Here is a 57,671-nt window from a genome sequence, read left to right as displayed (position 1 = left end):
TTTTGTTGGCCCACCCGCACCTCAAGGACCCGAATTTCGCGAGTTCGGTGGTCCTTATGACGCGGCATGAGGAATCGGGATCGCTGGGGGTCGTGCTCAACCACAGCACCGGCGAGCGCTTGGGGCAGCTCAGTTCCGAGTTCAACGAGTGCGGCTTGGGGCATGTGCCGGTTTACGTGGGCGGGCCGGTGAATCCGAACCAGATTATATTGGCCGCCTGGAAGCTGGTGCCCGACATGGGGCAGTTCCAGTTGTTTTTCGGCATGGAGCCGGTGGTGGCCCAGTCCAAGATGCAGGAGGACCCGGATCTGGTCTTCCGGGCTTTCAAGGGCTACTCGGGCTGGAGCGAGGGGCAGCTGCTCAGCGAGCTCGAGTCCAATGCCTGGGTGGTGTCGGACGTGGACGCGGAATCGATTTCCAGCAAGGACGGGCCGGACCTTTGGCGGCACCTGATCATGGAAGTGAATCCGGAACTGGGACTGCTTTCCATGGTCCCGAAGGATCCGGACTGCAACTGAGCGAGAGGTTGCGGGCGGGAGGCTGCGAAAAGAGCGGCGATATTTAGCGATTCCTCTATTGACAGGGGGGATTCGACTCGTTCTTTTTACGCCCCTTATGAAAGTAGTGTCATCACTCAAGTCCGCTAAGACACGTCACCCCGACTGCCAAGTTGTACGTCGCAAGGGAAGATTGTACGTGATCTGCAAGACCAACCCGCGTTTCAAGGCCCGTCAGGGTTAATTCGCTCTAAACCGCTTAACTTTTCGCCGTGAAAAAAGGTATTCATCCAGATTATAACCCAACTGTCTTCGTCGACGTTTCGACGGGAAAGAAGTTCGTAACGAACTCCACAATCCCTGCCAAGGGTCATCAGACTGAGACCGTGGACGGCGTCGAGTGCGTTAAGGTATTCCGCGACATCACTATGGACTCCCACCCTGTGTACACCGGCGAAAAGCGTTTCGTCGACACCGCGGGCCGCGTGGAGAAGTTCCAGAACAAGTTCCGTCGCCGCCGCTAGTCGCCAGACTGCCTACGACTTTTCAAAACCCTCGAGCTTCCGCTCGGGGGTTTTTTGTTTGAACAGGGGGCGAGTCCCCCTGATTTCTATGCCTCCTTTTTCCCATGCCTAAGAAACTTATCTTCATAGACTGCGACAGCACCCTTAGCTCGATCGAAGGGATCGATGAACTGGCTCGCCTCCGGGGCGAAGACCTTTTTCGCGAATGCGAGAACATGACCAATCGGGCGATGGATGGGCATATCGCGATCGAGGACGTCTATGGGGCCCGGCTCGAATTGATCAAGCCCACTGCGGAAGAGTGCGAGCGGATCGGCCAGCTCTACATCGAGACGATCGAGCCGACGGCCTTGCAGTGCTTGGCCGCGCTGCGGGAAGCGGGCTGGGAGCCGATCATCGTGAGCGGCGGCTTGACCCAGGCCATCCTTCCTTTCGCCCGGCACCTCGGAATCGAAAAGGTGCGGGCGGTGGACTTGCTGTTCGACGAGAACGGCAACTATGCGGGCTTCGACGGAAATTGCCCGACTTCCCGCATGGGCGGTAAGATGAAGGTGATCGATGCGGACAAGGCCGCGTCGGCGGCCGAGCTTACGGTGATGGTGGGAGACGGTTCCAGCGATTTGGAGACGCAGCCCTTCGTGGACCTTTTTGTCGGCTACGGCGGTTACTTGGAGCGGGCGAAGGTGAAGGCGGAAGCGAAGCATTTCGTCTACAAGCTGAGCGAAATCCCAGCTTTGCTGCCTTAGCGGATGTGGCGGGACTGGATAGAAGCGGCCCGGCCTAAGACCTTGCCAGCGGCAGTGGTCCCGATCTTGGTCGGCACGGCCGAGGCGAAGCGCCTGGGCTTTTTCGATTGGTGGCCGGTGTCGATCTGTCTCGCGTTTGCCTTGCTGGTGCAAATCGCGACCAATATGGCGAACGACTACTACGACCACGTTCGCGGGGCGGATACGCCCGAGCGGGTCGGTCCGGAGCGACTGGTGGCCAGCGGCCGCATCCCGCCGCGCCAGATGTTGTGGGCATCGCTTGGCATCTTTCTCGTCGCGTTCTTGATCGGCCTTAACCTGGTGGCTTACCGGGACTGGTCGCTTCTGGTGGTCGGGGTGGTCTCCATCGTATTTGGATATGGATACACGGGTGGACCCTTTCCGCTCGCGTATCGAGGCCTTGGAGACGTCTTTGTGGTCTTCTTCTTTGGCTTGGTGGCCACTATGGGCACGGTCTACGTGATCGTGGGCGAGCTCACTTACGAGTCGGCCTTGCTGGGGTTGATGCTCGGCTTGTTGGCCAATAACATTCTGGTCGTGAACAACTACCGGGATAGGGAGACCGACTTGAAGGCGAAGAAAATGACTTTGATCGCCCGGTGGGGGAGGAACTTCGGCTTAGCCCAGTATCGGCTGCAGTTGGTCGCCGCGTTCCTGTCGCTCGGACTCTACGTCTCCGCCACCGGAAGGGCGGTGCATGCGATTCCCTTTCTCGCTTTTCCGCTCGGGCTGAAGCTGGCGAGCGGGCTGGAGCGAACGGTTGGAGCGGCCTTGAATGGCGTTTTAGCCAAGACTGCCGCCTTCCTGCTTTTGGTGGGCGTGTTGCTTGCGGGAGCGGTCTTGGCGAGCTCCTGAGTTAGCCTTAGGCTTCCGCCCAGAGGCGGCGGAAGGTGGCGATGTCCCTCTCCATCGATTCGAAGACGAAGTCCGGCGACTTCTCGATCTTGCGGCGTCCCTTTTCCGCGCCTCCGAGGTCGTACTCGAAGTGCAGCGAGATGGGCACGTCGATCTTCGCTTCCTTGAGCAGCTTGAGGTAGCGGGGAAAATCGACCATGCCTTCGCCGAGCGGCGTATTGACCAGGTGGGTACGGCCATCCCGTTTCTCCCACTTGCAGTCCTTGATGACGATGGTTTTGATGCGGTCCTTGACGAGATGGAAGCCGTTGGTCCAGGAGCGTCCGCCTTCCACGGTGGCGTGGCGGATGTCGTACTGGACTCCGAAATGCTCCTGGGAGGCGCTTTGGAGGATTTGCCAGACTTCCCAGAGGGAAGCTCCGACCAGCGTGCCGGCGTGGTTTTGGTAGCAGCCGATCAGGCCGAGCTCGCGGTTGAGGCGATCCAACTTCTGGATGCTCTTTTGGTATTCGCCGAGGGAGTCCGGCATCGAGAGTTGCTCGTGGTAGCGATACCAGTTCATGCGGTAGCGCCGGATGTCGAACTGGGCGGCGGTTTTCAGCACGGCTTGGTCGAGCGGATCGTCGGCATCGTCGACGGCAGTGGTCATCATGGGCGTTTCCAAGCCTTGGCTGCGGCAGGCTTCCACGACCTTGGGGAGGTCGCGGGTGACGTGCTCCGGCTCTACATGGCCGCCGGGGCGGACCGTGAGATCGATGCCTTGGAAGCCGATATCCTTGGCGGCTTTGGCCAGTTCCTTATAGTCGAGGAACTGCAGGTGCTTGGAAAACACGTTGAGTCCGGGTGCCTCGGTCCGGGCGGCGGCGAGTCCGTGTTTTGGTAGCGCGCTGGCGGCGGCGAGCAGGGCGCTGGTCTTGATGAAGTCGCGACGGTTGGGGGAAGACATAGGGGGCTAGGCTTGGATGGCTTTAGGTTTTCGAAGACTAAATTGCAGCAGCGAGTTTAAGGCAAGCGAACGATAGGGTTGCCAATTGGGTTGGGTGCGTGCGAACAATGTAGGGGAGGATGCAAACGTATCCCCTTATTCTCAAAAAAAGATATACCCATGAGTAGAGACGGAATGAATTATGCCCCTGAATTCAAGGGGAACGAGCAAGTTGTAGAAGCAGGCGAATTTGTATTTGCCGCCGCGTTTTTCGACCATGGGCACATCTACGGGCAGATCGAAGGTCTGGCCAGCGTAGGCGGTCGCCTGGGATACATCTACGAGCCGCAGGCCGAGCGCTACGAGAGCGTGATCAAGGCCCATCCGCATGCGAAGGTGGTGAAGGATTTTCGGGAGATTCTCGATGCCCCGGAAGTGAAGCTGGTCACGGCGGCGGCGATCCCGAACTTGCGTTGCGAGATCGGTATTCAGGTTATGGATGCGGGTAAGGACTACTTTACGGACAAGACTCCGTTTACCACGCTCGAGCAATTGGAGGTCGCAAGGGCCAAAACCAAGGAAACGGGCCAGCGTTACATGGTTTGCTACAGCGAGCGCCTCTCCAGCGAGTCCGGCTGGTATGCGGGCGAGCTCATCAAGGGGGGCGCCATCGGCCGTGTGTTGCAGGTGCTGAACCTTGCTCCGCACAACTTGGCGGCCCACACGCGTCCGGATTGGTTTTTCGACAAGCAGCGCTACGGCGGCATCTTGACCGATATCGGTTCCCATCAGTGCGAGCAGTTTCTCGAGTATACGGGGGCGACGGATGGGGTGGTGAATTTTGCCCGAGTCGATAACCTCGGAACGCCGGACTATCCTGGGCTCGAAGATTTCGGAGAGGCGAGCATCACGCTCAACACGGGCGCCAGCGCCTATTGCCGCCTCGATTGGTTCAATCCGGCGGGCTCGAAGATTTGGGGAGACGGGCGTACCTTCGTTCTCGGTACGGACGGCTACCTCGAGATTCGCAAGTACCGAGACATCGTAAAGGGCGGCAGCGACCACATTTATTTGGTGGACCAGGAGTCCGAGCAAATGATCGATTGCTCCGGCAAGGTCGGCTATCCGTTTTTCGGAAAGTTCGTGCTCGATTGCTTGAACCGGACGGAGAACGCGATGACGCAGGCGCACGCCTTCAAGGCCGCCGAGCTGTGCTTGAAGGCGCAGCAGATGGCGGATCAGGCGCGGGCCTAGCGAACCGCGAAGCCAGTTCAGTCGACCGCTTTCCCGGCGGACTGCCAGGGCCAGCTGTCCGTGCGGAAGGGGGTCACGGGCAGCCCGTTGCGGTCGTAGAGGTTGAGCTTTGGGTTTTGGGCCCATCCGTAGCGGACGGCTACGGGAGACTCGATGGTGTCCGCCCAAACCTCGACCGTGTTCTGGTCTATGATCTTGGCTTCGGCCCAGACGAATTGTTGGTTGTCTCCGGCGATGCTGAAGCCGTGGATCTCTGGGGTGTCGAAACTGTAGAGGCCTTGCTCGCTGACGTGATCGAGGGCGATGCGGACCGTGTTGCCTAGAATCTCCATGCTCTTGTATCGAGGGCTTTGATACGCGATGTCGTATCCGTAGTCGTTGGCGAGCGGCCAACGAACGAGCCGGCTGGCGAGAGTCTTCTTGTCGCGGGGGTGGATGTCGCGACCTTCTCCGAGGTCGATGATTACGGCTTGTCCTGAGTTTTTAAGGACGTCCATGGAACTGGTTTGGGCGTCGCGGAGCTCGGCCCATCCGTTTTCGCCCGGCTCGGTCGCCTCGGCTCCCCAGTCCGCGAGCTGTACCCAGTAGAAGGGAAAGTCGCCCTGTCCCCACTTCGCTCTCCATGTTTCGACGAGGAGGGGGAAGAGGTGGCGGTATTGCTCGGCTCGCCCGCCATTGCTTTCGCCCTGGTACCAGATGACGCCTTTGATTCCGTATCCGGCGAGTGGATGCACCATGCCGTTGTAGATGTTAGCGGGACGGTGCTGTCCGGTGACGGGGTGGACTGTGTCGTTCCAGTTGAGGCTTGGCTCCGGGTAACCGGCAGCCTCCCAGGCTTTGAATTTTTGGAGGAAGGCTTCGTAGGCGTCTTCGTCGAAGTGGGCGACCTTTTGGTCCCAGTGTTCGAGCAGCGGGGCGTAGCGTTCTTCGGCCTCGAGGGTTTGGCGTGGGATCCAGCTCTCGGCGGTGGATCCGCCCCAGGCGTTGTCGATGAGGCCGATGGGCACGCCGAGGGCGGCGTGGAGCGTTTGGCCGTAGAAGTATCCCACGGCGGAAAAGGGGGGCACGGTTTCCGGCGAGCAAACTTGCCAAGCCCCTTCTATGTCGTCTTGGGGTGTGTCGGTGCCGTGGCGGGCGACGGTGAGGAAGCGGATTTGCGGGTAGTTGGCGGCGGCGATTTCTACCTCGGCTCCGTCGGCATTGGCGACGGGCCATTCCATATTCGATTGGCCCGAGCAGAACCAGACTTCGCCCACCAGTACGTCTTTGATCTCAATGGTCTTGTTGCCTTTTACCGTGAGAGTGTGAGGGCCGCCTGCGGGGAGGGGAGGAAGTTTCGTTCGCCAGCGACCGTCGTTGTCAGATTTTGTGGATACAACGTTGCCGGCGAGAGTGATAGTGATCTTCTCCTGTGGTTGGGCGGTGCCCCAAATGGGGTTGGCCTGATCGCGCTGCAGTACCATGTGGTCGGTAAAGACCTGCGGCAGGCTCAGCTGGGCGCAGAGGGAACTAGCGAGAGAGCTGGCTAGGAAAAGGGCTAGGAAAAGGGCTAGGAAAAGGGTTCTCATTTTCGGTGTGGCGTTAAAGGCTGCAGTGGGTTGGTGAGGCGTTTTCCTTGTTGGAGGTTGGGGCGCTTAGGGTAGGGATTATAGGAAATTACGAAGCTCATTAGTCGCTCTTACTCTAGAGTTTCCATCTGCTGTAAAAAAGGGATGAAGCGTGGTGGAATGAAGTTAAAGCATACGATTGCGTTACGGTTTCGAAAAAAGGGGACGTTTAGGAGCGCTAACAACACGCAGTTCGGAGAGAAGCAGATCTTTTCGGGCAGCGTCGATACGGGACTTTCCCGTTGGATGATTAACTATAATGAGAAAATTCAAATCTAGCATAACAAGCCTTCTAATTCTCGCGTTTGCAGCGGTTGCAGCGAACACGGTCTCTGCCGCAGACGCCAAGTGGGACGTCCAGCCTTCCGTAAAGAAGAGCGTCGCCCCAGCGAACCCGAAGGGGATCGAGGGCATGGCGATGGCCATCGTTACGATTTCCGTCGATGGTACGGTCGCTTCGGTAGCGATCGACAAGTCAACGGACGCGTCGTTGGAGCAGCCCGTTTTGGAGGCTATCAAGCAGTGGCGCTTCAATCCGGCCCAGCTGAACGGTAGCCCGATCGAGTGCAGCATCAAGGTACCGTTCAAGTTCAAGAGCTAGGCTTCTGCAAAGTCTTGTAACGAAATTTGCGGCATTCGCTTCCGGCGAGGCCGCTTTTTTGTGTCCGCTTGGCGGGGTGGATGGGGCGGGAGCGGCCGGATCAATACCAATTCTGGGGATCGGGGCGCCAGTCGGAGACCTCGAAGTTTTCGTTAAGCTGGTCGAGTTGCTCCATTTCCGGGGAGCTGAGCTCGAAGTCGAAAATTTGGGCGTTGGCCACGATTCGCTCCGGGGTGGAGGACTTTGGGATGATGGGGACTCCGTGCTGCAGGCACCAGCGGAGCATGGTCTGGGCGGGGGATTTGCGATGGGTTTGGCTCAGGCGCACCAGCGTTTGGTGGTCCAGCTTGTGGCCGCGGGCGAGCGGGCTGTAGGATTGCAGGACGATGCCACGGTCGCGGCAAAAGGCGGCCAGTTCACGCCGGTAGCAAAAGAGGTTGAACTCCACTTGGTTGACGGCCGGACGAAAGTCGCTGCGGGCGAAGAGCTCTTGCAGGCGGCGTTCCGAAAAGTTGCTCACGCCGATGGCCCGGCATTTGCCTGCGGCGAGCAGCGCTTGCATCGCTTCCCAGCACGGTTGCATGCGTTGCGCTTCCGGGTGGGGCCAGTGCATGAGATAGAGGTCGACGTAGTCGGTTTGCAGCTTGGCGAGGCTGCGTTCGAGGGCAGCGGGCGTTTCCTTTTCGCCTTGTTCGTCCAGCCAGAGCTTGGTGGTGACGAAGAGGTCCTCCCGCTGGAGCCCGGAATTCTGGATGGCGCGGCCGACCAGTTCCTCGTTGCCGTAGATGGATGCGGTGTCGATATGCCGGTAGCCGGCTTCCAAGGCGCAGCGGATGGCTTCTTCGCCTTGGACTGGGTCGCTTACTTTATAGGCGCCGAAACCGAAGAGAGGGAGGCGAACGCCGTTGTTGAGAGGCAAGCTGCTGGAGGGATGAATCTTGGGCATGGCGGCGGACGGTTCTAGCTAGGGATTTCATCGGCGCGCGAGGCAGTGTGTCGAGATCCGAATGGTAAGGGTTTCGGCCTGCGTACGTGGCTTCACGTGCGAAAAAATGCTGAAATGTTTTGCCCTTAGCTATTTTCTTACGAAACTGCGTAACTCATTAGAGAGATGTTCATGCTCTCTATTGGTTGTCTAACTAGCGGTAGCTAGACTACTTGGCCCGCCAATCTTCGGATTGGCGGGTTCTTTTTTGCCAAGCTCGTTTCTACGTATTGTCAGCAATGCGGTCGCTTGGGTGATATACCTTCTGTTTTTACGGGGTTTTTAAGCGATGCTTTAATAATTATTACTGCCATGGGAGCGGGCAGGTCGTTGGCTTGAGCTATGGATGGTGCATTTCGTTTCGCGTGTTTTCTCACCTGCTTACTGCTATCCGTTGCGGCGAATTGCCAGGACGCGTGGCGTTCCAGCCTTTATCCGAGCGATTGTAGGGCTCCGAATCGCGAGGATGGGCTGAACTTCGCCGAAGATGCGTTCCTGCAGGATTTTTCCTACGCGGGCTATCGCATGGGGGCGTCGGCTTTGCGGTGGGAGGCGGGAGAAATCTTCGACGCAGTCGAGGCGTTCGGGGCGGATCCGTCGGGGCAGCTTGATGCCACGGCGGCGATCCAAGCCGCCATCGACGCCGCGGAGGTTGCGGGAGGCGGAGTCGTATACCTGAAGGCGGGAAGCTATCGCTTGTCGGTGCCGGAGGGTGAAGCCCGCTGCTTGGAGATCTCCTCCGCGAACATTATTCTCCGCGGGGAGGGAACGGAGCGTACTTATCTTTTCAATACGACGACTGAAATGAGGAATAAGCGAGTGATCCGTATTCGCCCTTCGGATGGCGGAAGCTGGACTTCGCGGCGCAGCGATCCGATCCGGTTGACCCGCGACGAGCTTGGTCCGACGAACACCTTGCAGCTCGAGAGCCTGGACGGGCTTGCCGTGGGGGATTGGTTGGTGGTTCACAATCCAGCTACGGAATCGTTCGTGCGCGATTTGAATATGGCAAGCGGCGCGGATGGGGTGGACTGGACGCAGTCGCTGGGGTCCCTGCGCGGCCTCCTTTACCTGCGTCAGGTTCAGGCCATCGATACGGCGAACAAACGGATCCAGATCGATATCCCGACTCGATGGTCCTTGAAGACGCGGGACGGGGCTAGCGTTTACAAGACGGCCTCCCTCCTTTCCAACGTAGCCTTGGAAGCGTTTTCGATCGGCAACAAGCGGCTTAGCAAATCAGGTTGGAGCGAGTCCGACTATAATTTTTCGGGTACGGCAGCCTACGATGCCCACGGCTCCTTCCTTATCGAAATGAGAGGTGTTGTGAATGGATGGATACAGAACGTGAGTTCCTACAACCCTGGGAACGACAACGACGTTCATTGCCTCTCGAACGGCGTTTTGCTCGATTGGTGTCGCAACGTGACCTTGCATCGACTCCGGTTTCAGAACGCCCAGTATGGGGGAGGGGGTGGAAACGGTTATATGATCCGCCTCAATGCGGCTGCCGAGTGCTTGGTGGTGGAGAGCGAGGTCGGCAATTGCCGTCACGGCATCGTGATGTGGAGAATGCAGAATTCCGGTAACGTAATTACGCGCTGCTACGACCACGACAGCGGTATGCAGCTTGCGGATACGCAACGCCAAAGCACCGCAGGGAAAGGGAGCGATCACCATGGGATTTTCAGTCATTCGAATCTCTTCGATGGAAACCTGCTGGAGCGTTCGTACCTGGAGGCGGCCTATCGCGGAGATTCGGGAGGAACCCCGGACCACGCTATGACCTCTGGCCAAAGCGTTTACTGGAACACGAAAGGCAAGGAGTATCATGTGAATGCCGACTTCATCGTGCATAGCCAGCAGTTTGGCCAAGGCTATGTGATCGGGACCAGTGGAGAGGCAGCTGGGGTTAAGCTGGAGGAGAAGCGACCGAACTCTGCCGAACGAACCGATCCGCAGGACTTTTTGGAAGGTCTGGGCGCGGGTGAAACGCTGCAGCCTGCGTCGCTCTACCAAGACCAGCTGCGGCGTCGCTTAGGAGAGATTTCGGCGCGATTGTCGTATCGGCGAAAGGATGACAGCCTAAGCTTCGAGTGGGAGGAGTCGCCCAGTTTTAATTGGGCGCTGGAGAAGGCGGAAGACCTTGCGGTTTGGGAAACGGTGGTGGAGAGCCCAGTCGGGCGGCATGAGGCTCCGCTGGATGCGAGCGCGCTTTTCTTTCGCTTGTCGCAGCTGTAGACCCGACTGTTTTGTATCGATGCTTAGGATACCCTTAGCAGAAGCCGAAGCGGTGCGTTGGCGGGGACGGTGGCTTCGATGGGGACGGCTTGGGCTCCGGGGACACGGTTGAAAGTGCGGTCGCGTTTCGTGTGTCGGATGGTGAGCTCGTAGCTGCTTGCGAGGACAAGGGAGCCGCCGGCTTTGTTGATCTGGATACAGTGAAGGGCGGTTTGGGAGACGCTATCGCTGGAGGGGGAAAGGATGGGGAGGACGAAGCTCGCCTCCTGCGAGCAGTGTGCTTGTATTTCCAGGCTATCGTTGGTGAAGGTATAGCGGAGCTGGCACTCGACGGGCAGCTCCTGGTAGTCGCAATTGTTTAGTTTAGTGGATACATTGAACGTTAGGCTGGAGGACGTCGAAGCGATTGAGACTGTGGCCTTCAGGTCGAAAAGGTTGCTGTACAAAATTCCGTTATGCGCCTTTTCCAGGCGTGGCGTGAGCGGAAAATCTTCGTCATCGGGAGCGGCTTGCTGGTTGTGGGGTTCGACTAGCTGGTAGCGAGCCATGCTTGCGGCGCAGAGCGGTCCGAGCTTTTGATGCCAAAGGAGCGAGAGACTGCCGCCGGTGGCTTGTTGGACGCCGGGACGGTAGAGGAAGTCGTAAGCGGTGATGGTTGCTCGCCAGGGACCGATGGCGGCTAGGTGAGTGGCTATCTCCGGGAAGCTTTTGATCCCGTAGGCGCGGGAGCGGGGGAGGGGCGTTGCTGGCGGTGAGCAGTCGGCTCCGCTGTCGAGAATGTAGGCGAGCGGCTTGGCGTGAGCAAAGGTGTGATGGATGCAGGGGTCGAGTCCGTGGGAATCGTAGTGAATTCCTTCATACAGCAGACCGGTGGGGGATGTGCAGCGCTTGAGGAGCTCGAGGTTTTTAAGCGCTGCCGTAGCGAAAGCGGGATTGCGCGGGCGCATTGCGAGGTAAGCAGGCTGGCAGCCGTCGCTGGTGCGGCTGCCCCAATAGGTCCACTTGAACTGTCGCGTGCCCCAGCTGTTGTCCCAGCCGCCGTCGGGCAACATGAACTCCAAGTGGGAGGCGAGGGACTTTTCGAGGAGATCGAGCAGCTCGGTGTCGTTTTCCGCTAGGGCGTAAAGGACGAGGCCGTTGAGCGATTCTTCCACGTTGTATCCAAGATCTACAGCCGGCAGCCCGCGAACGGAAAGGCGCTCGGTCGGTTTGGCTTCGCCGTAGACAAGCTTGTGAGGCCGGGTGAAGTAGCGCTTCGCTTGCTGGGCGAGTTCACGGCTGCGCTCGAGATAGCGAGGCTCGCCGAGCTGTCGCCCCAGGAGGTGGAGGGCGTAGATAGCGCTGAAGCCGTAGTTTATGTTGGCGAAGGTGAGATCGAAGTTTTCGAAGACGTAGTTAGCCGCGAGTACGAGACGATTCGTCCAGCGGGATCGTTCGGCTTTGTCCAGCAGGTCGCCGTGGTAGTGCAAGGTTTTCGCAAGGGCGATCGCTCCGAATACCGTGACGCCTTTCCAGGAATTGGGGTCGGGCATGACGGTCCAGCTGCCGTCCGGCTGGGAAACGTTCTTCGACCATGCGAAAAGCGATTTTCCGGCTGCGAGGTATTTTACCTCTCCGGTGGCTTTGGCCATGTGGAAGAGCGGATAGACGGCGTCGAAGCAACGGCCGTGGATTCTTCCGCAGCCGGGGCAGTCGAGCGCTCCGTGGCGGGCGGAGTCGCTCGGGTCGTCGATCTGCAGGTTTATCATGCCCTCGCACCAGCGTTGGAGGAGATCGGAGACGAGGGCTTGGGAACTGGGAGGGTCTGCGTGTTCGAGGGGCACAGGGCAATGATGCATTTGTTTCGCTCGCGCCCGAATGCCGTTCGAATACTAATTGTAGGCTAGCCTTTCGCGGGGCGGAAAAGGGCAAGTTCCCTCCCCGCGGGCTCGCCGTTAATTGTCTTGGAACATAGGATCGTTCGGATTTCCGCCGGAGAGCAGGTAGGCGAGCAGGTCCTGGAGTTCCTCGGGGTTGAGGCTGTTGACCAGGCCGGGAGGCATGCTGGATACGGGGTGGATCTCGCGGGACTTGATTTGCTCTTTGCGAATGTCACGTGTCTGGTTCGGTGTCATCGGGTTTATCATGACCTTGTAGCGATCGTCGTTTTCGCCGACGATGCGGCCGATGATGAGGTCGCCGTTTTGCAAGGTAATGGCTTCCATGCTGTACTGGTCGCTGATGACTTTCGAAGGTTCGATAATGTTTTCGACAAGGTCGCGGAGGGTGTAGCGGTTTCCTGCTCCTGAGATGTCGGGGCCGATCCCGCCTCCTTGGTCGGCGAAGCGGTGGCACATGACGCAAGCGGCGGAGGCGAACATGGATTTGCCGCGTTCGAAGTCCCGGTTTTGGAGCTTGGAGGGGATTTGCTGCATAGCGGACTCGACGGTGTAGAGTTGCCCGGGGCCTTGCGGGGGGATGGATCCTGCGATGTAGACATGGGGGGCTGGCTTGGAAATGTCTTCCAGCAATACGCGTTCCCCTTCGGGAGCGATCGTTTCTAGGGCATCCTGCCTTATGTTGCTGAGGAAACCGGTGAAGCTGGCGCCGCCTTTCCATTCGTGGGTAGTGGCGAACCACTCGAAGTAGGCTTTGCGGAGTTCCGGCGTCCATCCGGTGTCGGCGTTTCGTAAGCGGTATGCGATTGCGATTTGCTGGCGGTCAGGGCTTGCTTCGCTCAAGCGTTCGAGGGACCGCCGATAGCGGTCGTTGCGGGCGATGAGGGAGGAGCCTCCCAGCAATTCTGCGGCAGGGGCCTCGGGTTCTTCGATGCTGAGCAGAGGTACTGCCTTTTCAACTACAATGGACGAATCGAGGTAGACGAGGAGGGAAAGCAGCTCTCGATCGAGGTTAGGGTCGCCGCTGGGGAATGCCGGTTCGAGGTGGGAGACGATATTGGATTTGGCAGCGGTATTCGGTTCTCCCATACGGGTGAAGGCGAGTTGCCAGGCCCGCAGCAGGGGCAAGCGGAGGGACTTGTCGATGGCTTGCAGGTTCAGCTTCGAGAGTTGCTCGATGATGTCTTGCTGGTAGCGGTGCGGGCCGACGCGGGCGAGGGCGATCATGGCTTCGATTTTGGCCTGTGGATTCCGTTCTTCGAGGGCGAGGCGAGCCCAGTTGGAAACGGGCTGGTGTTCGAGGGCGACGCGGGCTGCCCAGCGGATGAAGCGGTCTGGATTGGAGAGGTGGGGCCAGGCGATAGCGACGGCCTCGTGTCCGGCGCTGGCAGTGTGCAGCGCTTCGAGCTTGCGGCGGAGCAGAGCGGCCTCGGTGGGCGGCACCGCTTGAGCGGGAGCGGTCGATTCTGGGCCAGTGTAGGTGACGCGGTAAAGACCGGATTGGGTGCGGCGGCCGCCGACTGCGAAGTAGATGGCTCCGTCGTGCGGGTTCGCGATAACTCCGGTGAGCGGTAGTGGCTTTCCGCTTACAAACTCCTCTTTCTCGCCGCGGAATGTCGAGCCATCGGCGGTGTGGTGGATGGCGTAGAGGGTGCCGTAGGTCCAGTCCGCGGCAAAGAGGGCGCGTTGGTATTTTGCGGGGAATTTCGTGCCGGTACCGAAAGTGGTGCCAGTGGGCGAGCCCGGGCCGATGTCGATGGTGGCAGGCAGGCTGTCGGCGTAGTAGTCGGGCCAGCGTCCAGCACCGCTGCGCCAGCCGTAGTCGCCGCCGTCGACCACGTGGTTGATGCGGGTCGGCATATACCAAGGGGTGCCTTGGTCCCACTCCATGTCGGAGTCGAAGGTGAAAAGCTCGCCGTTTTGGTCGAAAGCGATGTCGAAGGTATTGCGGAATCCGTAGGCGAAGAGTTCCTGGTTTTTTCCGTTAAGGTCGCAGCGGCCGATCCAGCCGCCCGGCGCGTACCGACCTTTGGCATGGCCGCGAGCGTCCCACATGCGAGGCAGAAGGTGGTCCTCTCCCCAGGCTACGCCGCGGGTGGCGTCGAAGGTTTCGGGAAGGTCGGTGAAGTTTCCGCAGACGAAGTAGAGGGATTTTCCGTCCGGCGAGAGGGCCATCGAGTGGGGGCCATGTTCGCCGCGCCCGTCGAGCTGGATCAGGTAGTCCGCTTTTTCGAACTGGTCGTCTCCATCCAGGTCGCGCAGGCGCCAGATGCCTCGCTTGCCTTCCGTTTCGCTGACCATGACGTAGAGGCTTCCGGCGGCGTAAAGCAGGCCGTGGGCGCCGGCTTCCGACTCGGGGATGGAAGGGGAAAGGGCAGGGAGCTTGGCGACCAGCTTTTCGATTTGCACGTTTTGCGGATCGTCGCCGCTAGAGGGGGTGAGTCGGTAGATGCTGCCGTACTGGTCGGATGCGAGAATGCGACCTTGGTCGTCGCAGGTGAGGCCGACCCAGGAGCCTTGGGTTTCCTTGGGCACGGTGTAGACGAGATCTACGGTAAAGCCTTCGGCGACGTTTAGTTCCTTCGGATCGATGGTGGAAGGCGTTTGCGTATCGGTTTGCGAGTGTAGTTGCGGGAACAGTACAAGGCTTGCGAAGGCTGAAATCAGTCTGCTGCGGGTCGTCATTTGGGTCGGGGGGCTAAGGGAAAGGGATTCTCTAATTTTCGAAAGTCGTTAGGTGGAGTTCTTTGAATTCGATTGTCATGGGCTGTCCTTTGTGGATTTGCAGGCCGATGAGGCCTTCGCTCGCAGCGCCACTCGGATCGTCGTCGATGACGTCGGCGGTAAGGGTTCCATTTAGAAAGTGCTGCAGGTGGTTTCCACGGGTGACGATCTTGAGTTCGTTCCAATCGTTCTTGCGGTAGGCGGCGAGGATTTCCTCCCTGGTGGTTTCGGTGGCGAGGACTTCTACGTCGGCCTTTTTCTTGGGATCTGGGTTGTCGGCTGACTTGGGGGTGATGCGGATGCGTTCGCCATGCTTCATGAGAAGGCCGCGGCCTTTTTCCTCGTAGAGCATGCCGATGTATCGGGCGGCTAGGTCGATGTCGGCCTGGTATCCACTCATTGAATACCCGGGAGATTCGAGGCGACGAGAGCGGTACTGTACGCCAGAGTTCGCCCAGTCCTTGTCGTTTTGAGCGGTGATTCGGAATTGCAGGCTCAGTTCGAAATCGGCTGGCGTTCCGCCTTGCCAGATGAGGAAGGAGTTGGCGGGAATGGGATTCTCCGGGGTTGTTTGGGCGACGATCGCTCCGTCCTTTACGGACCAGTATTGGGCGTCGCCTTCCCAGCCCTCGAGGCTGGTTCCGTCGAAGAGCTCTACGCTCTGGTTGGAAGGTGTTTGAGAGCAGGCGGCCAGCAAGCAAGCGATGGCTGCGGTAGCGGAGTATTTGACGTATTGATACATTTTGATCTTAGGAAGCTGAGTTTTCGAGGGCCGCTTTGAGGTAGCGGTAGCCGCTTTCGGCGATGTCCCAGGGCGGGGAAAATTCACGCCAAACGTTGATGGCGTTGGCGAAACCGGGGTCGGCTCGGCTGAAGGCTTCGATGGTGAGCCAGCCGTCGTAGCCGATTTGATGCAGCGTGGACAGGACCTCGGGGAAGTCGATGTGTCCGGAGCCCGGCGTACCGCGGTCGTTTTCGCTGAGGTGCACGTGGGCGAGGTGCGGAGCGATCTGCTTGATGGCGGCAGGGAGGCTTTTTTCTTCGATGTTGGCGTGATGGGTGTCGAACATGCCTTTGACGTGGGAGTGTCCGGTTAACTCGATCAGCTTGAGCAGTTGCTGCATGGTATTGCAGAGGTAGCACTCGAAGCGGTTGAGGGCTTCCGGACAGAGCGTTAGCTTGGCCTCTTTGGCGTATTCACCTGCAGCATACAGTACCTCGGCGCTGCGCTTGTATTCGTCCTCTTGTATGTCGGCCCGGGTGAAGGTCGCGAAAGCGGAATGGATAGGCCCGGCCAAGTGGGTGGCACCGCAGTCGACGCAGCGGTCGATATTCCATTTGAGCTGGTCGAGCGCTTTGGCTCGCACCTGCTTATTCGGACTGACCGGGTTCGTGTCTTCGCCGAGGACGGTGACGCAGGTGATTCCCATGCCGAGCTCCCTCAAGTGGGCACCGAGTTTTTGGTAGTCGCTTGGATCTTGGCTACCGGTGAAGATTTCAATCCCGTCGTAGCCGATTTCCTTCAATCGATCGATGATGGGAAAGTGCTCTTCGGTAACGGAGGCGGTCCAGTTGAGTAGATTGATTCCTAGTTTCGGCATGGGGGTGGGGGTTCGTGGCTGGAGAAAGCGTTCAGTCTGGGATGAGCGGCGATAGACTCAAACCTGTTTGACCTTGGTCCAGCGTCCGGTTTTGGCAGACTTGAGGACAGCGTCCGTGACGTAGTCGGTGGCGAGTCCGTCTTTGAAGGTAGGGCCAGCCGGAGTCTTCTTTCCAAGGGCGGCAATGAAGTCGGCGACTTGGTGGGTAAAGGTATGCTCGAAGCCGATTTGGCAGCCAGGTATCCACCAGTTCCCTACGTAGGGATGTTCGCCTTCGGATAGGTGGATGGAGCGCCAGCCGCGCAGGGCAGCGTCGTCGCGGTGGTCGAACCACTGGAGGCGGTGCAGGTCGTGCAGGTCCCAGGCGAGGGAGGCGTGTTCGCCGTTTATTTCCAGCGTATTCAAAGCTTTGTGACCGCGGGCGTAGCGGGTGGCTTCGAAGGTGGCGAGGGATCCGTTCGAGAAGCGGGCAAGGAAGGCGGAGGCGTCGTCGATCTTGACTTCCTTCTTCTTGCCGGTGGCTACGTCCTTGCGTTGCTTGACGAAGGTTTCGGTCATGCCGGATACGGAGTCGATGGTGCCGTTGAGCCAGAGGGCGGTATCGATGCAATGGGCGAGGAGGTCGCCGGTGACGCCGCTGCCGGATACGGAGGCGTCGAGGCGCCAGGTGCCGGGTCCGCCTTGGGGGACGTCCGCATTGATGGTCCAGTCCTGGAGGAACTTGGCTCGGTAGTGGAAGATCTTTCCGAGCTTGCCGGAGTCGATGAGCTGTTTGGCCATGGTGACCGCGGGGGCGCGACGATAGTTGTACCAAACCATGTTGGGGACGCCGGCCTTTTCGACAGCGGCGACCATCTTGCGGGATTCGGCCGGGTTCATGCCGAGGGGCTTCTCGCACATGACCATCTTGCCCGCTTTGGCGGCGGCGATGGCGATCTCGGCGTGGGCGTCGTTGGTGGCGGCTACGTCGATGAGGTCGATGTCGGGGCGGGCGATTAGGGATTGCCAATCGCTTTCTACGGATTCGTAGCCCCAGTTGTCGGCGAAGGCTTGGGCTTTTTTCGCATCGCGCCCGCAGACGGCCTTGAGGACGGGACGACGTTTTAGGTCGAAGAATTTGGGGGCTTGCCGGAAGGCGTTGGAGTGGGCGCGGCCCATGAGGCCGGTGCCGACGAGGCCGATGTTGAGAGCTTTCATTTTTCTTGGGTGTATTGAGGTTTGGATACGGGTCGCTTAGGCGTGCCAGCCGTGGTTCTTGCGTACTTCGATCATGGCGCTGAGGATGTCGTTCCAGGTCTGCTGCTGGGTCATGACGGAGTTGGGGAACATGCATCCGTCCCAACAGATATGGGGGATGGCCTTGGTGACTTCGCCAGCGGAGTCTCGCAGCCAGTAGCCGGAGTCGCGGGCGATGTTGAGCTTGCCTTTCGGGTCGGTGGCGACGCAGTGGCGACCGGTCTTTTCGTGGTCGCCGGAGCCGAAGACGGAACCGTCGTTTTGGGCGACGTGGAAGTCGAAGGTCCACGGGCGTAGGGCGTCGGTGAGCTGCTTCATGGCGGCGTGGAAGGCGTCCGGTTCCCAATGGTAGTCGGCGGGCACGATCCGGTGCTCGGGGGCGTTTTCGCCGAGGGTGTAGAGGAGGGTGTGGGACATGTCGGCCTGGAAGCCGACGGTTTCGGGCATGCCGGTTTCTTCGAGGAGGTCGATCATGTGGCGCCAGCTGTGCATGCCGCCCCAGCAGATTTCTCCTTCGGCGGCGAGGCGTTCACCGGAGGCGGCGGCGATTTTGCCCGCTTCGCGGAAGGTTTGGGCGATGCGTTTGGTATTGGCTTGAGGATCCTTGGCCCAGTCGGCGACGGAGGCGGCGGAATCGATGCGGACCAATCCGTGCGGGCGGATGCCCAGTTCGCGCAGCTTGGCGGCGATGCGGACTGACTTTTCGACGGCTTTGAGCCAACCTTTGCGGCTGTCTTCGTCGCCCATGGCGGTACCGTCGAACCAGACGGGAGCGACGACGGAACCGACTTGCAGGCCTCTGGAGGAGATCTTTTCGGCGAGGGCCTCGATGGCTTCGTCGGAGGAATCGATGTCGACGTGGGGGCTGTAGAGGAAGAGGTCGACGCCGTCGAAGGTGGTGCCGTCGACTTCGGCCTTGGCGGTGAAGTCGAGCAGGGTGTCGAGCTCGATGGCGGGTTCCGAGTCGGGGCTGCCTTTTCCGACGATGCCGGGCCACATGGCGTTGTGGAGTTTTGGGAAGTTATTCTCGGGCATGGGTTGTATAGGGGTTGTGGATACGGTGAGTTCTTTGGGGGAGGAGCGGCTTAGAAGGAATTGTGGCGGTAGGCGCCCATGGCGGGGGCGTCGGGGTTGGCTTCGGGGCCGAAGTAGCGCAGGCAGACGAGCGGTTCGGTGCCGCTGGTGTTTTCGAAGGTTACGCCCGCTTTGGCTCCGTCCTCGGTGCAGAAGTATTCGTCTTCGGTGAGTTCGTGGAAGCGGATCATCTTGGGGCTGACGAGGGGCTGGCCGTTGATGGTGCCTTTTCCTTGTACGCAGATGAGGCCATAGGCTCCGGAGTCGGTGATGGTCGCCTTGCAGCCGGGGTCGACGGTGAGCTCCTTGGCGGTGAAGTATTGGTAGTCGTCTACCTTGCCGTAGACGATCCAGCGATCGACGTAGCCTTCGCTGCGGGTATCGGCCACGGGGACGGGCTCGAGGTAGTGGTTGTCCTTGAAGTTTGGATCCACGTTTTTCTCCCAGGCGAGCTGCTCGACGATGAAGTCGATATCCTGATGCTTGTCCTGGGGCATGTCCTTGACGAGCAGGCTCCAGGGCACTTCGCGTCCTTCGACGAGGTTTTGGTACATGCCGAAGACGTCGCTGCCCCACTGCGGCTCGTAGGTGCAGAGGCTGCCTGGGGCGTGGAGGATGCAGGGGTCGATCAGCCAGCCGGAGCCCGGCTTGAGGCGGTAGGCTTTGGAGAGGTCGAGGATGCCGTTGTCGCCCTTGTTCCAATTTTCGATGCACTTGCGGACTTGATCCTTGGTGGTGCCTGGCTCGAGCCCCATGAAGGTATAGGGAAAGTTGTTGCCGACGTTGTTGTGCTGGGGCGGGAAGTAGTAGGACTCCGGCTTGCCTTCTTGGCCGACGAGGGCGGCTTGTTCGGCGTTTTGGTGCATGTGGTGGGGGATGGGACCCATGTTGTCGAAGAATTTTGAATACACGGGCCATTTCCCGTATTTGTCCCAGATGGTCTTGCCGACCAGGGTAGCGCCGCACTCTTCGACGGCTTGCTGGAGGGTGAAGCGTTCCTTGCCGACGACGCAGTAGCTGAGGCCTTCGTCCGTGTCGCGTCCTTCGTTGGCGGTGACGGTGGTGGAGGCGAACCAGCGTTCGTCGATGCCGCCTCGATTGAGTCCGTAGGCGTAGGTATCGGCGGGGTGCAGCTTGATGCGCAGGCCGGGCTGGAGGAAGGAGCGCGGGACCCAAGCGGGAGCGAGGCGGAGCAAGCCTCCGGTTTTGCTGAGTTCGGCCTCGACGGAAGCTTTTACGTTGGAGGTACGGGTGGTGAGGGAGGCGACGGTATTGATTGCCATAGTGATTGGGGGCGTCCAGGGGAACAGGAGGCCGAGGGGTTGATTTTTGAGGGCTAGAGTGTAGCTGATCGGCCTCTTTTGCTCATAGGAGCGGAGCGACAAAAATTGGTATAAAAGCGGCGCGGGGCAGGAGCGGCCGCACGGTTTTAGGTCGAATACCCCGCCTGCTTGTTGTGGGGAACACGTGGGTTCCCAACTGGTTGGGGCGGCTGCGTCTAGCCTTGGAAGCGGATACGATAGTCGCGTGGCGTTTCGCCCATAACGCGGCGGAACTCTTTGCCGAAGTGGCTCTGGTCGGCGAAACCGAATTCGCTAGCGATGGCGGCGATTGGTTTCTTTGTATAGACGAGACGACTACAGCTCATGCGTACTCGCATTTGGCGGACGTAGGAGTGAGGGGTGTTTTCGTAGTTGGCTCGAAATTGGCGCTCGAAGGCTCGCACGGAGAGGTTGCAGGCCTTGGCGAGGTCCGCGTTGGTGATGTTCTCCATGTAGTGTTGGCTGATATAGCGGACGGCGGCGCTGAGCGGGTAGTCGGTATGGCGAGCGGGGCCGTCCATATCGAGGGGGCGGGTGATGCCGACGTTGCCGACGACTTTGCCCTTGGCGTCGTGCAATGGGATCTTGCTGGTGAGGCACCAGCGGGCGGTGTGGTCGAAGCGGCCGATCAGTTCGAGGCGGGAGAGGATGCGTTCGCCTTTGAGTACGCGTTCGTCGTCGATGCGGTATTGGTTGGCGAGGGCTTCGCTGCAGAGGTCGTAGTCGTTGTGTCCGATTACTTCGGCCCGGGACTTGATGCCGAAGTTTAGGAGGAAGGAAACGTTGACCCATTTGTAGGTGCCTTGGGCGTCTTTCATCCAGAGCGGCATGTCTTCGAGGTAGTCGAAGAGCTCGATTACTTCGGGCGCGGCGATGCCGATGCGGGCCAGGGTATCGCGAAGGCGCGGCGACTGGTTGTCTAGGCTGGGGGGCTCTGTGCGGTCGGGCATGGGGGATGGGCTGGGGAAGGCTGGCATAACTGCGGGTGCGTGTGGAGCTTTAAAAGGAGGCTTCGATTTCGTCGCTTCGCTCGGTTCGGCAACTAGGGGGGCGAGCTGCTTGCAAGGTCCTACTGTTGGGTTCCTTTTTTTTGTTTGGGAAGGGCGCCGCTTCGATGAGGCTGCATGCCTAATTGTAGGAATGGTGTTGAGGAGGTTTGGCAGGAGTCCCTTTTGCTAGGGGAAAGCGGGAGGGAGCTCAGAGGGCCGAGGATGGGGCGACTCGGGGGTTGCTCCTTGCGGTCCTACTGTTAGGAACCAAGTTCCTTTGCGAGTAGCTGGCGTGGCCCCTCATGTCATCGAGGGCTCCAACCTGCGAAGTTGCTTCGCTGATCGGGATGGACCCCAAACTCTTCGCACGCAGCCCCCAAACCGCGTCCCCAAAAACATGATACTAGAGTACGTTACACTCGCAGCTTATTTAATTTTGCTCCCCCTGCTCGGGGTTGTTTTTTCCAAGTTCAACAACAACTTGAGCGACTTCGTGCGTGGTGGCGGGCAGGTGGCTTGGTGGCTGACGGGGTCGAGCATCCTGATGGCGGGCATCAGCGCCTTCACCTTCACGGGCAACGCTTCGGCGGCTTTCGAGGCCGGGCCGACGGTGCTGGTCATCTATGCGGCGAACGTTACGGCCCTTTTGCTTTGCGGGCTTTTTCTGGGGGCGTGGTTTCGTCAGACGCGTGCGTATACCTTGACGGATGTGGTGCGGCAGCGCTTCAGTCCGGCGGTGGAGCAGTTCTCTGCCTATACCAGCATCATGCTGGGGCCGGTGGGGGCGGCGATCCAGCTGTGGGCCTTGTGCGTTTTTGCCAGCGGGACGTTTGGGGTCCCGGTGCAGTGGTGCATCGTAGTGATCGGATCCGTTGTGGTCTTGTATTCAACAACTGGAGGCAAGTGGGCGGTGATGGCTACGGACTTCGTGCAGAGCTTGATCCTGCTCTCGATCACGATTCTCGTAGCGGTGTTGTGCTACGTGAAGATCGGCGGCCTGGGCGAGTTTTTCTCCTACTTTTCCAAACCGGAAGTGGCGGAGGATTTCAAGTTCGTGAAGGAGGCGGGAGCGTTCGACGACGACAAGTTTTCCATGAAGTGGATCGTCGTCATTTTCTGCATGACGATCTACCATCAGATCAGCCTGACTTCGGTGGACCGTTTTTTGGTGGTCAAGGACGGTAAGGAGGCCAGCAAGGCGGCTTACTTGGGAGCGGCCTTGATGGCGGTGGGCGCCTTGATCTGGTTTTTTCCGCCCATGGTGGCTCGCTTCCTCTACAGCGAGGAGATCATGGCTCAAGCGGTAGACAATCCCGCGAACACTAGTTATGCCTTCATCGCCAACAAGGTGCTGCCGAATGGTTTGATGGGGATCATGATCGCGGCCATGTTTGCGGCGACCATGAGCTCCATGGATTCCGGGCTGAACCGGCAGGTGGGAATCTTCGCTCGCAATGTCGTTCCGCGCTTGCGGGAGCTTTTCGGAGCCAAGCCGGAGATGGCTCCCAAGACCGAAATTTTGCTCTGCAAGCTGACTACGATCGGGATCGGCGGGCTGGTCTTGTTCTACAGCATCCTCTTTTCCTTGAACAAGGAGTTGGCTCTTTTCGACGCGTATTTGATGATCAATTCTATCATCGGGATTCCCTTGGTGTTTCCGATGTTGGTTGGCTTGTGGGTGAAGAAGATTCCGAGCTGGTCCTACTTCGTGATCTTTGGCTTTTGCCTGATTCCGTCCGCCTATTCCTTCTACCTGAGCGAAACGACGGGTGACGGGATGACCATCCAGTCGCGAGCGATGTGGATCTTTATCTTTGGGGCTGTCGGCACGCTTTGCTCGATGCCCTTCTACAAGCGCAGCCCGGCGGCCTACAAGGAGCGGGTGGAGGCGTTTTGGACGATGGTTCGCACTCCGGTTGATTTCGAGAAGGAGATCGGCGAGTCCAAGAATCGCTCGCAGCTGCTGTTGCTGGGACGTTCTTCGGTGGGCGTGGGTTTGGCGATCTTGTTGCTGATGTTGGTGCCGAACGATTGGGTAGGTCGGCTGTGCGTGCTTTTCGTCAGCGGATTTTGCGGCTCTTTCGGCTTACTGCTGCTGTGGGCAGCGCGAGTGGAAAGGAAGCGGGAGGAATCTCGATCCTAGGTTGAGGTTGCCTGCGAGCTTAGGGGCGAAGAGGGAAGTCGGCGTTCTTTGTATCCAGAAAAGCCGCGCCTTTTTAGGGGCGCGGCTTGGCTGCTTCTTTCTTGTTACTCGAATTAGAATGCTACGTCGGCTGCCAGGATGAAACGGGAGGGCAAGCCGCGTTGTTGGTTGGCGGGGAAGTACTCTTCGTCGCTGATGTTTTTCCAGGAGAGGGAGAGGTCTACCTTCGTTTCGCCCATGTAGAAGCCGTAGCCGGCTACCAGGTCGAAAAGGGTGTAGGCAGGCATGTAGAGGAAGGGGTTGTCTACGCGCTGCTGCTTTTCGCCGGTGTAGTTGAGACCGCCGCCGATCCAGAAGTTAGCCAAGGCTCCGTCGACGAAGTCGTAGCGGGTCCACACGTTGAAGAGTTGGTCGACGGTGGCTTCCGGGTTGCTTCCGATTTGGCCGAGGATGGCGGCGTTGTAGGCGGAAGTGTAGGCGGCGATGTAGGCGGGGTCGGTGATGCTGCGGTCGTAAGGAGCGGGGCTCACGGGAGGAGGCGCATCGGTAACGACGATATCGGTATTGGCGTAGCTGAAGTAGATCTGCCAATTGTCGATGGGCGTGTAGTTGATCTCGAACTCGTATCCGCGGCTGCGGTCCTTGGTGCCTTGCAGGAGAGTGACGGCTGTATTGCCGGTGCTGGTACGGTCGGAGTAGCGCAGGATGCGGTCGGTTTGTTCGATCTCGAAGAGGGCCACGGTGGAGGTGAGCCGTCCGTCGAGTGCGGTCGACTTGAGGCCGAGTTCCAGGCCGGTGGCAGTGGTTGGCTTGGCGGGACCGCTGGGTACGCCGAGAGTGGTCAGTGTCCGTTCTGCAACTACAAAGGATTCGCTGTAGGAACCGTAGAGCATGGCGTTTTCGTTGAGCTTGTAGCCGGCTCCGAATTGCGGAGTGGTCTTGGAAGCCTTGAAGTCGCCGTCGACGGGATCGTAAGTGTTGTCCATGTAGTTGAGGTTGCGCGACTTTGCGGTGTTGTAGCGAAGTCCGCCCACCAGGTTGAGCCGTTCTTCCATGAGGCTGAAGTTGCCGACTGCGTAGATGGCACTGTCGCTGGAGTCGGTGATGTTATGGGTACGGAGCGGCAAGGCCATTTCGTCGTAGTCCGCAGCGTAGTCCCAGGTGCTGGGGTCCTTGAGGTTCCAGGGCTGGAGGTGCTGGTTCGGGGCGGTCTGGCTGTTGGGAACGTTGGCCGCGGGGTTCGCTGTCGATTCGCGGCGGCGGATGGTGCCTTCGTCTTCGGACTTGTAGACGCCGAAGAGGGGCTTGAAGTAGCCACCGGAGAAATAGAAGCTGCCGGTAGCCTCGACCTGCATGCTTTGGGTGGAACCGTAGGTTTCTTCCAAGCGCTTGCGGCGAGTCATGGTGGCGGTGGAGGCGTCGAGAGCCCGTAGTGGATCTGCCAATACTTGCGCTGCGAAGGCGGTATAGGTCACTCCAGTGGGAGGCGTAAGGTTCGCATCGCCGATGCCTGTGAGCTTGTTGGCGACGTAGTAGTCGCTGTCGCTGAAGTTGGCGCGGGCGGACCACTTGTCGTTGATGCGGTAGTTGACGACGGCGTTGAGCGATTCCATATCCGTATCGCGGTAGTCGTTGCTTCCAGGGTAGTTGAACTCGGCCGGGAAGGGATAGGATGCGAGGAAGCCTCGGTCAACGCGAGCGTCGCGTTCGCCGGTAGCGGCGCCTTTGAGGGCCGGGTCCGAGTCGCGACGGGTGTCGATACGGATATTTGGCTTCATGAAGACCGGTGGGGTCTCGCGTCGCCGGAAGTCTTGGTAGTCAACGGTGATCGACAGGTCGCGGTTAGGCCGCCAGGTGAGCGTGGGCGCGATGACCGTGGTTTGCGATTCGTTGGTGTCGTAGACTTCGAAGTAGTTTTCCCATGCGGCGTTCACCCGGAAGAGCAGGGTGTTGTCGATGAGCGGCTGGTTGAAGTCGATGGCGGAGCGGAGGTAGCTGTCGGTGCCGATCTCCTGGTGGAGCTTGGCGCTCGCTTCGGGGTGGGGTGTCTTGGTGATATAGTTGACGGTGCCGCCGGGAGCGATTTGTCCGTAGAGCACGGAGGCCGGTCCCTTCACGACTTCGACGCGCGACACGTTGACGGTATCCACGTAGCGGTCGCCGGCGAAGCCGTTGCGCTGCGGGCTGAGCTGGTCGAAGCCGCGGATGGTGAAGCGAGTGTTGCCAGCGGTAAATTCGCGTCCGGAGCTGGTGACGCTCGGCGCGTACTTGACCACGTCGAACAGATCGCGCGAGCCGGTGTCGGCTATGAATTGGTCGGTGAATGCGTTTACCGAGAAGGGCAGGTCCTTGATCGGTGTATCGATACGGGTGGCGGAAACGGAGTTTCCGGCGAGGTATCCCTTGTCGTTGGCGGTATTCACCTCGAAGGCGGGAAGCTCGAAAACTTCCTCAGAGTCTGAGCTCTGGGAAAATGCGTTTGTGGACGCAAGTAGTAGTAGCGATGCGGCGATGCGGCTTATGGTCGCAGTCCTCGTCGGGGGGCAGGGTAAGGTAGATTGAACCATAGGATGAGACAGTGATAATTATAAGTCGAAAGTCAATATCTATGAGAACAGCGAGGCTTGGATACGTTAAGACCCTTACAGACAGTAGGTAGTAAGGTTAAATCAGGGTTAGTAACTATTAATGCGTGTGGTCGCGTAAGGCCGCGGGGAGGTGGGTAGAGAGCCGCTTTGGGATGGATCCTGGAACTGATTCTCGAGGGAGAATCGGATGTAGTTGATCAGGGGATACGGTATTGTTCAGGCGGCTGTAGGGACGTGCGATTCCCTACAGCGCTTGGGGTTTTAACCGTATCTAATTTGGGGATACGATAGTGTATGTGATCTTTTAATGGAAGGGATGTATATCGGAATATAGGATACGATACAAGATTGCTAAGACAGGCTTCCTATTCGCCGTACTTAGCCCAGAGCTTGGGGAGCCTTTGGGCGCAGAGGGTCACTTCGTCGAAGTCCCAGTTTTCACCGCTCGGTTCGCTGCGGCGCTTGAAGTCGACATAGGGGATTTCGTCGTCGGTTTTCTCTTCGTAGACTTCGGCGGCGACGTATCCGAATGCTTCGTTGGGGATGCAATCGTCCTCCTTGATCCAATCGGCGATGCTGTCTGGATTTTCCAAGGCGGCTTCGAAGGCTTCCCGCCCGCGGGAGATCAGTCCGTAGCGGAAGTCGATAAAGCCGTCGTCGGAGCATCCGCCTTCGATGAGGTAGGCGGCGCCCCAGAGCTCCCAGTTGTAGGCTCGATCCATTTCGCGGTCGAAATGGTCCTGGAAGTGGGCGACTTTTTCCGGCGATAGCTTTTGCAGCCGCTTTCTCAATTGGGCTTCGGCGTTTTCGGGGTTGAGGCCTTCGAGGTGTTTCCAGAACTGTTTTTTTGCTTCGGACATTTTATTGGTTGTTTCGATTATTTACGCGAGCGGCCAAGTCGAAGCTGTCGGGGCTTAGCCGCTGTTGTGGATATGGGTGAAAGGGGGCGTGGTTCTTTTCTCGGTTACGCTTTCGCTGGAACGGGCGGGGGCGGAGTTCAGCAGGGCGAGCAGATCGCGGGCGTGCGAGGGAGCGAAGATCGGCGGTGTGTGGAGTAGCCCTTCCGAGGGCTGATCGGGCTGCGGACTACGATGGTATCCGCCTTGTCCGAGGCCAGCGCCTGGGTGACTGCAAATCGGACGGTGTTCACCGGATTTAGGGGCTGAATGGTTTGTCGAGTCGCTGTGACGGAGTATCTCCGAAATCTGGTATCCAGATCTTCGGCACAGTGGCAGGTTTTTTCCGAAAAAGCGAGCCGCGTTCGTTCGATTTTTGGGAGTTCGCCGCTAATTTTCGGGCTGGGCTTTCTGCCTGAGAGGGAAGGCCTTTGCTAGGCGGTGAGGCGGAAGGCGCACGGCAGGATGCGGCGCTCCCTCGCGAGTGGGGCGAGAGGAGCGCTGGGGGGAGGACGGCGGAAGGAGTGACGATTTCGCGGCTTTTTCGAAGCGCGAGATGGCGAGGTGCGGCTCAGTAGGCTCCGCTTGCGTGCAGCTCGGCGATGGCTTGGCGGACGGAGGGGAGGTCTTCGCGGTAGGTGACTCCGAGCCAACGGGAGTCGCAGGGGAGGGCTAGGGTGCGGGCGACGCCTTGTTTGATGAGTTGGTCGACGGCGGCGGGCAGGTAGAATTCGGACTTGGCTTCGGTGCCGCGTTCTTCGAGGAAGCTTTTGAAGAGGGGCTCCAGTTGAGCGGCCCAGCCGGCGGGGAAGCCCCAGCAGTTGAGCGAAACGAGGGTGTCGGGAGAGAGGGTGAGCTCGGCGCCGGCTGCGTTGCGGGCGGCGATGGTCTTGTCGCCGCGGTAGCCGATCTCGGTATGTTCCTCGATGGAGAGTAGGGTGTGGTCGGCGGCTGTTTGGCAGACGCCGCGGGATACGGTGCCGTGTTCGGAAAGGGTGTTGGAGAGGCGGTAGCCGACGAGCCCGTAGGTTTGGGTTTCGGCTTGTTGGGCGCTGTCGCCGAGGAAGCTGGCTAGGGTTTGGAAGGCATCGGCGCCGTAGAAGTCGTCGGCGTTGATGACAGCGAAGGGGGCGTCGAGGTGTTGTCGGGCGGCGTAGACGGCGTGTCCGGTTCCCCAAGGCTTTTGGCGGTCCGCAATGTTGGGCACGGCGATAGGGGTGTCGCTCTTCTCCTGGAAGGCGTAGGCGATTTCGATGGTATTGGAGTACTTGCTCTCGGTGAGGCGGCGGAAGTCTTCCTCCATCTCGCGGCGGATGACGAAGACGATTTTGCCGAAGCCGGCTCGGGAGGCGTCGAGCACGGAGTAGTCGAGGATCCATTCTCCGTTGGGGCCGACGGGCTCCATTTGCTTGAGGCCGCCGAATCGGCTGCCCATTCCGGCTGCGAGTACGAGCAAGATAGGTTGCATGGGAGGAGATTTGTGATTTGTCGCTAGGGTCTGGCAATAGAAAAGGGGCGGCTCGGCGAGCCGCCCCTTGGGGGAGGAAATGGGTTATCCGTTCTCTCAGCTTTGTTCGTTGAAAACGAAGGGGATGAGGATGGAGGAAGGGACCTTTTGGCCGCCGCGCACGGCTGGCTGGAAGCTCCATTGCTTGGCGGCTTCGATCGTGGGGCCGACGAGCTCGTCGTGGGAGCTGGTGGCGCAGGAGGCGTTGACCACCTGTCCGGTGGCGTCGAGGCTGACCCTTACCTTTACGTAGCCTTGCACGAGGGCGAGGGCTTCGGGGATTTTCGGCGTTTTGGATTTCTTGACGACGGGGAGGGTGTCGACGGGAACGTCGGCGGCGAGCAGGCCTCCGTTGAAGGAGAAGGGCTGGGTGACGGTGGAGGGGATGGCTTTGCCGTTCTTGATGGCCGGTTTGAATTTCCACTGCAGGGCGGCTGCTTGGGCGAGTGCGGTGAGCTCGGGGTTGCTGGATTCCAGTACGTCGACGTCGGCGACGAAGCCGTGCGAATCGACGGTGAGCTTGAGGGTGGTTTCGCCGCGGGCGTGGCGTAGGGCGCGGGGCAGTTCGGGGGCTGCTTGGCGGATGGCGTAGGGGGCTTGGTCGAGGTTCTTCGCGCGCTTGGCGGCGGCTACGACCTTGGCTTTGCCCGATCCTTTGAAGTGGAAGGGGATGATTATCTTGGAGGCGACGGCTTCTCCCGCTTCGGTGGCCGGCCTGAATTTCCAGCTTTTGAGGGCTTCGGCGGCGACGTCTTCCAGTTCGCTATGGGTGGAAGCGTTTACGGCGACGGAGGCGACCTTGCCGTTTTCGTCGAGTTCGGCCTGGAGGATGACCTCGCCGGTGATGTGCTTGAGTTCGTCGGGAAGCTGCGGCTTGGCTTTCACTCTGGCGACCGGGAGGCTGTCTTCGGGCGTTTTCTTGGCCTTGAGCACGATGGCGCCTCGGTTGAAGGTGAAAGGCTGCACCACGCGGGAGGCGGTTGGGACGCCGTCTTCCTGGGCCGGAGTGAATGTCCATTGGTGGATGGCGGCGAGGGTGGCTTCGTTTAGTTCGGAGTTGGTGGAATCGTAGATTTGGGCGTCGATTACGTATCCGAATTCATTGATGTCGACGAGTACGCTGACTTCGCCGGCTGCGTCGCTCAGCTCGCCGGTCAGGTGAGGAGCAACGGTTTTTTGGGGGGTAGGGACGGTGGTCGCGGCATTCGCGGCGATCGATAGGGCGAACGCTGCGAGGATGCCAATACTACCCAGTACTATTGAGTGTTGTGAGCGTTTCATATGATCGAGATTTACAGAATAAATCGACCGGAAGGCTCAAAAACTTGATCCTCGGGATTACCCACGCCTGAGGTGGACGCTCCTCAAGGCGAATGAGTATCTCCCGCGGAATCGCTGGGGTGTTGTCCCGGCGGGGAGCGGCGTGGTGGGGCCTGGGGAGCGGCTAGTCCGAAGGTGCTTGCGCGTGGGTCCAGCGGTGGAGCGAGCGAGCGGATTGGGGGCGTTCGACGACGAGGCCGGGCAGCGCTTGGAGAAGGTCTTGCTGGAGCGGCTCGGGAGCGTCTTCCAGGAAGGGGAGATGCTCGAGGTAGAGGGCGAGCGGGCTTTCGAAAAGGCTGTCTTGAGCGATGGAGTAGGAACGTTCCTCGATTCCGATTTGGCGGGCGAGCAGGTTCGGCTGGAAGCGGTTGTCCTGTTTCCAAGTCTCGTAGATCGCTCTTGCTGTATCGAAATAGTGGCTACCGTTTTCGTAGGAGGCTAGGGCGAGGGCGGCTGCGATGGCTTGGGCGTAGTCGTTGCTGTTGGCGAGCTGGGTTCGCTGGTCCGAGTTGTAGAGCTTTTTGGCGGATGGGTCGAAGGTGGCGGCGAGGGTGGCTTGGAATAGCTTGTCCGCCTGCTGGCGGTATTTGGCCTCGTCGAGGGATTCGCTGGCTTTTGCTAGGGCTCTGGCCAGGAGGGCGTTGGTGGCGGTGTATCCCGTTTGGTCGGACAAGGGTGGAGTCTTTTTCTTCCTGAGGGCGTGCAGCTCGTTTCTCTCGCTTGGCAGGGAGTGGCTTAGGACGTCAGGCGACTGAGCGAAAGGGACGTTTAGGCCCTGGTAGATGCCGAGCACGTCGGTGTTTTCGTCAAGGTTGCCTTCCGGGGAGAGTCCCCAGGCTTCGATGGCGCTAGGGCTGAGCTCGGCTAGCTCGGGGCGGGCGACGAGGTAATAGCTGCCCTCGGGCATGTCGGGCGTTTCGCCGGCGGAGAAGCTGTCAAGGTATTGGAGGGCGAGTTTGTTTTCCTTGGTGAGGGTTTTCTCGATGAAACCTGCGGTCAGCTCCATAAGGAACTTGTATTCAGGTTTTGGATCGCGGGGGTGAAGTGCGGCAAGGGCGAGCAGCAGGTAGCCTTGGTCGATCGTCGACTTTTGGAAGAGCGGGAGCTTCCAGTTGGGGTCGTTGGATCCGATGAAGAATCCGCCTTCGATGCTGTCGAATCCGGCGCCGTGCGTGACCTGCTGGAGGAATTGGCTCATTGCGGCGAGCATTGCATCGGCTTCGTCGCTGGGTAGGAGCTCGACGGAGCGGGCGGTATTGTAGAGAGCGAGGGCGGAGAGGGTGGGAGCTTCTCGGATGGAAAAGGTTTCGGGAGTGAAAACTTGGGAGAGGGCGCTGGGGCGGTCGAGCGGAAGGGCTTGGGTCGCGAGGGACCTTTGCAGGCGTTCGCGGGCGGCGGCGAGGTAGTCTGGGCGGTTGTTGCTCCATTGCTCGGCTACGTTGCGGGCGACGCTGAGGAAGCCTTGTCCGCCCCAGTCGTCGGTGGGTGGGAAGTAGCCGCCGCCGTTGAGGGGAGCGAGTTCGGAGTCGGTCCAAAGGCAGGTGGGCAGTTCGTTGGCGGAGTAGTGCTCCAGGGCCATTTGTCCGAGTAGGGCGGCGAGTTCCGGCTCTTCGTTGACGTCGACCAGTATGGGGATGGCGGTGTCGTTGAGGGTGTTGGCGATGGTTTTGTTTTGGAAGGTTTCGCCGAGCATGGAGCGGGCGAGGCTATTGCCGTAGTGGCCGACGAAGAAGAAGAGCGGCCGGTCCGCGGCTTTGGAGGCTTGCAGGGTGTCGTCGTTCCAGCGGCGCCATTGCACGCTGTCCGCGAGGTGGGCGGTCCAGAAGGCGGAGTCGGCGAACAGCTGGGTCGCGAGCAAGAGGGCGAAGGCTCCGGCGAGCGATTTGAGGGAGCGGGGCATGCTGGGACTATTGGTTTCTGCGGGACGGTCGCAAGTTCTCTGTCTGCTGCAACATTAGATCCGCGCGAGCGGAAGTGGCGCAGGCAAAGCTTGATGTTGGCAGGTTGGGCTTCGATAGTTTGGCCTTTTTGCAGAAGAGTGGCTATGGAATCGAAATACCTAGGGAAAATTGTTCGCGAACCGGTTACGGAGCTAGACAGCTTCGAGGCTCCTGAAGGGGTGTCGCAGGTGACGATGACCTCGGACGAGCTGACCAGCTCTTGTCCGATCACAGGGCAGCCGGATCTCTACACGGTTTCCATCGAGTACGTGCCCAACGCGCTCTGCATCGAGAGCAAGAGCTTGAAGCTTTTCCTGTGGGGCTTTGCCGACAAGGCCATGTTTGCGGAGAAGATCGCGGCTGTTATCTGCGATCGCGTGGTGGCGGATATCGCGCCGAAGCGCTGCAAGGTGGTGACGGTGCAAAAGCCTCGCGGCGGGATTACCATCGAATCGGTTGCCGAATTTCCCAAGGCTGAAGCGTAGTCGTAGCTGAGATATGAGTTTTCTAGACAAGCTTGAGAAGCGCTTCGGATCCTGGGCGATCCGTGGGCTGACGAACTATATTGTGGTCGGCCAGGCCCTCACTTTCCTGATGGTGTCGCTGTCGCCCCCGGAGACGGCGATTCGAATCCTAGAGCTGATGGAGTACCGGTTGGTCAATTTCCTAGGCGGGTACTTTTGGAATCCGTTCAGCTTCATCCTGATTCCGAAGACCTTCAGTTTCATCTGGATTTTCTTTTCGCTGATGATCCTGCACATGATGGGCAGCGCTTTGGAGGAGCATTGGGGAGCCTTTCGCTACAATCTGTACGTCCTGCTGGGGATCGTGTTCGTGGTCGCTTCCGGAGTGGTATTTCCGTATCACGCCTTCTCCAGCTACTTCCTGCTGACCTCCATCTTCCTAGCTTTCGCCTACCTGCATCCGGAGATCGAGTTGAACATATTTTTTGTTTTGCCGGTTAAGATGAAGTGGCTGGGTTGGTTCACCTTCGTGCTCGCTCTCTTTTTCGTGCTGAGGGAAGGGGCGGCGACGAGGCTGGAATTCGTCGCTTCGCTTATCAACTTTCCGATCTTCTTCGGGGCGGAAATCCTGAGGAGGATTCGTTCCAAGAAGCGGGTCAGGACCATGAAGGCGGCGAAGCGCAAGCAAGAGTCGGAGCCCTTCCATACCTGCTCGCTTTGCGGGGCGACCGATATCTCGCATCCGGAGCGCGATTTCCGTTATCGGAAGGATGGCGGGGTGTGTTCGGAATGCGTTCCCTTACGGGAGGAGGACTAGCCTGAGGTCTCGGTCGGAGGCGATGGCTTCGGCTAGTAGATTACCTGATTAGCTTCGGGTGGAAAATATCCACTATTGACTCAGGTTAAGGAGCGGTCTTAGTAAAAACACCGTAAACCATCCAACTAACTTTGGTCGAGGCGATGCCTAGCAGGGAAGCTGCTTCCGTTGAGACCGAACCTTCGAGGCGTCTGTTACAGCCAAGGAGGGAACAACTGGAATCAAACAACCTGTGAAATCCAATCATTTGTCCGAAACCGACTCCGATGCGAGCTCGAGAACTATACCGAGCGTAGAGCAGCTCGAACGCCTGACCAAGCGCGAGAAGCAGGTGCTCTTCTGGATCGTGGAGGGGAAGACCAATGGCGATATCGGCAAGATCCTCGGCATCAGCCATCGCACCGTGGAGAAGCACTGCGAGAGCATCTTCCGTAAGCTCGGAATCGAAAACCGCTATGCGGCGATTGTCTGCGCCCTCACGAACAATTGGCAGTTGAAGCCGGAGTAGGCTTTCCCCCCCTTTTTTCGTTTCTTTCCTTTATCCCAAGCAAAAAGCCGCTTCCTCTAGCGAGAGGAAGCGGCTTTTGCGTGTTATGAAATGAGGTGAAGCGTGAGCTTTGTTTGTTCTTCGCCCTTAGTTGAGCAGGCGTTCGAAGCGCGACTTGGAGGCGATGGGGAGGGCGGGTTGGGCCCAATCGACTGGGTTCGGCGCGATCTCGATGGCTTCGGTCATGATGCGAAGGGTCTCGCGAAGCTGGATGTCGAATTCGGGAAGATCCTCTTCTTCTTCCTCTTCGGAGGCGGCTGCTTCGGTGTTCGCATCCGCCACTTCCGCGTCGCCGCTTTTGGCTTCGGGAGTTTCGGCGCTCGCTTGTGCCGCTTCGAACTCTTCCTCTTCCAGCTTCCGTTGGGCTTCTTCGCGGACGACGCTGTCGAGCTTTACTTCGGTGAAATTGTAGTTCTTTTCCGCGAGCTGCCGTTGTTCTGCCTTAATGGCGTCGAGGAAGGCCTCGTCTTGCTCCATCATGATCTTGCGTTGTTCGAGATTGAGGGAGATCTGCTTGCGTTCCTCGCGTTCTGCGAACCAGTCCAGACGCTTTTGCAGGAAGCTGAATTCCTCGAGGGTTTTGGCCCTTTGCTCGCTGTTCATGGTGAGCGTTTCGAGGAGGCTATTCTTGAGGGTCATTTCCACGAAGCGGGCGACTGGCTTGATGTAGTCCCAAGAGAGGGACTCGGGCAGGTCGGCTTCGCCTACGGCGGTGACTTCCTCCATGGAGTGCAGCTGGATGTCGGGCACGACGCCCTTGCGCTGGGTGGAGAAGCCGTTCGGCAGGTAGAACTTGCGGATGGTCAGCTTGGCAGCTCCGGCCCGATCGTTGGCGAGCTCCTTGCGCAGGACGTACTGGTCGAGCGAGAAGACTTGCTGGACGGTGCCTTTTCCGTGGGTGGAGGAGTTTCCGATGGTGATGGAGCGGCCGTAGTTTTGCAGGGCTCCGGCGAGAATTTCGGAAGCGGAAGCGCTGTAGCGCGAGGTGAGCACGGCGAGCGGGCCGCTGTAGGCGACCTTGGGGTCGCGGTCCATGTGGGAGACGACGTAGCCGCTTTTTTCCCGTACTTGAACGACGGGGCCGCGGCGGATGAAGAGTCCCGTCATCTTGATGGCCTCGTCGAGCAGGCCGCCGCCGTTGCGGCGCAGGTCGAGCACGATGCCTTGCACGCCGGCAGCTTTCATCTTGAGCACGAGTTCTTCGACGTCAGCGGTGACGCTGGTGGTGTAGCGTTGGCCGTTCTCCACGTATTCGTCGCCGCCGTAGAAGGTCGGGATGTCGATCACGCCGATGGGGCTGACGTTGCCGTTGGCATCGGGAACTTCGAAGATTTTGCCGGTGGCGCGGCTGGAATTGATGTGAACCTCGTCGCGGACGATGACGACGTCTTCGCGCACGGAGTCGTCGGTGGCGTCGGCGGGGATGATGGTCAGGGTGACTTTCGAACCCTTCTCGCCGCGGATCTGGTCGACGATTTTTCGTAGGCCCATGCCGATGATATCGACGGGCTCTTCGCCTTCCTGGGCAACTGCCACGATGCGGTCGTTTGGCTTGAGCTTCTTGCTGCGAATGGCGGGAGCGCCGGGCACGAGTTCGCGGATGACGCAGTAGCCGTCCTCTTCGCTGAGCATGGCGCCGATGCCGATGAGCTTGAGGCGCATGCTGATATTGAAGTCTTCCAAGGTGTCCGAAGACAGGAAGCTGGAGTGGGGGTCGAACATCTTGGTCAAGCTGGTGAGGAAGATCTCCTGCACGTCCTTCGAGCCCGATTCGTAGAGGCTGCGCAGCACGCGCTTGTAGCGTTTGGTGATGCGTTCCTTGGCCTCTTCCTGGGTCTTGTCGTTGAGGATCTCCTGGAGGAGCTCGTACTTGATGCGCAGGCGCCAGAGCTCGTCGGCTTCCGCTTCGCTGGTAGGCCAAGGGCTTTCGCTGCGGTCGTAGATGAAGTATTCGTCCTCGTCGAAGGACCAGTCCTTCTCGAGCTGTTGGAGGACCCAGTCGACGCGGGAGATGACGCGGTCGCGAAAGAGCGTATAGACGTCGAAGGCTGCCTCCAGCTCGCCTTGGTAGCGGAGCTTGAATCCGAGGGCGTCGCCGTACTTTTCCTTGAAGCTCTTCTCGTGTTCGCCGAGGAAGTAGAGCTTGTTGTAGTCGAGAGCCTCCATGAAGTGGGTGATGAGCTCGGCGAAGGTTTCGTTGGAAATCTCGGCGCTCTCGAAGTGCATGGTCTCGAGCATTTCCACGATGAGCCGGGCCTCGTTCTGCATGAGGGGAGTGCTCTCCAGCTTGGGGAGCTCTCCAGTTGTTACTTCGTCCAGTGCGGTGACGGAGTAGCTGAAAGGTACGATGGCGAGGCCGAGCAAAGCTGCTGCGGCGGTAAAGCGCTTAATCATAGGGTTCTGGTTAGAGTTCTGAGTGTCGGCTGCAAGGAGTCTGGCGTCCTTGTCGGCTGGGCCGAACGGGGTCTGTAAGTTGTTTTCTTTATTCTTCTACGAATTGCGGCAGATTTTGCCAGCGCGGAATATGGTTTGTCCGGCTAGCGCTTGCGTAGCAGATCCCGCGCTTCGTCGAGGACTTCCTTCTCTTTTTCCGAAAGAGAGGCGAAGCCTTTGCTGTTGATCTTGTCCAGGATGCGGTCGACTTCCCCCTTCAGGTCCCGGGTTTCCCGAGAGACGTTGACGCGGTAGGTGTAGCCGGCGGAGCTCTTCTCGGTCTTGGGCTTTTTCTTGAAGAAGCGAGCGAAGGAGAGGGAGATGGCGCCGGAACGGTCGTAGGGATTGGGTTGGTAGACGTACTTGTGGAAAAGGTAGGCGAAGAGCATGCCTCCGAGGTGGGCGGAGTGGGCGACGGAGGTGGGGCCCTTGGCGAAGAGCTCTTGGAAGAACAGGCCGAGCACCCCGATGCCGACGTAGAAGTAGGCGAGGTAGCGCGGCTTGACCGGGAGCACGAAGAAGAGCAGGATTTCGCGGTCGGGATTGAGGCAGGCGAAAAAGATCAGGAGGGCTGACGCGGCGGCGGAGGCCCCGATGACGGAGCCGGCGTCCGAGACGAAGCTTGCGGCGAACCAGGAGAGTCCGCCTACCAGGACGGCCCCGAAGTAAAGCTGGAGGAAGCGCTTCTGGCCCAGGGTGGCGATGGCGGACCTGCCGAAAAAGTAGATCACCACCATGTTGAAGATGAGGTGCAGCGGCAGCAGGTTCCCGGTGCTGTGCAGGAAGGAGTAGGTGATCGGCGTCCAGAGCATCCCGCTTTGCAGCGAGTCGTCATGGAAGGCGAAGAAGCGGGCGATGAATCCAGGACCGTTGGAGAGGTCGAAGATGTTTTGCAGCACGAAGACGACGATATTGGCTCCGATGATCCAAGTGAGCGTTTTTTTCGCCGTGTCGTCGGAGCTTGGAGTCATGTAGGAGCGGTCGTACATCGAGTCGTTGATTGGTGGCCTAAGGTCGCTGCTTTTAGTGTATATTACAAGGGGTGAGGTTTTGAATAAATCGCGCTAATGGGCGGGCGCCTTAGGGAAATGTGAGGCGCGGGCGACATAAGCGCGAAAATCTCAGGCCAAGAGACCGCTGGCTGAAAGCTAAGTTCAGTTGTTGAAGCGGAAAACCGTAACATCGCCGTCCTTGAATAGGTAGTCCTTCCCTTCCAGACGATACTTGCCGGCGTCGCGAGCGGCTGCGACGCTTCCGAGCGAGGAGAGGTCATCGTAGGCAACGACTTCGGCCTTGATGAATCCTTTTTCGAAATCGGTGTGGATGACTCCGGCGCATTGGGGCGCGGTCATGCCGTCCTCGAAGGTCCAGGCCCGCACTTCCTTTTCGCCGGCGGTGAAGTAGGTCTTGAGGCCGAGCAGGGCGTAGGTTTCGCGGATGAGCAGGGAGACGCCTGAGTCTTCCACGCCGAGGTCGGCCAGGAATTCGCCCGCTTCCTCGTCGGAGAGGTCGATCAGCTCGGACTCGATTTGGGCGGAGATGACGACGCAACCTGCGTCGTGGGCGGTCTTGGCGTATTCGCGCACCTTGGCGACGTGAGGGTTGGCGTCCGCGTCGGCGAGGTCGTCCTCCATGACGTTGGCCGCGTAGATGACGGCCTTGGAGGAGAGCAGGTGGAGGCCGTGGAGGATTTCCAGCTCCTCCTTGCTCATTTCCAGGGTGTTGGCGGGGCGTCCGTCGTTGAAATGGGGGATGAGGCGGTCGATGAGCTCCACGGCGGCGGCCGCTTCCTTGTCGCCGGAGCGAACTTTCTTAACCAGCTTTTCCTTCTGGCGCTCCACGGACTCGAGGTCGCAAAGGATGAGTTCTGTATTAATAACCTCGATATCGCGGATGGGATCGACGGAGCCCATGCTGTGCACGATGTCGTCGTTCTCGAAGCAGCGCACGACTTGCACGATAGCGTCGGTCTCGCGGATGTTGGCTAGGAACTTGTTGCCGAGGCCTTCGCCCTTGCTGGCTCCTTCCACCAGGCCGGCGATGTCGACGAATTCGATGGCGGCGGGGATGACGACGTTGGTCCCGGCTATCTTTTGCAGGACTTGCAGGCGCGGGTCCGGCACGTTGACGACGCCCACGTTGGGATCGATAGTGCAGAAGGGGTAGTTGGCCGACTCGGCCTTGCGTGTGCGAGTGAGCGCGTTGAAGAGAGTTGACTTGCCAACGTTAGGAAGACCGACGATACCAGCTTTCAGCATAAGGGCGGAAAGATCATTGGATTGGATGTTGCTTGACAAGATTCATTTTTGATTAATCTTCGCCACCTTTTCCAATTTTCTAGGAGACGCAAAGATGGCACTTAAGATCAAACTTCAACGCGCAGGCGCAACACACGAACCAGTCTACCGAGTAGTGGTAGCGGAAGCACGCGGACGCCGCGATGGACGCTTCGTTGAAAAGCTCGGTACTTACCTGCCGAAGCAGAAGGACGCAGCTAAGCAGCTCGAGCTCAACGTAGAGCGCGCTGAGTACTGGATGTCAGTTGGCGCGCAGCCGACCGATACGTCCAACTCGCTTATCAAGCGCGCTCGCAAGGAGCAGGCAGCGGCGACCGCTGAAGCGTAAGGCTTAGGGCTGGTCCCTGTAGTCGCATTTCCCGAACCCGGCTTTTTCAGAAACGCCGGGTTTGTTCATTTCCGGATCCGACCGCTTCTCTCTATTATATAGAGGCAAAGGTTTTGCTGGCTGCTTCCATTCTTTATGAAGATCGACGTTTTAACTCTGTTTCCCCAGATGCTCGACGGATTTCTGTCGGAGAGCATGATTGGGCGTGGAGTGAAGCATGGCATCTTGGATGTAGCGGTGCACAACTTGCGGGATTGGTCGAAGGGCAAGCACAACCAGGTCGACGACCGGCCGTTCGGCGGCGGGGCTGGCATGGTTTTGATGCCTGAGCCGCTTTTCGACGCGATCGAGGAAATCCAGACGCCGCAAACGCATCGCATCTACCTCGCTCCGGACGGGGATCCGCTGACGCCCGAGTTGGCTCGCGACTTGGCCACGAAAGAGCGGCTGCTTCTCGTGAGCGGCCACTACGAGGGGATCGACGATCGGGTACGCCAGAACCTGATCGACCAGGAGGTCAGCATCGGGGACTACGTGCTGACCAACGGGACCTTGGCGGCAGCGGTTTTGATCGACTGTTTGAGCCGCTTTTTGCCCGGATTTTTAGGGGAAGAAAAGTCATTGACTAACGAAAGCTTCCAAGACAACTTGCTCGACTTTCCACAATTCACGCGCCCAGCGGTGTTTCGAAATATGCCAATTCCAGAGGTTCTGCTCTCGGGAAACCATGCAGAAATCGAGAAATGGCGGCAACGGGAGAGGGAAGAGAGAACGCGCAAACGCAGACCAGATTTATTAGAGGATTCACCATGAACGCAGTAGTAAACGAAGTAACAAAAGAGCACCTAAAAGCAGATGTCACCCCTTTCAAGGTAGGCGATGGCGTCAAGGTCCACACCCGCGTGGTCGAAGGTGGTAAGGAGCGAATCCAGATTTTCGCTGGTATCGTAATCGCTCTCAAGGGATCGGGCATCAACCGTACATTCACGGTTCGTCGTATCTCTTATGGTGAAGGCGTTGAGAAGGTATTCCCTGTTCACAGCCCGCTGATTTCCCAGATCGAAGTCGACAAGGAGTCCAAGACCATGCGCGCTCGCATGTACTACCTCCGCGATCTCGTGGGCAAGAAGGCGATGCAGGTTAAGGAAAAGCGTCTTGCAAAGGGCAAGCACTAGTCCGCTGCTCCGTTATTGATTTTTGAAAAGCCGTCTCCGTTCGGGAGGCGGCTTTTTTGTGTTTTGAGGGGAGGGGGCGAAGAGGGCGAGTTTTGCAGCTGCCCTGGCTCGGGTGTGAGCTGCGGCCTGCATGGGGCGCTGCGGTGGATTCCGTTTTTCCGTCATTTTATTAGTCCGGTTCGGGTTTTGCTTGAGGGGGCTTCATTCGAAGCGTGTTTCGTCTCGTTTTAGCGCAACGGTTTAGGATCTTTGCTTCCTTGAGACTTGAAACCCTGGCGGGGGCGCGGATGCTTTTGCCCTTTCGAATTTCACTTAGATTCACTCTAGAACGACCTATGAACAAAGAACTCCTCCAGAAAGCCGCTACTCAAGCGCGTGGACTTGCAATCGACGCAGTGCACGCCTGTTCCTCGGGCCACCTTGGCCTTCCGCTTGGCGCGGCCGAAATCGGCTCCGTCCTCTTTGGCGACGCTTTGAGCATCAACCCGGACGAACCGCGCTGGGTGAATCGCGACCGTTTCATCCTGTCCGCAGGGCACGGCAGCATGTTTATCTACTCGTGGCTGCACCTTGCTGGCTTCGATCTTCCACTGGAGGAGGTTAAGAATTTCCGTCAGCTGCATTCCAAGACTCCTGGGCATCCGGAGTACAAGGAAACGCCTGGCGTCGAGTGCACTACCGGTCCTTTGGGCCAGGGCGTGGGCAATGGCGTTGGCTTTGCGATCTCCGGAAAGATGGCGGCTGCCAAGTTCAACACGGCGGACCACAAGATCATCGACAACAAGATCGTGGTGCTCGCTGGCGACGGTTGCTTGCAGGAAGGCGTTGCTCAAGAAGCCTCGGCTTTGGCGGGCCACCTCAAGCTCGATAACCTCATCCTCTTCTACGATAGCAACGACGTGACGCTCGACGCCATGGCTGAGAAGAGCCAGAGCGAAGACACCGCTGCCCGCTACGAAGCGATGGGCTGGAACGTGGTGACGATCGACGGCCACGATTTCGACGCGATCTCCGGTGCCTACGCGGCGGCCAAGGCCGCTACTGGCAAGCCGCAGCTCATCGTCTGCAAGACGGAAATCGGCCGTGGCATTCCCGAAGTGGCCGGCACGAGCGCGGGCCACGGCGAGGGGGGGGCGAAGTTTGCCGACAGCGCCCGCAAGGGACTCGGGCTTCCGGAAGAGAAGTTCTTCGTGTCGGACGAGGTGCGTGACTTTTTCGCAGCCAAGAAAGCTGAGCGCGTAGCGGCCTACGAAGCTTGGTTGGAAACTTACGGCGCGTGGAAGGCAGCCAATGCCGATCTCGCCGCTCAGCTCGAAGCGGGCGCCAATGCGCCTGTGAACGTGGACGAGCTTTTCGCCGCAATTCCCGTAACGGCTGACGATGCGAAGGTTGCGACCCGCGCATCCGGTTCGGCGGTGCTGCAGCCGATCGCCCAGGCTCGTCCCGAACTCATCTCCGGTTCTGCCGACCTCCATGGCTCGACCAAGAACTACATCAAGGACGGTGGCGACTTCCTGCCCGGCAACGAAAGCGGTCGCAACTTGCTGTTCGGCATCCGCGAGCACGCTATGGGAGCCCTGATGAACGGTATCGCTTACGATGGGATTTTCCGCGCGTCGGGCGCGACCTTCATGGTGTTTGCCGACTATTGCCGTCCCTCGATTCGCTTGGCGGCTCTCGCTGGTTTGCCGACTATCTACATCTTCACGCACGATTCCGTGGGCGTGGGCGAGGATGGTCCGACTCACCAGCCGGTTGAAACCGTTTCCGGTTTGCGCGTGATTCCGAATCTCGATGTGATCCGTCCGGGCGACGCGGAAGAGACGGCTGGCGCTTTCGTGGCGGCTATGGAGCGTCTCGATGGTCCAACCATGCTGTCGCTCACGCGCCAGAACATTCCCAACATTGCGACCGTATCGGCCGACGAGCGCCGCAAGGGTGTTCTCAAGGGTGGCTACGTCATCAAGAAGGAGACCGCGGAGCTGGAGACGATCATCATCGCGACGGGGTCCGAGCTGCAGCATGCAGTCAAGGCTGCTGAAGAGCTCGGCGCTGGCACGCGTGTCGTATCCATGCCTTCGATGTTCCGCTTCGATGCCCAGAGCTGCGAGTACAAGGAGTCTGTCCTTCCGAAGGCCTGCACCAAGCGTATCGCCATCGAGGCGGGCGTTTCCGGTCTCTGGTACAAGTACGTTGGCACGGAAGGCAAGGTGATTGGCATCGATCGCTTCGGCATCAGTGCTCCTGGCGATACCGTGATGGAAATCTTGGGCATGACTGCGGCGAACGTGGTTGCCGCCGCCAAGTAGTCGAAAGCGATAATATTCATTTTCAAGGCCTCGAGGAGAACTTTCCTCGAGGCTTTTTGTATTAGGAGGCTGCTTAGGCCCCACCGCTTCTTCGCTTGCGGTTGCCTTGGAAACGCTGCCTTCAGGGAAACCATGAGTTGCGTTGCCAAGTTTCCGCTACATGTTCGTCGCAAGTTCTTACGCTAAGGCTTTCTGCTTGATGCATGGATTTAAGTTGGGTGGGATTGCGCCGTTGCCTAAGCGACTCGCCTGAAAAATATTATGAAAAACCGATCCCTCTTTGCTTCCAGTTCCCAAGGATTTGGACCGAATTCCTTTCTGCGGCTTATTTGGTTCGCCGTTCTCTGTTTGCTGCCTGTAGCGGCTGCGTCTGCTCAGAGTTCTGGGGCTCCGAGCGAGAAGTTTATCCTGCAAGCCGAAGATCAGTTGCGTATCACCTTTCCAGGCGCTCCAGAGTTGGATACCGACCTGCAGATTCGCCGCGACGGGGTGATCGCGGTGCCTATCATCGGTGAAATCGTAGCGGCTGGGAAGACGCCGAGCGAGTTGGAGACGGAGTTGGAGGAAAAGTACGAGAACCAGCTCGTTTCCAACGAGGTCATGGTAGTGGTGGTCGAGTCGCATTTCACTTACTACCTGGAAGGGGAGGTGCAAAGCCCTGGGATCATTCGCTCCTTTCGTCAGCTTTCAGTGCTGGAAGCGATTATTGCTGCTGGGGGGATCAACAAGGTGACCGGCAAGATGAAGTCGGTGGTCGTCATTCGTCGTAAGGGCGACAAGTACCAGCGGTTCGAGCTCGATCTCGCTGCGGTAATCGACGGCAAGAAGGATAGCGCTTTTGTGCTAGAGTCCTACGACATCGTTTCCATCCCGCAAAGGGTTTGGTAAATTCAAAATTTTTAATCCGGAATAGTTAATTAATATGATAGCGCTCGTAGGTTCCACCGGTTACGTCGGTACCGCATTTCGCCAGTTGCTCGAGAGCAAGGGCGTTGCCTTTAAAACGCTTAGCGGTCGGCAGATCGCTAATGGATCCCGGAAGGACTTTGCGGATTCACTCAAGGAGACAGGGGCTAGCTTTTTAATCAACTGCGCCGGGTATACGGGCAAGCCCAACGTGGACGCTTGCGAGTTGGACAAGGCGAACTGCCTCGATGGAAACGCTGTATTGCCCGGAGTGATACGCGAAGTCTGCGCGGACCTTTCTATTGGCTGGGGGCATGTTTCTAGTGGATGTGTTTTTGGGGGCGATCGCCCAGGAGGCGGAGGCTGGCTGGAAAACGACGCACCGAATTTCTCCTTCAGGAAGCCGCCTTGTTCCTTTTATAGCGGGACCAAGGCCCTTGGCGAGGAAGTGCTAGGCTATCGCGAGGTCGATCGTGGAGAAGGCCAATGGCCCGCTTGGGAGCACGAATCTTCCCCAGAGGGATATGTATGGAGATTGCGGATACCTTTTAACCACATCGACAATCCACGCAATTACCTGACGAAGGTGCAGAGCTACGCAACCCTGTTGCAGGCCACCAATTCGCTGAGCCAGTTGGAGGATTTCGTGACGGCGTGTTTCGAGTGCGTAGAGAAGAAAGTTCCCTATGGGATCTATAATGTCACGAATCCCGGTTCCGTGACGACTTCGCAGGTTGTAGAGCTCATCAAGAAGACAGGCGTCAACAACAAGGATTTTCAGTTCTTCGAAGACGAGGCGGACTTTATGTCCAAGGCAGCCAAGACGCCTCGCTCGAATTGTATCCTTAACGAGAATAAGCTGCGCGATGCAGGCGTGATCATGCGTCCGGTCGAGGAAGCCCTCGAATGGTCCCTTAAGAACTGGCAGAAGGCTTAAGAAGCCGACCGCTAAAAACGCTAAACCTCGCTAAATATTTAATTAGAACCGTTCTGATTTTCGCGTCCTTTCGCGCTTTTTAGCGGTTGGACAATCCTCCTCATTCCCATGAATTCTATACTTGTTACCGGCGGCTGTGGCTTTATCGGCTCCAATTTTATCCGTGTTTTGCTTCGCGACGGAGCAAAGCTCCTAAAAGCCAAAGGCTTTGATCGTATCGTAAATGTCGATTCGCTCACCTATGCCGGTAATCCGGCGAATCTGAGCGAATTCGAATCGTCCGAATCCTACGTCTTCTCGCGCTCCAGTATCCTCGATCAGGATACGACGAGCTCGCTTATCAAGGAGCATGGGGTGAGCTCCATCGTTCATTTCGCGGCGGAAAGCCATGTGGATCGTTCCATCGATACGCCCGAGCCTTTCGTCGAAACCAATGTGACGGGTACCTTGCGTATGTTGGAAGCGGCTCGCCATCACTGGGCTGCTTTGGATGGGGAGGCGAAAGAGTCCTTCCGCTTCCTGCACGTATCCACCGATGAGGTTTTTGGAACGCTAGGGCCGAACGATCCGGCATTTTGCGAGACCACGCCCTACGCTCCCAACAGTCCGTATTCAGCGTCCAAGGCCTCCAGCGACTTTTTGGTCCGTGCCTATTTCCATACTTACGGCATGCCAGTGGTCACCACCAATTGCTCGAACAACTACGGCCCTTTCCAGTTTCCGGAGAAGTTGATACCTTTGGTAACGCTCAATGCCCTGGAGGCGAAGCCGCTGCCGATCTACGGCGACGGTAAGCAGATCCGCGACTGGTTGTTCGTTGAAGATCATTGCACCGGGATTTTGGCGGCCCTGGAAAAAGGTGCCTTGGGAGAAACCTATTGCATCGGCGGTCGCAGCGAGATGGAGAACATCCAGATCGTGAAGCGCATCTGCGCCTTGCTCGACGAGCTGGCACCCGTGTCGGCTAACGAGGCGGCACAAAAGGCGGGCATCGAAAAGTACGAGGACCTGATCACTTACGTGAAGGATCGCCCAGGTCACGATCGTCGTTACGCCATCAACTGCGAGCGGAGCGAGAAGGAATGCGGCTGGGTTCCGGCGGAAACCTTCGACAGCGGCATCCGCAAGACCGTGCAGTGGTACCTGGACAACCAAGACTGGTGCCGTGATATCGCGGAGAAGAAGTACGCCCGCGAACGCTTGGGCAATAGCTGATTTTCTCGAGACCGCGAAAGACGCTAAAGACCGCTAAAGTGGCTGATCTAGTTCTAAAGGACGAATGCTATCGAGTGATCGGGGCGTGCTTCGAGGTCTACAAGGAAAAGGGCTGTGGCTTTAAAGAGCCTGTGTACCAAGAATGTTTGGAAGTGGAATTTGCAATCAGCGAAATTCCGGCGGATTCGCAGAGGCCTTTCGCCCTGTCCTATAAAGGGAGGCCGCTTTCCCAAAAGTATATTCCAGATTTCATCTGCTTCGATGAGCTGCTGCTCGAGATCAAGGCGGTCAAGGCCTTGAACGACGAACATCGTGCTCAAGTAATAAATTATCTTCGAGCTACCAACAGGCCCCTTGGTTTGTTGGTAAACTTCGCTGCCTACCCTAAATTGCAGTGGGAGCGAATTGCATACACTTCTAAGTTTTGAATTTCGCGTATTTTAGCGCCTTTAGCGGTCCCAAACCCTTCAACCCAATATTAATTTCACTATGTCCTCAAAACCAAGAAAAGGAATCGTCCTCGCGGGTGGCTCCGGAACCCGACTTTATCCATGTACGATCGCTGTATCCAAACAGCTGATGCCGATCTACGATAAGCCGATGATCTATTATCCGGTCTCCCTACTCATGCTGGCGGGGATCAAGGACATTCTCATTATTTCCACTCCCCAGGATACGCCGCTTTTCGAGCGCTTGCTCGGGGACGGTTCCGCCTTCGGCGTTAACTTCAGTTACGAAGTACAACCAAGTCCCGACGGTCTGGCCCAGGCCTTTCTTATTGGAGAGGAGTTTCTCGATGGCGCTCCTGCTGCCTTGGTGCTGGGCGACAACCTGTTCTTCGGCCACGAACTGGTGCGTACCTTGAGAAATGCAGATACTCGAACGGAGGGATCTACGATCTTTGGCTACAACGTGGCGAACCCTACGGCCTACGGGGTGGTCGAGTTCGCTCCCGATGGAAAGGTGCTTTCGATCGAGGAAAAGCCCGCTCAGCCAAAATCGAACTACGCGGTCCCAGGGCTTTATTTCTACGATGACAAAGTCGTGGAATACGCAAAGCAGGTAAAACCGTCTCCTCGCGGCGAATTGGAGATTACCGACTTGAATCGTATCTATCTTGAAAAAGGCGCCCTCAATGTGGAGTTGCTGGGTCGTGGTACGGCTTGGCTGGATACGGGCACGCACAAGAACTTGATGGAAGCGGGGCAGTTCGTGCAAGTGATCGAAGAGCGGCAAGGACTCAAGATGGCCTGTTTGGAAGGCATCGGCTACGAGAAAGGCTGGCTTACTCGCGAGCAGCTGGAAGAACGTATCCAATTCTTGGGTAAAACTAGCTACGCAACCTACTTGAGGCAATTGCTCAAGTAGGGGTGGCAACCGCAAAAAATACTACTTTCGCGAAAGGGATTGGAGGGAAGCTCCAGTCTCTTTTTTTATAACCGCTAAAATCGCTAAAGACCGCGAAAATGGTACTCGCCGTAGTGGAAATCCGACTTCGCGCGTTTATCGACGAACAGGCGATCAAAGTAACGAGCTGAATAAGTTATTATTCGACTAGCCAGTTTTACTACGCGTTCTGGGATTTGTAGCGCTACCTATTTCACGATTTTAGCGGTCCGAAAAAACATGCGGACTTTTCTTCGCGTTCTTGCGGCCTTAGCGGTTAAGAATCTTCTACTCTACCGTTACGCTTTTGGCGAGGTTGCGGGGCTTGTCGACGTCCTTGCCGAGCTCGACGGCAATGTAGTAGCTGAGGAGCTGGAGCGGAATCGTCATCAAGATGGGCAGCACGCAATTGTGGGCCTTGGGGACGATGATGATCTCGTCGGCGAGGGAGGAGGGAATTTCGTGCGAATCGGTGATGATGATGACCTTGCCTTTGCGAGCTCGCACTTCCTGTACGCTGGAGAGGTTCTTCTTGAGGGTTTCGTCGTCGGGCACGATGACCACGCTGGGGCAGTCTTCCGAGATGAGGGCAATTGGGCCGTGCTTCATTTCGGCAGCGGGATAGCCCTCGGCGTGAATGTAGCTTATCTCCTTCAGCTTGAGCGCCCCTTCTAGGGCGATGGGAAACATTTCCAAGCGACCGAGGAACAGGAAGTCTTGATACTTGGCGAAGTCCTTGGCGACTGCCTTGAGGGAGTCGGCGAGCGAGAGGGTTTGCTTGATGAGGGCGGGGAGCTCTTGCACGGCCTTTACCATCTTGCAGCCTTCCGCGTAGGAGAGGTCGCGCGTGCGGCCGAGGTAGCAGGAGAGCATGGACAGGATGAGCACTTGGGAAGTGAAGGCCTTGGTGGAGGCGACTCCGATCTCGGGGCCAGAGTGCTGGTAGATGCCGCCATCGTTTTCGCGGGCGATGGTGGAGCCGACGTTGTTGATGATGCCGATGACGTGGTAGCCCTTGCGTTGGGCTTCGCGTTGGGCTTCTAGGGTGTCGATGGTTTCCCCGCTTTGGCTGATTACGATGACCAAGGTGTTCTTGTCCATCGGGGCGTTGCGGTAACGAAATTCGCTGGCGTATTCGACCTCTACGGGGATGCGAGCGTACTTTTCGATCAAGTACTCGCCTACTAGGCCGGAGTGCCAGGCGGTTCCGCAGGCTACGATGAGGATGCGGTCGATTTGGCGAATGTCCTGGCGGGAGAGGTTGAGTCCGCCGAACTTGCAGGTTCCTTCGGTCAGGTCGAGGCGGCCGCGGAAAGCGTTCTCTAGGGCGGTGGGTTGCTCGTGGATTTCCTTGAGCATATAGTGGGCGAACTCACCGAGCTCCGCGTCTTCGTCCTTCCAGGAGATAGTGCTGATTTCGGGAACGACCTGGGCTTCTTCCATGGTCGTGATGCTAAAGTTGTCGCCGGTGATGGTGACGATCTGGTTGTCGTCGAGGTAAACGACTTCGCGGGTGCGGGCCCGGATGGCGCTGGCGTCGCTGGCGAGCATCATCTCGTTTTTTCCGACGCCCAAAATGAGCGGGCTTCCTTTGCGGGCTCCGAAGAGCACTCCGGGGAGTTTGGAGCAAATAATAGCGAGGCCGTAGGTGCCTTCCACGGCGGAGAGGCTGGTGCGGATCGCCTTGTAGACGGTCTTTTCGGTGATTTCCTCGTCGAGGGCCTCGAGGTTGTAGGCGATCAGGTTGGAAAGGACTTCGGAGTCGGTTTCGTTGCTGAAGGTGACTCCTTTGGAGGAGAGGGTGGCCTTCAGTTGCTCGTAGTTTTCGATGACGCCGTTGTGGACGAGGTGGATCAGACCATTCCAGGAGCTGTGCGGGTGGGTGTTGGGTTCGGTTACGCCGCCGTGGGTCGCCCAGCGGGTGTGGCTGATGCCGAGGCCGGCGTCGTCTTGATCAACGGGTAGGGCGGCTGCGAGGTTGGCGACTTTGCCCACGCGGCGTGTGAGCAAGATCGAGTTGTCCTTTTGCCAGACAGCCATGCCGGCGGAGTCGTAGCCGCGGTATTCGAGGCGCTTGAGACCGTTTAAGAGAATGGGGGCAGCGTTGTCGTGCCCGATGTATCCAACTATTCCACACATAATGCTAGGGTTATGGCTAAAGGTTCCGGTGAATTGAGAAAGAGAATATTATAAGGGAGCTTTTGTGAACTATCTCTTGATGCCGAGTCGATCTAGAAGTTCGTAAAAGGTGGGCCGACTGATGCCGAGTTCAGCCGCGGCGGCGGTGACCTTGTTCTTGTGCTTCTTGAGGGCTGCCTCGATCATTTCCTTCTCCAAGGCCTCGCGCGCTTCCTTGAGGGTGGTGCCGGAGGGGAGCTTGCGATCGGAGGGAAGCTGCAAATCCTCGGGACTGACCTTGTTCCCTTCAGCCATGATGGCAGCCCGCCGCACTCGGTTCTGCAGTTCGCGCACGTTTCCGGACCAAGGGTAGGCGCGGATGGCCTTGAGGGCGGCCGAGCTGAAGCCGAGGCCGCCGTTGCCGGCTTCGGCGGCAAAGCGCTTCAGGAAGCTGGTGGCGATGAAATCGATGTCCTCGCCGCGGTCGCGCAGGGGAGGCAGGTTGAGCTCGACCACGGAAAGGCGGAAATAGAAGTCTTCGCGGAAAGTCCCGTCGGCCATGCCTTTTTTCAGGTCGGCATTGGTGGCGGCTACGATTCGTGCCTTGACGGGGATCTGCTCCCGTCCGCCGACCCGTTCGATGTAGCTCTCCTGAAGGAATCGAAGGAGCTTAACTTGCACGTTGAGAGGGACTTCTCCGATCTCGTCGAGGAAAAGGGTGCCTCCGTCGGCCTGTTCGATCTTGCCAACGCGGGTGCTGTCGGCGCCGGTGAAGGATCCTTTTTCATGGCCGAAGAGCTCGCTTTCCAGGAGGGACTCGGGGATGGCACTGCAGTTGATGGCGACGAAAGGACCATCGGCTTTGCTGGAGCGATTGTGGATCGCGTTGGCGACCATTTCCTTACCGGTGCCGCTCTCGCCGAGGATCATGACGGGCGCGTCGCTGGTGGCGACTTTGCGCACGAGATTGAAGACCTTTTGCATCGGTTCGCTGGTGCCGAGCATGCCTTCGAAGGCGTCTTCGTTGAGCTTGCGCTGCATGGATACGTAGTCGCGTTCTAGGTCGGCAACGTAGTAGCAGCGTTTGAGGACGAGCTGAAGTTCGTCAGTGTCGACCGGCTTGGACATGAAGTCGTAGGCGCCGCGGCCGATAGCTTCGAGCGCGTTCTCGCGTTCGCCCTGTCCTGAAATGATAATGACCTTGGTCTTAGGAGCGATTTGGACGATTTCCGCGAGAGTGTTCATGCCCTCGTCTACGAGGTTGGGACGAGGGGGGAGTCCGAGATCGAGCAAAACGACAGGAGGTGTGTTCTCCTTGAATTGCTGGATGGCGCCCTCGCGGTTGCCCGCTTGGAAAATTTCGTAGTCGGTCCCGAGGGACCAGCGCATTTGGGTGCGGATTTCTTCGTCGTCGTCGACGATGAGAAGCTTGGGTTTGCTTGCAGGCATTTGAGGAGGGGGATGGTGACGCGTGAAGGCTAGGGATCGCTAGATTTTCGATTTAGAATCTCTGTTTTTGCTGTGTCGCTTCTCTCTTCATTTCTTGCTGTCAAGTGGCTTGTCGCAGTTTGAGCGAAGTGAGAGAGACGAGTGTCGGATATTCTTACAGTATCGTTCTAGGAAACGGAAAATGAAGCTTTTTCTGTAGCAGTTTTTTTAAGTGTAACAGTGATCGATCGATAGTCCGCCCGCGAAGAAGGTGCCCATTGGTTTGGGGGTCGGAATCGGTGCCGAACGAGCTGTTGGCACAGGGCGGGGCTTTGGTAGGGTCCGACCGCCGGGCGGACAGTTTCGTCCAAGATCGCTCTGCGGCTCGCTCGGCGATCGAGCCCTACCTTTTTAACCTCCCGTTCGACGGGCGCGGGGTGCACAGGAGACCTTGTTAAGGTTGCGGAACTTTATTTATCGAGAGTGAGATCATCCGTTTGGGGAGAGGCACTACTTTCTGATTTAGGGTAGGGTCCGACCGCCGGGCGGACCGTTTCGTTGAGGTTGGTTCTGCGGCTCGCTCGGCGATCGAGCCCTACCTTTGATAGGGAACTGATCAGTCCGCCGGCCGCAAAAAGCGTGTTGATGCGGCTGTATCTCGTATTCTCTAGTGGTCGATAAATTGGGATCGCAATCCTAGGCATTTCCAATAGGGTAACACTATGACGCGGATCGAAGCATTGAAGACCGAGGTAATGGGCCTCACAGATACGGACAGGGCCTCACTTGCAAGCGCACTTCTCTACTCACTTCCAGCTACCCTATCAGATGAAGACGAAGGAATAGCCGAAGCGGAAAGACGCGATGCTGATCTCGCAGCAAACCCATCGCACGGAATGACATGGGATGAGCTGAAGAAAGGAATTGGCCGAGACTATTGAACTTGGTTTTCCACAAGCTAGTCCAAAGAGACCTCAGAGTTATCCTGAGGTACTACGAAGAAGAAGGCGGTCCACTATTAGCGGACCGCTTCTTTCTTGAACTTGGCTCATTGGTGAACGAGGTCGAATCGACGCCCGAAAAGTTTCACGAAGTGAGGAATGGATTGAAACGAGCCAACATGCTGAGTTTCCCTTATCACCTCCTTTTCAGCACCCAAGGGCAAGAAGTCAGAATCTTAGTTTTACGTCATCACCGACGACGCCCTGATTACGGAATGAGTCGGAAATGAAATGCTCAATAAGTCGTCGCTCACAGCTCCGGGGCTGTCTTTTTGGTAGGGTCCGACCACCGGGCGGACCGTTTTGTCCAAGATCGATTTGCGGCTCGCTCGGCGATCGAGCCCTACCTTTTTAAGTCCTCGAAACGAAAATGCCCGTCTCCTATGAGACGGGCATTGGATACAAGAGCGAATCGTAGGGATTCGAAAGTTAAGCTCTTCGGCGTTTCAGCGTGAGAAGCGTCGCGAAGCTGAGGCCTAGCAAGGCGACAGTGGTGCCGCTGTCGGGGACGGACGCGGAGTCCGAATCGGATTTCAGTGCAGGCAACGTTTGACCTGTATTGATGGCTCCTGAGGTTGAGGCGATGGGGCCGGTCCAGCTGCCGTTGCCTGCATGGCCCTGGAATTGGAGGCTTAACCCGAGGTCCGTGTCATCGGGTTGATTGACCCCGATGTTGATGGATGTCAGTCCGTTGGCGGCTCCGTTGCTCGCTGCAAACGAGCCTTCGTAGCTCAGAAACTGGAGCACCAGTGAGCCGTATACGAGTGCGATCCCATCGGGAGATCCGTTTTGGATTCCGCTTATGAGAAAGCTTTGGAATCCGTATCCGTTCCCGGCATCGCTAAGGGATCCGCTAAGGCCGAATGTCTTGTATTTTGCGCCACCGCTTCCGTTGTAGAACTCCAGAGTTAGGGGACTGAGGTCAGTGCCCGCCAGACCCGCGATCTCAACGAATTCGCCAACGTCACCGCCGGTATTGTCGTAATGGATCTCGTTGATCCAAACGTCGTTGAGGGTGAGGGCGTGGGCGCAAGGAGTGAAGAGAAGGGCGATAGCTGAAAGCAGGCACAGCTTCGCCCCGAGGATTTTTTCAATCTTCATTATATGGGGATTTTTAGGGTTACGCTTGCAGGCGGTTGGATAGTGTTGCCTGTATGAGGATGTGTCTAAATACCTATGAGGTAGGTATAATAACGCAAGGTCTTTCTTTGCGTTGTGCTGGGAGGCCTGAGTGGGGTGTTTCAGGGCCGACCTCTTAGGAGAAGGTTCTTGTCTTTTGCCCCTTGGGGTTCACCAACCAGGTTTCGGTAATTGGAATCGCGAATGAACGCCAATTTTAATAGTTTAGGGCCCCGTCAGGATTGGTATTCTTATCGTGAATACGCTGCCTTGGCCTTCTTGACTTTCCACCATGATGTTGCCGCCGTGGGCTTCGACGACCATTTTGCTCTGGAACATGCCGATGCCGAGTCCGCTCTTCTTAGTGGTTTTGAAGGGGCGGAAGAGTCCGTTGCGGATGAAGTCGGCGCTCATGCCGCAGCCGCTGTCGGTGACGACGATCTCCGCGTAGGGGCCTTTGACTCCGGCTTTAAGCGCGATCGATCCGGTTCCCTCCATGGCTTCGCAGGCATTGATGAGCAGGTTCAGAATCACGCTTTTCAGCTTTTTGAAGTCGGCGGCTACGGTAATGTCGCTCGGGATTTCCGAGCTGAAATCGATTTGCTCGGGCTTTTCCCATTCGGCAATGGCGGAGCGGAGCAGTTCTTCGAGGTCGGTGGGGGAGGGCGAGATTTCGAGTTCGTGCCGAACCTGGCTGAGGCGTGTGATGAGATCGGTGATACGATTGCTGGTGTTGCCGATGCCGCGCAGGGCGTCTTCCCGGAATTCGGGATTATCCCAGTGCAGCGGCATGTTCTTGAGCATGAGGTTCAAGGTGGACACCGCGTTCTTGAGGTCGTGCACGAAGAAGGTGGCCATGGTTTGGAAGGCCTCGATCTCCTTGGATTCCTCCAGCTTGCGAGTGAGGGCGGCGCTGAGGATATTGGCGGCGATGTGGTCGCCGATACAGCGGAGCGTGTCGAATTCCTGTTGGGTAAATTCGAGGGTGTTGGTACGGTCGCCCAGCACGATGAAGCCGACCGGCCGGCCTTGACCGGTTAAGGGAACGAGGATGCGGTTTCCTCCGTCGTCGAAGGAGCTGGGGTTGCTGGCGAGAATCGGCTGGGCCCAAGCGTCCTCCACGCCCTCGATCGATCGCGGGTCGGGGGACTGGGTGAGCTCCTCGCTGATGTTATCTGCCGGGATGGAACTGGGCGTGTTTCCCATCTCGGCGTCCTCGGTATGGTCGGTAGTGGAAATCTTGTCGAAGCTGGTCCCGTTGGCGTCCAAGAGCCAGATGCTGGTGAGCTTGGTATCGAATAGGTTGGCGAGCAGCTTGGTGGTAGATTCGCAGATGTCTTTGCGGCGCACGCTCTGGGCGGTGGTGGCGGTGAGTTTGAGCCAGAGGGTGCGGTAGTCGTATAGGGGGCGTTGGAAGTTGCGGCTAACGAAGCGGCGGATCAGTTGGCGAAAGCGGTCCGATTGCACGAGGACGCCGAGACCGACGAGGGCGATGAGTACCAGAAAGGTTTGAATGGCGAAGGCCTGGTCTCCGCCGAAGTGGGCGATCACTTTGGAGAGCACTCCCACGGCGATGAGGTAGCCGCCTGCGAGGGAGATTACCAAGGAACCGCTGATGATGGATTGGGAGGGGTAGAGATCGATTTCGAAGCTGCCTTTGCGGAAGACGGAGCGAGCGACTAGCAGGCAGCAGGTAAAGAGTGCGACGGCATTGATGGTTTCGAGGGAGGGGTCGATTTGTTGGGCAAGCACGATTTGGCTGCTGGTGAAGAAGCGGGCCGCGAAGAGGGTTCCCATCCCGTAGAGCATAAACTTGATCTTCCAGCGCAGGGTGCCGACGGAGGCTCGGTAGGTGCGCTCCAAGCCAACCATGGCCCCGATCATAGAGAGAAGCATGAAGACATGCAGGAAGAAGCCGGCCCAATCGAGGGTAACGATCCACTGGAAGGGTTCTTCCGGATGTTGAATCAGGTGGGCGAGGGAAGCGGGCGCCGAGACAACGAGAGTTATCGGAAGGACGAAGGCGACGATCACCAGAGGAAGTCGCTTGCTGAGGTTTTGCTTGAGGTTGCCTCGAGAATAAGTGGCGGAGAAGAGCAGCCAGAGGCCAGGCAAGAGGGAGGTTGCCGCGAAACGCCAACGGATCAGTTCGGCGATTTCGAGGGGATTGGTTTTTTGCAAGGCAAGACCGGTGAGCAGCTGCTCGGCTGCGAGGGCTAACATGCCGAAGGCGAACACCCAGAGAGGCAGGCCTCGACTCTTGCTGAAGGGTGCGATAACGACGAAGAGCGCTGCGATGGCGGCGCTTACGAAGGAAAAGAGGACAGGAAGGTTCAAGGGAGAGGATCTTTTAACTGCCCGTTCGACGAGACCAGGGCAGACATGATGGCGAAGAGTGTGAGGAGATTGATTTGTGGGGCAGTGCGTTTAACCGCCAAGAAAGTGTTTGGTAGGGTCCGCCCGCCGGGCGGACCGTTTTCGGGATGGATGAAGGGGGGGCTCGAAGCTTCGCGGCTCTGCGGCTCGCTCGGCGATCGAGCCCTACCATCTGGATTTCTTTTTTGGTGTAGCAGTAGGGTGCGAGGTGTATTCCTCGTCCCGCATCGGTTTGGGAGTGACTTGAATTTTTGTGCTTTGGTAGGGTCCGACCGCCGGGCGGACCGTTCTTTTCGGGATGGATGGAGATGTTGGGGCTCTGCGGCTCGCTCGGCGATCGAGCCCTACCATCTGGATTTCTATTTTGGTTCAGCCGGATGATGCGGGGCGGGCAGCAAAGCCCGCCCTCTACGGGATCTCGGTCTCTTCGTTTAGTCTTTTATCAGCGCTGCAACTCGCTCGCTAAGTCTGGCGGGGAGCTGCTTCAAGTCGATTGCTTCGAGCTGCTTTTTGGCCAGGTCGGTTTTGCCTTGCTGGGCGAGAGAGAGGCCTTGCAGCGCTTGGGCCCGCAGGGTTTCGGATTTGTACTGCTTCGCGTCGTTGGCCATGGTGTAGACGCGGGAGGCGTTGGCGGGGTCCTCGCTGAGGATCTCGGCGAGCCCGACTTTAGCGAAGGCATTTTCGGGACTCAGCTTGAGCACCTTTTCGAATTCTTTCTGGGCGGCGCTTCGATCGCCGTTGCGAAGCTGCAGGGTCGCAAGGGTTGCGAGGGCTTGGGCATCGGACTTGTTTTTCGAGATATGGCTTTCCAGCTTGTCGGCGGCGCTTTTCGAGTAGGCCTTGGTATCGATATCTAGAATGGCTAGGAGCTCGGTAGCTTTGCTTTTTCCTTCGAAGTCGGAGGCGTCGGAACTGGCTTGGGTCAGAAGACGGCTTGCCGCGTCGCGGTGCCCGAGTTGGTATTGGGCGCTGCCGAGGTGATAAGCGACTTCGGCATTATCCTTGAGCTTATTGTAGCTGTCTTGCAAGAGGCTGAGGGCCCACGGGTAGTCCCCTCGCTTGTAGACAATCCAGCCTAGAGTATCGGCGGTGTAGGGGCTAGTGGGCGATTGTTCGCGGGCCTTTTGGGCGAGTTCGAACGCTCGTTCCGGCTTGTCGAACTGGGTTGAATACAGGTAGGCGAGATTGTTGAGGGCCGTCAGGTAATTGGGATCGACCGTGAGCATTTTTTCGTAGAGCTCCACGGCTTCGGCGTATTTGCCAGCGGTTTCATGGAGCGAGGCGATCGTGGTCATGGCCCCGATGTCGTTGGGATTGCTCTTAAGGATGGCTTGGGTTTGGGCGAGCGCACCTTTTTCGTCGCCTTGGGAGCGAAGGAGGCGGGCGTAGAGGGTGCGAGCGGTACGGTTATTGGCATCGAGCTCGATGGACTTTTCGAAGGACTCCTTGGCTGCGTCGAGGTCGCCTTTCGACTGGAGGATTTGGGCTCGGATGGTATAGAGCACGCTGGTGTTCGGCGATGCGGCGATGGTCTGCTCGATACGGGCGAGGGCAGCGTCGAAATTGCGTTCGCCCATATCGAGGGCGGTGAGCTGTTCGACGGACTGTAGGTGCAGAGGGTTGTCTGCGAGAGCGGATTCAAAGGCGCTGCGGGCGCCGTGGCGGTTTCGACCTTGCAAGTAGGATAGGCCTGAGAGGTAGTCCAGCTGAGGATTTTCCGGCTGGGCTTCTTCCAGCTTTTTATAAATCGCTACGGCTGCCTCGCTGTCGCCCTTGCGATTGTAGACCTCGGCAAGCAGGAGATAGCCCTGCAGCGAATTGGGGTTCGCCTTGAGGAATTTCTCTAGGGTGATGATCGCTCCGCTGAAATCTTCTTCCTGGACCTGGATGGTGGAAAGTAGGGCATTGGCTTCGAGGTGCCCGGGCACCCGCTGCACGACTCGGGAAAGGCGTGACCTAGCTTTGCCGAGGTCGCGTTTGGCGAGATATGCGAGGGCGATTTGGTAGTTGGCCTTCACGTCATCCGGGTAGAGTTCGAGGGCTTTCTCTAGCTGGACGATGGCTTCGTCAATTTTCTGGTCGAGTACGAGAAGTGTACCGTTGACCCGGAGGGCGGTAGGATCGATAGGGTCTAGCTTTAGGGCGCGGGCCACAAGCTTCTTGGATTCTTCCGGCTCCTCCATCTTGGCGGCCAGTTCGGCGGCGAGGCCGAGGGCGGGAAGGTAGTCGGGAGCTTCCGCTAGGATTTCGTCTAGCACGGCCTTGGCAGCTGTGTCGCCCTGGGTTTGCTGGAGGTATTGCACGTAGCGGATGCGGATACCGGAGCGGACGTCCGCGACCTCCGCCGCTTTGGCAAAGGCAGCCATGGCTTCCTCTTGCTTGTTTTGGCTTAGCAGGATCTGGAAGCGTCCGGCGTAGCCCATGGAGGAATTGGGATCCATCTCTATGGCTTGTTCGAAGCGTTGGCTGGCGGCGGCGGCGTTGCCGGACTTCAATTCAAGGGAGCCGATTGCGGCGTGGATTGAAGGGGTCGGAGGGAGGGTGGCGAGCCATTCCTTGGTTTGAGCGGCTGCGGCCGGAGAGCTTGCCAGTTCGGCGAGCAGGATAGGGGCTTCGTCGAGGCTAGGGTCGAGCTCGAGCGCCTTACGGGCGTCGGCAAGGGCCTCGTCGCGTAGGCCTGCGATGAGTTCGATGCTAGCAAGTGAGGCGAGGCTGCGAGCGTCGCTGGGGTTGAGCTGCTTAACGGCACTCAGGACTTGGTAGGCATCGCGGACACGTCCTTGCTGCTTGTAGATTTCGCCGACAAGGGCGAGCGCTTGCGGGTTTTTTTTATCCGCTCGGAGCGCGTTTTTAAGAAGGATCTCTGCATCAGCGAGTTTACCGGCTTGGATTTGGGTGTCGGCCTTTTCGATGAGGCTGGCGACATCGGCTGAACCGCCGCATGCAGAAAGTAAGAGGGCGCTCAAAGTTACGAGCGCAAGGGAGACTAGGATCTTTGGATTCATGAAGCTAACAGGTTGGTGAAATTAACCGCGAAGAGGGCAGAAACTGCAAAGGTTTTTGGTAGGGTCCGCCCGCCGGGCGGACCGTTTTTGTTCAGGATCGATGAAGGTGTCGGCTTGAAGCTTCGGCGCTCTGCGGCTCGCCTTTTGATTTTCTATTTTGGTTCATCAGTAGGGAGCGAGGTTTATTCCTCGTCCCGCATCGGTTTGGGAGTGATTTGAATTTTTGTGCTTTGGCGGACCGTTTTTTGTTCAGGATCGATGAAGGTGTCGGCTTTGAACCTCGGGGCTCTGCGGCTCGCTCGGCGAGCGAGCCCTACCTTTTGATTTTCTATTTTGG

The 57,671-nt window shown here is 58.2% G+C and carries 46 protein-coding genes and 1 pseudogene (1 of these 47 running past the window's edge); 23 read left to right on the top strand and 24 right to left on the bottom strand.

The features are described from left to right. From QEH57_RS15330 to QEH57_RS15310, 5 genes are all read left to right on the top strand, one after another. A protein-coding gene (locus tag QEH57_RS15330; protein ID WP_309007636.1) for a YqgE/AlgH family protein crosses the window boundary here: on the top strand, window positions 1-518 show its 3' portion. 46 nt of this gene lie to the left of the window's left edge; only the last 518 of its 564 coding nucleotides appear in the window; its start codon lies beyond the left edge, outside the window; its stop codon occupies window positions 516-518. 97 nt (window positions 519-615) lie between these two features. Continuing rightward, the gene (gene ykgO / locus QEH57_RS15325; protein WP_083794514.1) at window positions 616-741 is read left to right on the top strand and encodes a type B 50S ribosomal protein L36; all 126 of its coding nucleotides are present in this window, start codon (window positions 616-618) and stop codon (window positions 739-741) included. A 28-nt stretch (window positions 742-769) separates the two neighbouring features. Then, window positions 770-1,021 (top strand): type B 50S ribosomal protein L31, encoded by a 252-nt coding sequence (locus QEH57_RS15320; protein ID WP_191616669.1) that lies wholly within the window; start codon window positions 770-772, stop codon window positions 1,019-1,021. 104 nt (window positions 1,022-1,125) lie between these two features. Beyond that, on the top strand, window positions 1,126-1,767 hold the full coding sequence (locus QEH57_RS15315) for an HAD-IB family phosphatase (protein WP_309007635.1): 642 nt from the start codon (window positions 1,126-1,128) through the stop codon (window positions 1,765-1,767). A 3-nt stretch (window positions 1,768-1,770) separates the two neighbouring features. Further along, complete coding sequence (locus QEH57_RS15310; RefSeq protein WP_309007634.1) at window positions 1,771-2,643, top strand: 1,4-dihydroxy-2-naphthoate polyprenyltransferase; 873 nt, start codon at window positions 1,771-1,773, stop codon at window positions 2,641-2,643. Between the two features lie 7 nt (window positions 2,644-2,650). Here the strand turns inward: QEH57_RS15310 and QEH57_RS15305 are convergent, their stop codons facing one another. Further along, window positions 2,651-3,589 carry a TIM barrel protein gene (locus QEH57_RS15305; RefSeq protein ID WP_309007633.1) on the bottom strand — a complete coding sequence of 313 codons (939 nt, stop codon included), beginning with the start codon at window positions 3,587-3,589 and terminating at the stop codon, window positions 2,651-2,653. A 159-nt stretch (window positions 3,590-3,748) separates the two neighbouring features. Between QEH57_RS15305 and QEH57_RS15300 the strand changes: the two genes are divergently transcribed. Continuing rightward, window positions 3,749-4,822, top strand: coding sequence for a Gfo/Idh/MocA family oxidoreductase (locus QEH57_RS15300; protein WP_309007632.1), 1,074 nt, complete (start codon window positions 3,749-3,751; stop codon window positions 4,820-4,822). Between the two features lie 17 nt (window positions 4,823-4,839). Here QEH57_RS15300 and QEH57_RS15295 read toward each other — a convergent pair whose 3' ends face one another. Continuing rightward, window positions 4,840-6,390 carry a sialate O-acetylesterase gene (locus QEH57_RS15295; protein ID WP_309007631.1) on the bottom strand — a complete coding sequence of 517 codons (1,551 nt, stop codon included), beginning with the start codon at window positions 6,388-6,390 and terminating at the stop codon, window positions 4,840-4,842. Between the two features lie 298 nt (window positions 6,391-6,688). Between QEH57_RS15295 and QEH57_RS15290 the strand changes: the two genes are divergently transcribed. Further along, a complete protein-coding gene (locus QEH57_RS15290; protein WP_309007630.1) occupies window positions 6,689-7,030 on the top strand; it encodes an energy transducer TonB in 342 nt (113 codons plus the stop codon). 100 nt (window positions 7,031-7,130) lie between these two features. Here the strand turns inward: QEH57_RS15290 and QEH57_RS15285 are convergent, their stop codons facing one another. Further along, the gene (locus tag QEH57_RS15285; protein WP_309007629.1) at window positions 7,131-7,976 is read right to left on the bottom strand and encodes an aldo/keto reductase; all 846 of its coding nucleotides are present in this window, start codon (window positions 7,974-7,976) and stop codon (window positions 7,131-7,133) included. 381 nt (window positions 7,977-8,357) lie between these two features. Here QEH57_RS15285 and QEH57_RS15280 point away from each other — a divergent pair, with 381 nt between their 5' ends. Then, entirely contained in the window at window positions 8,358-10,256 is a 1,899-nt protein-coding gene (locus QEH57_RS15280; RefSeq protein WP_309007628.1) for a glycosyl hydrolase family 28-related protein, read from the top strand. Window positions 10,257-10,279: 23 nt separating this feature from the next. On the opposite strand, the gene QEH57_RS15275 is transcribed toward QEH57_RS15280, so the two are convergent. The 8 genes from QEH57_RS15275 to QEH57_RS15240 all read right to left on the bottom strand — a co-directional run bounded on the left by QEH57_RS15275 (window position 10,280) and on the right by QEH57_RS15240 (window position 21,040). Then, window positions 10,280-12,079 (bottom strand): hypothetical protein, encoded by a 1,800-nt coding sequence (locus QEH57_RS15275; RefSeq protein ID WP_309007627.1) that lies wholly within the window; start codon window positions 12,077-12,079, stop codon window positions 10,280-10,282. 111 nt (window positions 12,080-12,190) lie between these two features. Continuing rightward, window positions 12,191-14,818, bottom strand: a complete 2,628-nt coding sequence (locus QEH57_RS15270) for a c-type cytochrome (RefSeq protein WP_309007626.1) — start codon at window positions 14,816-14,818, stop codon at window positions 12,191-12,193. A 31-nt stretch (window positions 14,819-14,849) separates the two neighbouring features. Then, complete coding sequence (locus QEH57_RS15265; RefSeq protein WP_309007625.1) at window positions 14,850-15,599, bottom strand: DUF1080 domain-containing protein; 750 nt, start codon at window positions 15,597-15,599, stop codon at window positions 14,850-14,852. 7 nt (window positions 15,600-15,606) lie between these two features. Further along, a complete protein-coding gene (locus QEH57_RS15260) occupies window positions 15,607-16,458 on the bottom strand; it encodes a sugar phosphate isomerase/epimerase family protein (protein WP_309007624.1) in 852 nt (283 codons plus the stop codon). A 57-nt stretch (window positions 16,459-16,515) separates the two neighbouring features. Next, complete coding sequence (locus QEH57_RS15255) at window positions 16,516-17,655, bottom strand: Gfo/Idh/MocA family oxidoreductase (RefSeq protein WP_309007623.1); 1,140 nt, start codon at window positions 17,653-17,655, stop codon at window positions 16,516-16,518. A gap of 36 nt (window positions 17,656-17,691) precedes the next feature. Then, a complete protein-coding gene (locus tag QEH57_RS15250; RefSeq protein WP_309007622.1) occupies window positions 17,692-18,729 on the bottom strand; it encodes a TIM barrel protein in 1,038 nt (345 codons plus the stop codon). A 50-nt stretch (window positions 18,730-18,779) separates the two neighbouring features. Beyond that, complete coding sequence (locus tag QEH57_RS15245) at window positions 18,780-20,051, bottom strand: hypothetical protein (protein ID WP_309007621.1); 1,272 nt, start codon at window positions 20,049-20,051, stop codon at window positions 18,780-18,782. A 215-nt stretch (window positions 20,052-20,266) separates the two neighbouring features. Next, window positions 20,267-21,040 carry an AraC family transcriptional regulator gene (locus tag QEH57_RS15240; RefSeq protein ID WP_309007620.1) on the bottom strand — a complete coding sequence of 258 codons (774 nt, stop codon included), beginning with the start codon at window positions 21,038-21,040 and terminating at the stop codon, window positions 20,267-20,269. Window positions 21,041-21,476: 436 nt separating this feature from the next. On the opposite strand from QEH57_RS15240, the gene QEH57_RS15235 reads away from it, so the two are divergent. Next, on the top strand, window positions 21,477-23,222 hold the full coding sequence (locus tag QEH57_RS15235; RefSeq protein WP_309007619.1) for a hypothetical protein: 1,746 nt from the start codon (window positions 21,477-21,479) through the stop codon (window positions 23,220-23,222). Window positions 23,223-23,335: 113 nt separating this feature from the next. Here the strand turns inward: QEH57_RS15235 and QEH57_RS15230 are convergent, their stop codons facing one another. The 5 genes from QEH57_RS15230 to QEH57_RS15210 form a co-directional block, all read right to left on the bottom strand. Continuing rightward, window positions 23,336-25,645: a TonB-dependent receptor gene (locus QEH57_RS15230; protein ID WP_309007618.1), complete on the bottom strand. Its 2,310-nt coding sequence runs from the start codon at window positions 25,643-25,645 to the stop codon at window positions 23,336-23,338. Window positions 25,646-26,175: 530 nt separating this feature from the next. Then, the gene (locus QEH57_RS15225) at window positions 26,176-26,670 is read right to left on the bottom strand and encodes a DUF4240 domain-containing protein (RefSeq protein ID WP_309007617.1); all 495 of its coding nucleotides are present in this window, start codon (window positions 26,668-26,670) and stop codon (window positions 26,176-26,178) included. A 607-nt stretch (window positions 26,671-27,277) separates the two neighbouring features. Further along, window positions 27,278-28,174 carry a sugar phosphate nucleotidyltransferase gene (locus QEH57_RS15220; RefSeq protein ID WP_309007616.1) on the bottom strand — a complete coding sequence of 299 codons (897 nt, stop codon included), beginning with the start codon at window positions 28,172-28,174 and terminating at the stop codon, window positions 27,278-27,280. Between the two features lie 96 nt (window positions 28,175-28,270). Next, window positions 28,271-29,494 (bottom strand): TonB family protein, encoded by a 1,224-nt coding sequence (locus QEH57_RS15215; RefSeq protein WP_309007615.1) that lies wholly within the window; start codon window positions 29,492-29,494, stop codon window positions 28,271-28,273. A gap of 163 nt (window positions 29,495-29,657) precedes the next feature. Next, window positions 29,658-31,433, bottom strand: coding sequence for a DUF255 domain-containing protein (locus tag QEH57_RS15210; RefSeq protein WP_309007614.1), 1,776 nt, complete (start codon window positions 31,431-31,433; stop codon window positions 29,658-29,660). A 144-nt stretch (window positions 31,434-31,577) separates the two neighbouring features. Here QEH57_RS15210 and queF point away from each other — a divergent pair, with 144 nt between their 5' ends. From queF to QEH57_RS15195, 3 genes are all read left to right on the top strand, one after another. Further along, on the top strand, window positions 31,578-31,958 hold the full coding sequence (gene queF, locus QEH57_RS15205; protein ID WP_309007613.1) for a preQ(1) synthase: 381 nt from the start codon (window positions 31,578-31,580) through the stop codon (window positions 31,956-31,958). Between the two features lie 13 nt (window positions 31,959-31,971). Then, window positions 31,972-32,754 carry a hypothetical protein gene (locus QEH57_RS15200; protein WP_309007612.1) on the top strand — a complete coding sequence of 261 codons (783 nt, stop codon included), beginning with the start codon at window positions 31,972-31,974 and terminating at the stop codon, window positions 32,752-32,754. A 232-nt stretch (window positions 32,755-32,986) separates the two neighbouring features. Further along, window positions 32,987-33,262, top strand: a complete 276-nt coding sequence (locus QEH57_RS15195) for a helix-turn-helix transcriptional regulator (protein WP_309007611.1) — start codon at window positions 32,987-32,989, stop codon at window positions 33,260-33,262. A 126-nt stretch (window positions 33,263-33,388) separates the two neighbouring features. Here the strand turns inward: QEH57_RS15195 and QEH57_RS15190 are convergent, their stop codons facing one another. The 3 genes from QEH57_RS15190 to ychF form a co-directional block, all read right to left on the bottom strand. Beyond that, a complete protein-coding gene (locus tag QEH57_RS15190; protein WP_309007610.1) occupies window positions 33,389-35,695 on the bottom strand; it encodes a carboxy terminal-processing peptidase in 2,307 nt (768 codons plus the stop codon). A 143-nt stretch (window positions 35,696-35,838) separates the two neighbouring features. Next, window positions 35,839-36,723 (bottom strand): rhomboid family intramembrane serine protease, encoded by an 885-nt coding sequence (locus QEH57_RS15185; protein WP_309007609.1) that lies wholly within the window; start codon window positions 36,721-36,723, stop codon window positions 35,839-35,841. Window positions 36,724-36,888: 165 nt separating this feature from the next. Further along, a complete protein-coding gene (gene ychF, locus QEH57_RS15180) occupies window positions 36,889-37,992 on the bottom strand; it encodes a redox-regulated ATPase YchF (RefSeq protein ID WP_309007608.1) in 1,104 nt (367 codons plus the stop codon). Between the two features lie 94 nt (window positions 37,993-38,086). Between ychF and rpsP the strand changes: the two genes are divergently transcribed. From rpsP to rfbA, 9 genes and pseudogenes are all read left to right on the top strand, one after another. After that, window positions 38,087-38,359 (top strand): 30S ribosomal protein S16, encoded by a 273-nt coding sequence (rpsP, locus tag QEH57_RS15175; RefSeq protein ID WP_309007607.1) that lies wholly within the window; start codon window positions 38,087-38,089, stop codon window positions 38,357-38,359. Between the two features lie 135 nt (window positions 38,360-38,494). Further along, on the top strand, window positions 38,495-39,172 hold the full coding sequence (trmD, locus tag QEH57_RS15170) for a tRNA (guanosine(37)-N1)-methyltransferase TrmD (protein ID WP_309007606.1): 678 nt from the start codon (window positions 38,495-38,497) through the stop codon (window positions 39,170-39,172). Continuing rightward, complete coding sequence (gene rplS, locus QEH57_RS15165) at window positions 39,169-39,534, top strand: 50S ribosomal protein L19 (RefSeq protein WP_309007605.1); 366 nt, start codon at window positions 39,169-39,171, stop codon at window positions 39,532-39,534. The genes trmD and rplS overlap by 4 nt, the downstream gene beginning before the upstream one ends. A gap of 335 nt (window positions 39,535-39,869) precedes the next feature. Then, window positions 39,870-41,843 carry a transketolase gene (gene tkt / locus QEH57_RS15160; RefSeq protein ID WP_309007604.1) on the top strand — a complete coding sequence of 658 codons (1,974 nt, stop codon included), beginning with the start codon at window positions 39,870-39,872 and terminating at the stop codon, window positions 41,841-41,843. Between the two features lie 261 nt (window positions 41,844-42,104). After that, window positions 42,105-42,731, top strand: coding sequence for a polysaccharide biosynthesis/export family protein (locus tag QEH57_RS15155; RefSeq protein ID WP_309007603.1), 627 nt, complete (start codon window positions 42,105-42,107; stop codon window positions 42,729-42,731). 34 nt (window positions 42,732-42,765) lie between these two features. Continuing rightward, window positions 42,766-43,686, top strand: a complete 921-nt coding sequence (locus tag QEH57_RS15150) for a sugar nucleotide-binding protein (protein WP_309007602.1) — start codon at window positions 42,766-42,768, stop codon at window positions 43,684-43,686. A gap of 108 nt (window positions 43,687-43,794) precedes the next feature. After that, window positions 43,795-44,901 (top strand): dTDP-glucose 4,6-dehydratase, encoded by a 1,107-nt coding sequence (gene rfbB / locus QEH57_RS15145; protein ID WP_309007601.1) that lies wholly within the window; start codon window positions 43,795-43,797, stop codon window positions 44,899-44,901. Between the two features lie 38 nt (window positions 44,902-44,939). Further along, a pseudogene (locus QEH57_RS15140) lies at window positions 44,940-45,323 on the top strand (GxxExxY protein); the annotation flags it as partial. A 67-nt stretch (window positions 45,324-45,390) separates the two neighbouring features. After that, the gene (rfbA, locus tag QEH57_RS15135; protein ID WP_309007599.1) at window positions 45,391-46,269 is read left to right on the top strand and encodes a glucose-1-phosphate thymidylyltransferase RfbA; all 879 of its coding nucleotides are present in this window, start codon (window positions 45,391-45,393) and stop codon (window positions 46,267-46,269) included. A 306-nt stretch (window positions 46,270-46,575) separates the two neighbouring features. Here rfbA and glmS read toward each other — a convergent pair whose 3' ends face one another. Both glmS and prsR read right to left on the bottom strand, forming a co-directional pair. Beyond that, entirely contained in the window at window positions 46,576-48,426 is a 1,851-nt protein-coding gene (gene glmS / locus QEH57_RS15130) for a glutamine--fructose-6-phosphate transaminase (isomerizing) (protein WP_309007598.1), read from the bottom strand. Between the two features lie 69 nt (window positions 48,427-48,495). After that, a complete protein-coding gene (gene prsR, locus QEH57_RS15125) occupies window positions 48,496-49,854 on the bottom strand; it encodes a PEP-CTERM-box response regulator transcription factor (RefSeq protein WP_309007597.1) in 1,359 nt (452 codons plus the stop codon). A gap of 701 nt (window positions 49,855-50,555) precedes the next feature. Between prsR and QEH57_RS24990 the strand changes: the two genes are divergently transcribed. After that, window positions 50,556-50,774, top strand: coding sequence for an addiction module protein (locus tag QEH57_RS24990; RefSeq protein ID WP_343224787.1), 219 nt, complete (start codon window positions 50,556-50,558; stop codon window positions 50,772-50,774). Continuing rightward, complete coding sequence (locus tag QEH57_RS24985) at window positions 50,771-51,064, top strand: type II toxin-antitoxin system RelE/ParE family toxin (protein WP_343224786.1); 294 nt, start codon at window positions 50,771-50,773, stop codon at window positions 51,062-51,064. The genes QEH57_RS24990 and QEH57_RS24985 overlap by 4 nt, the downstream gene beginning before the upstream one ends. Before the next feature lie 199 nt (window positions 51,065-51,263). Here QEH57_RS24985 and QEH57_RS15120 read toward each other — a convergent pair whose 3' ends face one another. From QEH57_RS15120 to QEH57_RS15110, 3 genes are all read right to left on the bottom strand, one after another. Continuing rightward, the gene (locus QEH57_RS15120; RefSeq protein WP_309007596.1) at window positions 51,264-51,935 is read right to left on the bottom strand and encodes a VPDSG-CTERM sorting domain-containing protein; all 672 of its coding nucleotides are present in this window, start codon (window positions 51,933-51,935) and stop codon (window positions 51,264-51,266) included. Between the two features lie 243 nt (window positions 51,936-52,178). Beyond that, the gene (prsK, locus tag QEH57_RS15115) at window positions 52,179-54,290 is read right to left on the bottom strand and encodes an XrtA/PEP-CTERM system histidine kinase PrsK (protein ID WP_309007595.1); all 2,112 of its coding nucleotides are present in this window, start codon (window positions 54,288-54,290) and stop codon (window positions 52,179-52,181) included. A gap of 470 nt (window positions 54,291-54,760) precedes the next feature. Further along, complete coding sequence (locus QEH57_RS15110) at window positions 54,761-57,334, bottom strand: tetratricopeptide repeat protein (protein WP_309007594.1); 2,574 nt, start codon at window positions 57,332-57,334, stop codon at window positions 54,761-54,763. Window positions 57,335-57,671: the final 337 nt, after the last annotated feature.

Source organism: Pelagicoccus sp. SDUM812005, from assembly GCF_031127875.1.
In the GTDB taxonomy this organism is placed as follows: Bacteria; Verrucomicrobiota; Verrucomicrobiia; order Opitutales; family Opitutaceae; genus Pelagicoccus.
Note: the sequence above shows the minus strand (reverse complement) of the source record. Positions and strands in the feature narration are given on the sequence as shown.

Coding starts and splice junctions, on each gene's coding strand:
- ykgO (WP_083794514.1), top strand. CDS start 616: ATGAAAGTAGTGTCATCACTCAAGTCCGCTAAGACACGTCACCCCGAC.
- QEH57_RS15315 (WP_309007635.1), top strand. CDS start 1,126: ATGCCTAAGAAACTTATCTTCATAGACTGCGACAGCACCCTTAGCTCG.
- QEH57_RS15310 (WP_309007634.1), top strand. CDS start 1,771: ATGTGGCGGGACTGGATAGAAGCGGCCCGGCCTAAGACCTTGCCAGCG.
- QEH57_RS15305 (WP_309007633.1), bottom strand. CDS start 3,589: ATGTCTTCCCCCAACCGTCGCGACTTCATCAAGACCAGCGCCCTGCTC.
- QEH57_RS15300 (WP_309007632.1), top strand. CDS start 3,749: ATGAGTAGAGACGGAATGAATTATGCCCCTGAATTCAAGGGGAACGAG.
- QEH57_RS15295 (WP_309007631.1), bottom strand. CDS start 6,390: ATGAGAACCCTTTTCCTAGCCCTTTTCCTAGCCCTTTTCCTAGCCAGC.
- QEH57_RS15290 (WP_309007630.1), top strand. CDS start 6,689: ATGAGAAAATTCAAATCTAGCATAACAAGCCTTCTAATTCTCGCGTTT.
- QEH57_RS15285 (WP_309007629.1), bottom strand. CDS start 7,976: ATGCCCAAGATTCATCCCTCCAGCAGCTTGCCTCTCAACAACGGCGTT.
- QEH57_RS15280 (WP_309007628.1), top strand. CDS start 8,358: ATGGATGGTGCATTTCGTTTCGCGTGTTTTCTCACCTGCTTACTGCTA.
- QEH57_RS15270 (WP_309007626.1), bottom strand. CDS start 14,818: ATGACGACCCGCAGCAGACTGATTTCAGCCTTCGCAAGCCTTGTACTG.
- QEH57_RS15265 (WP_309007625.1), bottom strand. CDS start 15,599: ATGTATCAATACGTCAAATACTCCGCTACCGCAGCCATCGCTTGCTTG.
- QEH57_RS15260 (WP_309007624.1), bottom strand. CDS start 16,458: ATGCCGAAACTAGGAATCAATCTACTCAACTGGACCGCCTCCGTTACC.
- QEH57_RS15255 (WP_309007623.1), bottom strand. CDS start 17,655: ATGAAAGCTCTCAACATCGGCCTCGTCGGCACCGGCCTCATGGGCCGC.
- QEH57_RS15250 (WP_309007622.1), bottom strand. CDS start 18,729: ATGCCCGAGAATAACTTCCCAAAACTCCACAACGCCATGTGGCCCGGC.
- QEH57_RS15245 (WP_309007621.1), bottom strand. CDS start 20,051: ATGGCAATCAATACCGTCGCCTCCCTCACCACCCGTACCTCCAACGTA.
- QEH57_RS15240 (WP_309007620.1), bottom strand. CDS start 21,040: ATGCCCGACCGCACAGAGCCCCCCAGCCTAGACAACCAGTCGCCGCGC.
- QEH57_RS15235 (WP_309007619.1), top strand. CDS start 21,477: ATGATACTAGAGTACGTTACACTCGCAGCTTATTTAATTTTGCTCCCC.
- QEH57_RS15225 (WP_309007617.1), bottom strand. CDS start 26,670: ATGTCCGAAGCAAAAAAACAGTTCTGGAAACACCTCGAAGGCCTCAAC.
- QEH57_RS15220 (WP_309007616.1), bottom strand. CDS start 28,174: ATGCAACCTATCTTGCTCGTACTCGCAGCCGGAATGGGCAGCCGATTC.
- QEH57_RS15215 (WP_309007615.1), bottom strand. CDS start 29,494: ATGAAACGCTCACAACACTCAATAGTACTGGGTAGTATTGGCATCCTC.
- QEH57_RS15210 (WP_309007614.1), bottom strand. CDS start 31,433: ATGCCCCGCTCCCTCAAATCGCTCGCCGGAGCCTTCGCCCTCTTGCTC.
- queF (WP_309007613.1), top strand. CDS start 31,578: ATGGAATCGAAATACCTAGGGAAAATTGTTCGCGAACCGGTTACGGAG.
- QEH57_RS15200 (WP_309007612.1), top strand. CDS start 31,972: ATGAGTTTTCTAGACAAGCTTGAGAAGCGCTTCGGATCCTGGGCGATC.
- QEH57_RS15190 (WP_309007610.1), bottom strand. CDS start 35,695: ATGATTAAGCGCTTTACCGCCGCAGCAGCTTTGCTCGGCCTCGCCATC.
- QEH57_RS15185 (WP_309007609.1), bottom strand. CDS start 36,723: ATGTACGACCGCTCCTACATGACTCCAAGCTCCGACGACACGGCGAAA.
- ychF (WP_309007608.1), bottom strand. CDS start 37,992: ATGCTGAAAGCTGGTATCGTCGGTCTTCCTAACGTTGGCAAGTCAACT.
- rpsP (WP_309007607.1), top strand. CDS start 38,087: ATGGCACTTAAGATCAAACTTCAACGCGCAGGCGCAACACACGAACCA.
- trmD (WP_309007606.1), top strand. CDS start 38,495: ATGAAGATCGACGTTTTAACTCTGTTTCCCCAGATGCTCGACGGATTT.
- rplS (WP_309007605.1), top strand. CDS start 39,169: ATGAACGCAGTAGTAAACGAAGTAACAAAAGAGCACCTAAAAGCAGAT.
- tkt (WP_309007604.1), top strand. CDS start 39,870: ATGAACAAAGAACTCCTCCAGAAAGCCGCTACTCAAGCGCGTGGACTT.
- QEH57_RS15155 (WP_309007603.1), top strand. CDS start 42,105: ATGAAAAACCGATCCCTCTTTGCTTCCAGTTCCCAAGGATTTGGACCG.
- QEH57_RS15150 (WP_309007602.1), top strand. CDS start 42,766: ATGATAGCGCTCGTAGGTTCCACCGGTTACGTCGGTACCGCATTTCGC.
- rfbB (WP_309007601.1), top strand. CDS start 43,795: ATGAATTCTATACTTGTTACCGGCGGCTGTGGCTTTATCGGCTCCAAT.
- rfbA (WP_309007599.1), top strand. CDS start 45,391: ATGTCCTCAAAACCAAGAAAAGGAATCGTCCTCGCGGGTGGCTCCGGA.
- glmS (WP_309007598.1), bottom strand. CDS start 48,426: ATGTGTGGAATAGTTGGATACATCGGGCACGACAACGCTGCCCCCATT.
- prsR (WP_309007597.1), bottom strand. CDS start 49,854: ATGCCTGCAAGCAAACCCAAGCTTCTCATCGTCGACGACGACGAAGAA.
- QEH57_RS24990 (WP_343224787.1), top strand. CDS start 50,556: ATGACGCGGATCGAAGCATTGAAGACCGAGGTAATGGGCCTCACAGAT.
- QEH57_RS15120 (WP_309007596.1), bottom strand. CDS start 51,935: ATGAAGATTGAAAAAATCCTCGGGGCGAAGCTGTGCCTGCTTTCAGCT.
- QEH57_RS15110 (WP_309007594.1), bottom strand. CDS start 57,334: ATGAATCCAAAGATCCTAGTCTCCCTTGCGCTCGTAACTTTGAGCGCC.